The sequence below is a fragment of the Echinicola salinicaeni genome (genome assembly GCF_014280965.1).
GTDB classification, from domain to species: Bacteria; Bacteroidota; Bacteroidia; order Cytophagales; family Cyclobacteriaceae; genus Echinicola; species Echinicola salinicaeni.
In genome coordinates this window covers 288357-346027 of sequence record NZ_JACODZ010000004.1, presented here as the reverse complement: position 1 = coordinate 346027, position 57671 = coordinate 288357, and the positions used below count along the sequence as shown (strand labels likewise).

Sequence of the window (57671 nt, the reverse complement as noted above, 5' to 3'; positions counted from 1 at the left end):
GGCTGAATTTAATGCCCACCTATAATCAAAGGAATGAAAACCTCCAGGTGACATCATTTCAGAAAAAGTAGGGGCTCTATCCGGTGTTTGACCCAGGTAATCATAAAAAGGATATTCTGAAAAGGCAGGGATCGTAGGCAAGATAAAATCCCAAGCATCTTTCCTCGCAAAGAGGATCCCAGTACCTCTTGGACCAAAAATCCATTTATGGGTACCCGCAGAAAAGAAATCACAACCCAAATCAGAAATATCTTCATCCTGATTTCCAAACCCATGAACACCGTCAACTGCAAAATATATTCTTTTGTCTTTTGGCCTTTGTGCGTTGGCTTTCCTGACTACTTCTGAAATATCTTTAATAGGTAGTTTCACTCCCGTACAGGACTGCACCCAAGTAACCATCAACACCCTGGTTTTGTCTGAAATGGCCTTTGAAATGGCATCGACCACTTCATCGACTGTTACCGTTCTAGGATCCTTGTATTCATCTATGCGTCGATAGGTAGCCCCTGTTTTTTGGCAGGTATATTCTATGGATTTTTCGGTCACATAGTGATCATGGGTGGTTGCCAGAATTTCATCTCCAGACTTAAGCCTCATGCCATTGAACAGCAAGGAAGTGCCCATGGTAGTACTGTCAGTAAGTGCGATTTCACTTGGCAATACCCCCATATACTTAGCAGCAGCGTCGCAAACCAACTTTTCAGCTGTTAAATAATGTTCTTCCCAATATGTGGCCGGATTAGTATCAAAAGCCATTCTATGCTTGGTTATAGCCTCAGCTACAGGTTTGGGATGGGAAGCCAATAGCATTTGGGCCATTTGAATATGGCTATTATCTAAAGGGAACAGACTTCTTACCTCTGACCAACTTAAATTGTCCTTTGGAAAGGAAGATGACAAAGAAGGAGTTTTCGGTGATTTTGCATAGGTGGAAAAACTAGTAGGCAAGGCAAGGGCAAGGCCCATGGAAAAGCCTGATGACTGGATAAATCTTCTTCGGTCCATGATTTTCAGGTTTTGGGTTTATTAATATAAGTTACTAAAATTCAAACCAATAACACCCAGACACAAGCAGATTATTATCTAAAACCAGTATTAAAACACAATCTATCGAGAAAAATAGAATTTAGTGTATTTATAAAAAAGAACCTGATCAGTATATAATTGCCACCCCATATAATGCCCCTTTCAATTCCTCAATTTCGACTTTTGAGATTTTATTTCCCTTAATATTTAATACTTCCAAATTTTTCATTTTCATAATTGATGAAGGTAAAGACCTTAGCTTGTTCTTGGACAATATCAATACCTTTAGATTTTTCATTCGGGAAATTTCTTCCCCTATGTATTCAATATTGTTTTTCCCAAAATCCAACACTTCCAATTGATCCAGTTCATACAGCTCTTCAGGAAATTGCTCAAACCTATTATCCCCGAGCCCAATTTTCTTTAGCTTTTTCAGCTTTGAAAATCCGGAAGGTAAGGAGGACAATCTATTATAGGGAGCATAAAATTCTTCTAGCATGGGCAAAAATTCCAATTGCTTGGGTAAATCAATTAAACCACTTCTTTCGACATCCAAATATTTTACATGAGGTAAAGTTTTGGACAAATATTTAAAATCATCCAAACTTTTATTTTTCAGCACCAATTTGGTCGTATTCGAATTGGAATTAGCCTTTCTAAGAGAAAAAGCCACATCCTTTGCTACAATACTAGGAGAATTTAATCCAGATTGTATCTCCCCTGCATGAGATCGAATTACTACCTCTGCCAATGCATTAAGATCAATTGCTCCTTCAATATTACCATGAAAATTATTATTACTTCCACCAAGCCTAAAACGAAACGGCATAATAATATTGTAAGCAGAATCAGATGGACTCCAGCTTCCTGGTAAAGAGAATAAAAATCTTTTGATTTCTTTATCTATCCCTCCAAGGTCACCTTCTGTATTAATGATCTCGACATCATTTATATGCCCCTTCCTATTAATTTCAACTGATGCTCGAAACAATCCTTCTATCCCCTTTCTCCTTGCTTCTTCTGGGTATCTAAGGTTTTTGGATAAATGTTGGTGATAGGCTGCCAAGCCTTCACTGTACCTAATTTTGGGAGGATCTGGCTTTAATGGTTTTAAATATACCTGAAACCTATTCTGATCTGGAATTTCCAATTCTGCATCCAAATAGCCAAGCTTTTTAAAAATAAAGAATCGAGATGAATCTATGTTAAATTGAAAATACCCTCTGTGATTGGAAGTAGTAGTAATTCCTGATTTATCAAGTAAAATAGTCACTCCATTAATGGGCTCCTTCGTTTTTTCATCCAAAATCTTACCGAGGACTGTCCTCTGGGAAAAAGCAGGACTGGTGAAAATCAAAAAAATCATTCCTGTCCAAACAATTTTATTCCTCATGTCTTACTATTATTTTTTAAAAAGCATAACCAAAACCTACTCCCGCAAACAGTGGCCAAAAACCATCGCTGTTAAAAATAGGCGTCAAATTCACTCTCCAGGTAAATCCTTCTTCATCTGGAATCCTTCTGTAGCCAAAATTCATGGTCCCCATTACTGAAGGAGTCTCTCCCATATCTAAAATGAATTCATAGTACTTATCAGTGTCCCCATTATTTATCGTCCCAGTATAGGAGTAATTATATTTGTCCTTATAATTGATCAAGGTAGCTCCTGCTCCCACTTCAAAATAATGCTTGCTTTTCCCAAAAATCTTGGTAATCTGCACAGGAATGGAAAGAAAGGACTCATCTGACAAGGCATAAGCTCCTATCCCAGCCCGAAGCCCCCAAGAATCTACTCGTCTGTTATCAAAGCGTGTTTCATAATTAAAAGAATATACCAATCCAGCCCCACCTATTTCTACAAATACCGCTTGGGTTGGCTTCTTTTCATCCTGTGCCAGCAAACTAGTTGAAACCAACATTCCCACAAAAAACATGAATGCTATTTTTCTCATCACCATAAAGTTAGAATGCATAACCAAAACCTACTCCAGCCCATAGCGGCCAAAAGCCCTCATGGTTGAAGGCCGGCACCAAATTGGCACTGAACAAAAATCCACCATCCTCTGGCACCTTCCTATAACCAAAATTCAAAGTTCCCATAAAAGCGGGCGTATCTCCACTATCCAATATCCAAGAATAATTCTTCCTGGTATATTCTTCAGAGATATAGTAGGATCCATTAGTCTGAGGATTTTGGTAATAATTGGTATGGGTAACCCTATTCCTAAAATTAATAAATGTCGTCCCAGCACCAATTTCAAAAAAGTGTTTCTTACTTCCCAACAACCTATTTACTTGTATCGGAGCTGTAAGGAGCGTTTTTCCATTTAATGAAAACCCACCAGCACCAACTCTCATTCCCCAGGAATTTATATTTTCCTGATCAAACCTGAAATCATAATTAAAAGTATAGGCCAGTCCAGCACCACCCAATTCTAGGAATACTGCTTGCGTTACCGGTTTTTCTTGACTTTGTGCATCACTAATGGAAAAAATCAGTAGTGCCACCGCCAAACAAAAATACTTCCTCATAGCAAAATAATTTAATGATTTGCCAAAACTACATATTTCCCAAAAACTAAAAAACTAAGGAATTACAATTCATACAGCTCCTTACTTTGGCCTTCATATAACAAGGAAACATAACAGGACTTCTCAAAAAAAAACTTATGCATCAAAAGCTATTTGCAGTACCATCATTTCCCTTCATCAGCGAAGAGATTTAAACTCTGACCCTTCTTTCCAAGCAGGCCAAATTTCTTGGGAATCAATCATCCTACCTAGCTGATATAGCAGTTCAGCATCTTCTGCAGCTCCTTCCAAATTCCACCTAGCACTATCAAATTCATCAGTCTGCTTATGATAGTACTTAGCCGTATACTCTTCACTCAAAGCTTTCCCCACTTCTTTTCCCTGCCCTACCAAGTCTATTCCAGTATCAGTATAAAGTGCCGGTACACCTGCTTTAGCAAAATTGAAATGGTCCGACCTAAAATAATAACCTGCTGCCGGATTCGGTTCAGAACTGATATAACGGCCTTGATGGTCAACTGCCACTTGAAGCAAATCTTCCAAATCTGACTGTCCTTCTCCTACCACCACTATATCCTTCATTCTCCCATAGGGATTAATCCCATCGATATTAATATTAGCCAAGGTCTTGGATATAGGGTAAATAGGCTGTTCAGTATAATAAGCAGATCCAAGTAAACCTTGCTCTTCAGCCGTTACAGCCAAAAACAAAATGGTCCTTTCCGGCTTTTCTCCTCGGGCAAAAGCTTCAGAAATCTCCAATAATGCGGCTGTCCCACTGGCATTGTCCAAGGCCCCATTAAAAATACTGTCACCCTCTGTGTCTGGCTCACCCACGCCAATATGATCCCAATGGGCCGTATAAATGATATACTCATCTGGTTTAGCACTTCCTTCCAGTTTAGCAATGACATTCTTTGAATTATTATGTCTTACCCTGACTTCCAAAGCTGTACTGGCTTTTAGACCTAAAGAAAAACTCGTAAAACCAGGCTTCCTCGCCTTTGCCAGCAATTCGCCACTTTTAAACCCTGCCATTTCAAAAAGTTTGTTCGCTGCAGCAAAGCTTAACCATCCTTTAAACTCCAACTGATGTGCATGATCATCTTTTGGATTCAAATAAAGCTGGGCACTATTCCAGCTATTTTGGAGCACATTAAATCCATAACCCGCTGGTATCGTATTATGCACCACCAAACAGCCTAGAGCACCTTGCCTGACCGCTTCCTCAAACTTATAAGTCCACCTCCCATAATAGGTCATGGTATTTCCCTTAAAGAACTTTTCATCATCCGTTCCAAATCCAGGATCATTGACCAAAACCACGACAATCTTTCCCATCACGTCCAGCCCTTTATAATCATTCCAGTCATACTCAGGAGCAACGATACCAAAACCTGCAAATACGAATTCTGCTTCATCCACCTGAATATTCCTATCTTGCTTCTGTGTAGAAATCACATAATCCTTTAAGCCTTGTAAAGTAACTGTTTTTCCGTTTCCCTTAACCACCATGGTAGAATCTGCTTTACTTGTAATCTCTACCAAAGGGACATCTTGGAAATAACTATTTCCATTCCCTGGGCTTAAACCTATGGACATAAATCGCTCTTCTAAATAGTCTAATGTTTTCTCCTCCCCCAAGGTAAATGGCATCCTCCCCATATACTCATCGGAAGATAGGATTTCTATATGTTTTTGGAGCGAAGCAGCTTTTATTTCTGGATCAAGATCATGGGTATCGGAAGTTCCCTCACAGGCAAAAAATATCATTGGAACAAATTGAGCAATCAATAGACTTATCTTTTTCATCTTCATGGATTTAGTGGCTTGATCAAGATACAAAATAGCAAATAATAGATAATTAAAGGCCCTTCTTCAAATTTTACTCCCATCAACTGATTTTATAGGATTATCCTAAAAAACAGTTTAGTTTTATCTTTCAATTTTAGATTTATAATCAATGATGAAAAAACTACTCCCCATTTTAATTTCCATCTCTGTTATTCTAGCGATAGTCTATATGCTGGGACCAAAGGAATCTTACACTGATTTAAAAGGAGTATATCCTTCAGTCCCCAAAGACCTTCTGGAATTGGAAAATCTCATAAACAATAGGGAGGATACTGTCAAAGGACTTAAACCTAACAATCAGGCAAAAATAGTCTGGGCAGACAGCTCAAATAAACAAAAAACAGCCTATTCAATAGTCTATATTCATGGATTTGGAGCAAGCCAAATGGAAGGGGCTCCTGTTCATGAAAAAATAGCTGAGCATTTCGGTGCAAACCTTTATTTGGCCAGGCTCCCGGAACATGGCATAAAAAGGGAAAATGCTTTCGAATATTTGACAGCAGAAAAGCTTGCTGAAGGAGCTAGAGAAGCCTTTATGATTGGGAAAAGTCTTGGAGATAATGTAATCATCATTGGCACGTCCATGGGAGGAGCACTCACCACCCTTCTGGCTTCTGAAAGAGATGATATACATTCGATTTTACTTTATTCCCCATGTTTTAGGGACTATGGTAATCAACTGGAAGCATTTTTCAGTCCTTGGCAGGGCTGGCTTTTCCAGAAATTCGGCACCAATGAAAACCATGTGGTCCTCAACCAGAGAGAAGGGGAAAAAGCCAAATACTGGTCCGAAGAATACCATATCAATGCTTATAAAAGCCTTGCCAAATTGGTCTACAGCAAAATGGATAAAAACACTTATCAAAAAATCAATGAACCTTTATTTTTAGGCTATTACTATAAGGACGAAGAAAATCAAGATCGCGTAGTATCAGTCCCGGCCATGCAAGAGATGTTCCAGGAAGTAAAAACGCCTGAGAATCTTAAAATAAAACAAGCATTCCCGGAGGCAGGTGACCATGTCATTGCATCTTCTATTACCTCCAAACAATGGGAAGATGTATTAAGCGCCAGCATTGACTTTTTAGAGCATACAGTGGCTGTACCAGTACCTGAACCAATAGAATTAGAAACCCAGCCCTAAACTATTCAACCATGACCTTTCTATCCATCAAAAACCCCAAATTGGTATTAGACGAAACTATCTGTCGAAAAAACCTTGCCATGATGGCGGAAAAGGCCAAGAAGCACCAGCTCAAACTGGTTCCGCATTTTAAAACCCACCAATCCCTGAAAGTAGGTGAATGGTGCCGTGAATATGGAGTAAAAGAAATCACCGTTTCCTCACTTAAAATGGCACAATATTTTGCAAAGCAGCATTGGGAAAATATCCATATTGCTTTTCCTTTCAACCCACTTCAAGCTACTGAGCTCAACCAACTTGCCATATCCCAGTCTGTTTCTGTGCAGCTGGTCAATGAGGAAATAACTAATATATTAGCAGAAATAATTGATCAGAAAATAGGCTTTTTCATCGAAATAGATGCTGGTTATGGCCGGACTGGAGTAGAAGTAAGTGACTTTGGCCTGATAGAAAAAATCATGCGAGCTGCTAGCAAAAACAACAACATGATTTTTAAGGGCTTTTACATCCATGCTGGCCATAGCTATCATGCAGATTTAAATGGGATAAAACATATCCATGAGCAAACCAAAGCCGCGCTAAAAATGCTTAAGGATAAATATTGTAGTGAATTCCCTAATCTGCTCACCCGATCGGGAGACACCCCCTGTTGTTCTATAATGGATGATTTTGAAGGCATTGATGAAATAGGGCCAGGAAACTTTGTTTTCTATGACCTTTGTCAAGCGAAAATAGGAAGCTGTACAAAAGTCAATATTGCTGTAGCACTCGCTGTACCCGTGGTAGATATTCAATGGGAGAAAAAAGAAGTTTTAATACATGGAGGTGGCGTTCATCTGGCCAAGGATGTACTGAGCAATGCCGATGGATCCAAAAACTTTGGCGAGGTAGTTCTTTTCAAGGGTCAGCATTGGCAGCTACAAGAACATACATCCTATATCAAAAGCATATCTCAGGAACATGGAATCATCAAAGCTTCAGACCAGTTTATTCGAGAGGTAAAAATAGGGGATATAATAGGCATTTTGCCCATTCACAGTTGTATGACCGCTGATTGTATGGGGGCTTATATCAGCACTACCGGAGAGGTCATTGATCATCTCGAGGGACAGTTAAAAAATTAGACTTCAGAGAATAGTTAAAAAAACTACTCACTGAAGTCTGATTCAAATTGATTTTTCAACCTATAATGCTAAACTTATATTAATTGCTTCCTGCTGGTCCAGGATAACCTGGATTTTGAGGAGTCAAATTCGGGTTGTTTTGCATTTCAGGAATTGGAAGTGGAAACAAATAATGTTTCTCCTGTAAAGGCTGATCTGAACTTAAGTTGACATGACCAACGAAATCATCAAATCCCTTGGTAGTTTCATTGAAAACTTTTCTCAGACGCACCATATCAAACCAAGTGATCCCTTCATAACAGAACTCATACCATCGCTCTCTCCAAACAGCTTCTCTAAAACTATTCTGATCAAAAGTCCCCATTGCCGGAGTGACCAACTCCGCCCTGTCCCTTATGCTTTTGAGGGCATTATAAGCATCCATATTTGGGCCACTCCCTACTTCATTTTGAGCTTCTGCATAAATCAGCAAAACCTCAGCATAACGTAGCATAGGAACATTGAGGTTATCCTTTGCAGTTCCTGCTGTACCAGGGCTTCCATTGGCAGTAATATTAAAGTGCTTGAATATATAAGGCGCTCCTAAGTCAAAAGGCTCTCCATTACCATTGGTATAATAGCTGGTATAGAAATACCCTTCCTGATCCACAGTTCTCTTATCTCCATCTTCATAGGAATCATAGAAAGAACGCGTAGGTACGGTACTACCCGTGCCAGATGGCCCACGATAAGATACAGGTTTAAAATTAGGGAACATATTTCCCATTGGGTTACCAGCGACTAGATCATTATACTGAATACTGAAAATATGCTCTTTCATATTCCCAAGGCTTTCATCATGTATTTCATAGTAGGTATCAAAAAGTCCTATTTCACCTGGACTATCAATAATTTCCTTTGCCTTACTGGCTGCCAACTGATAATATTCACTGCCTTTATTTAGCGGATAACCGGCCATTGTCAAGTAAACTTTTGCCAGCAAACCCTTGGCCGCCGAAGTGGAAATTCGACCACTTGTATTCAACCAACCCAAATTAGCACTCTCTGCAAACTTTAGATCCTCAACAATTTGAGCATAAACATTCTCTTGAGTTTCTCGAATGGGAAAGAAGTTTTCAGAATTAGCTGTTTGTGGATTAAGCACCAAAGGCACATCGCCCCAAAGTCTTACTGCGTAGAAATATGCCCAAGCCCTAAAGAACCTTGCTTCTCCAAGAATTTTTGTTTTCTGTGCTTCGTCCATAGGAGAAATCCCTGGCACCTTATCCAATACCAAATTAGCTTGTGCAATCAATTGGTAAATGCCTCTCCACCAATTTTTAATATGCCCAGTATTACCATCCCAAGTGAGGGAATACAAGTTGTTCAAATCAGAGTTCTGAGCAGTTTCAGTAGTTGAGGTACCTGTAGGAGCTTCCAATAATTGCCAGTTGGAAGAAAAGATACCTGCACCATTTCCGTAAAACCTGGAATTATCATAAACTGAAGCAATTGCTGCCTCCGCGTGATCAGGAATGGTATAGAAACTCTCAGGAGTCAAGTTTGACGGATCTTCTTCATCCAAAAAACCTGAACAGCCACTGCCCATCACAAACAAACTGCCTAGAAGAACTGTATTTATATATTTTTTCATGGAAATTTTCATGGTGATTGTTTTTATTATGTTATTAATAAAATTAAAGCTGAATTTGCAGCCCCATCAAGAACACGGTAGGCTTAGGATATTCATGCCATTTCATACCTTGTGAGAAAACATTATTACTGTCATTTCCTCTGATGGGGGTGATTTCAGGATCACCAATCACTTCATCATCAACAATCAAGAAGAAGTTTTGGGTTGAAGCATATAGCCTTAGATTACTTAAGCGCAATCTGTTAACAAGTGATTTTTGGAAATTATAACCTACCACTAAGTTTCTTCCACGAATAAAGCTACCGTTCTGAACCCAATGTGAATCAACATTTGTTACATAACCTGCTCTAGTATCCCTAACCTGGGCGATCATTGTATTTTGATTTTCAGGTGTCCAAGCATTCAAAACAGTAGTATAACTGTTCGCCAAAGATTGACGGTCTTCACTAGAGTGAAGGTTCATGTCCATGATATCATTTCCATACATAAATTGAAGATCCAAGGTCATATCAAAATTCCCAAATCTAAAATTATTGATAAACGATCCCCAACCATCCGGGCTACCATTACCTATTATTTTTCTATCTGCATCTGTAATAGCCTTATCACCATTTACATCTTCATATTTGATATCACCAGGAAGAATGGTCAACCCATTTCTATAACTGGTATACTCTGCTGCTTCAGCAGCTTCATCTGTTCCCCATACACCTAATCTGGTCAATCCCCAGAAAGCACCAGCCGGTTCTCCTACTCGAATTATACTAGTTTCATTAGTAATTCCCGGTCCACCTACTCCAAATATATCTGCAGGTGTTGCCAAGGAAAGCACTTTATTTCTGTTGAATGAAATATTGAAATTGGTGCTCCAAGTAAAATTAGGTTTATCGATATTGATAGTATTTAGAGAAAGTTCTAAGCCTTTATTCTCCATGGATCCCACATTTCTTCTTATAGTTGCATAACCACTAGTTTGTGGCACTGGAGCATCCAAAAGCATATCGGTGGTTTTTCTGTAGTATATATCAGCTTCAAAAGAGACCCTACCTTTGTACAGTTCTATTTCCAAACCTAAATCATATTGACTGGTTTTTTCCCATTTCAAATCAGGGTTTGCCAAGCGGTTAATGCCCGTTCCTCCTACTCTTGAATCATTAAGGATAGCGGCATAACCTGAACCCAATAATGAAAGTGAAGAATATGGAGGGATTTCTGAGTTACCTGTAAGGCCATAACTTGTTCTAAGTTTAAGATTTGAAATCGTCTCGTTATCTTTCAAGAATTCCTCATCTGAAATTCTCCATGCCAAAGCAGCAGAGGGGAAAAATGCATATTTGTTATTATCACCGAACTTTGAAGAACCATCCATTCTACCAGTAAAGGTAAAAAGGTATTTGTTCATCAAGGTGTAATTGAACCTTCCAAAATAGGAATTCAATGCTTCTCTTCTGGCATTTGAGCCCACTCCAAGGTTATTACTTCCTGCTCCAATATTATTGTACTGAAAATAATCGGTAGCAAAAGTACGGGCTTCCATGCTCATATTAAAATCATTGGACTCCTGCCATGAAATCCCCAGCATCCCCGTGAAGGAGTGAATTTCTGAGAAGGTCTTCTTATAAGTAAGGTAATTTTCAAAAGACCAGAAAGTTTCTCTTGAATTGGCCAGCCAAGCTCTACCCTGAGAACCAATTTGGATTGTTCTGCCCTCATACCTATCTGTTTCTCTGGTGATCACATTAGAACCTAATACAGTTCTAAACTCCAAATCCTTGGCAAGATTTATATTGGCATAAACACTTCCCAATAGGGTCTGGGTATTCAAAATAAACTGCCTCTCCATTAAATTATGAACAGAACTCATTGTCCCCTCTGCATATGGATAGTCTCTGTTATCAGCATAAGTACCATCTTCATAATATACCGGTAGGAAAGGAAAATCCTCCACCATCCTTCTTGGCACCTGGTCACTATAGTCTACAATATTTTCTGACTGATAGTTATAACTAATGGATGTACCCACTGTCAGCCAATCTTTAACTTTTGTATCCACAGTAAGCCTACCAGAATACCTGGTCAAAAAGGAATTTTTATACAAGCCTTCATCATTTCTATAACCTAAAGAAAGAGAATAGGTAGTCCGATCACTACCCCCACTGAAATTCAGCTGGTGATTTTGGGAAAGTTTACTTTGGGTAGATTCCTTAATCCAGTCGGTATCATAATAAGGGTTACCATTGCTGTCAAACAATCTTGGGTCTGTCCTTTTTAATGCGGGGTTCAGATAAGCCCATTTGCCTGCAGCCCAACCTTCCGGATCAAATTTCGCCATATTTTCCCAAGCCAGCTGCTCCACTTCCATATACTGTTGTGTATTTAAGACTTCAGGCTTATTTGGCCCATAAGTATTTGTACTGAATTCAGCATTATAGGTGATTTTCCCCTCTCCAGATTTACCTTTTTTTGTGGTGATCAGAATAACTCCATTTGCACCTCTAGCTCCATAGATGGCTGTCGATGAAGCATCCTTGAGAACTTCGACAGAAACAATATCACTTGGGTTAATATAATCAATCGCATTACTTCTTTGGGCCTGGTTACCTACTGGCAACTGTACACCATCTACTACAAACAGGGGATTGTTAGATGAGTTGATTGAACTGAATCCCCGAACACGGATATTGGTTTTACCGCCAGGTCTACCGGAATTCACATTAACTTGAACACCAGGAATTCTACCAGCAATAGATTGATTAATGGAAGTAGCTGGCCTTTGCATCAATTCATCCCCAGAAACAGACCCCACAGAACCTGTCAAATCTGATCTTTTCTGAGTACCATACCCAACTACAACTACCTCATCTAAATCTGAAAGATTTTCTTTAAGAACTACCCTAAGCTCTCTCTGATTCCCTACCTCGATGATTTGATCCTCATAACCTATAAATGAAAAAACCAATACACCTCCATCTGGGACATCAAGAGAGAAATTACCATCTAAATCAGTCACAGTGCCTACTGTTGTCCCTTGAATAACTACAGTAACACCAGGTAATGGTTCTCCTTTTTGATCTACTACGACACCAGAAATCTCGGCTAGTACTTTTTTGCTTATTTTATCATCAAAAGAGGGCGTATCGGCCAATTGAACATCGATACTATTATTAACCTGCCTAAACCTCAACTGTGATTGCTGGGATACCTGAATCAATAAGCTTTCAACTGATCCTGAATTTTTATTGAGTACTAATTTTTCACTGGTGTTTATTTCTCTCCTATCATATAAAAAACTATAGGATGTCTGACTTTCAATGGTCGTAAAAAATTGATCCAACGTGATCGCTCTCTTTTCAACTTTTACCCAAACCTTATCTATCGGCTTGTATTGCCCATTAACACTAGTTGCAGAAACCAGATTGATGACCAATAGCTGAACAACAAATATATACAAGAAGTACCTTGACAACATATATATTGTCTTTTGTAAGTTTAATTTCATATTTTTGAAAGGTTTATTGAAAATTTCATTAAACATGGTCTTAAGGGGTAGCCTATTCCCCAATAGATTTATACCCCTTTCAGACCGCTAACAAGCGCCAACTGATTTTATCAGTTGGCATTTTTTAAGAGTCATTGATGTAATTCATGCTTTTTGTGGTTAAAATTTTAGGACTACGGTTCTATTATTAAATTGATAAGTAAAATCTTCAATATTGGCCATGCTTTTTAGGACATTTTCAAGCGTTTGATTTTCAAATTTCCCATTCAGTTGCCAGTCCTCTGCAGGACCTCTAACAATTTCAAAGTCCACTCCATACCATTTTTTTAGTTTTACAATCACCTCTTTGAATGAGTTATTATTAAAAATGAGCTTCCCCGATTTCCAACCTATTTCAGTCTCTAGGTCAAAAGTCATTATTTCAGTCTTTTTCGAATCCTTTTCATAATCTAAAGCCCATCCAGGCTTTAATAAATAAGAAAGACTATCATTTTGAGATTGAATAGAAACTTTACCTGTTAGCAAAGCTATTTTCACTTTGCCGGGAATCTCACCATTAATATTAAAGGACGTCCCTAAAGCTGTAGTCAATAGTCCATCTGTCAATACCTGAAATGGTTGTTCGGCATTTTCAGCTACTTCAAAAAAACCTTCTCCCTTTAATTCCACTAACCTCGCTGTGGAATCAAAACTTTCTGGATACCTCAGACTACTTCCAGAGTTTAGCCAAACAATGGTTTGATCAGGAAGTTTAAAACTTATCTTTTCTCCGTTATTTATTGACTTTATCAGCCACTTAGTCTTAATTGAAGCATTCTCACTAGACGTATCATAGCCAACGCTATAATAAAGGAACATAAGCAAAAAACCCATTGCTAATACAGCGGCTATTTTCACAAATTGCTTATTCCTAAACCAGTCATTCCTATCCCCTGCCTTTTTTATTTTTATATCAGATTCTTCGTATTCCCTAAGTAGGTTTGCAAAAATTTCCTCCTCAGCATCCGCTGAAGGTAGTTTAGAAGGAAATTGAAGCCCCAGGATCATTTCCCTAGCAAACATCACATCCTTTATTTTATCAGGATGCGCGTCCATCCACTTTTTCCAAAAAGCATCTAGATCTTTATTAGGATATTTTACCCACCTAATAAATTCTAAATCCTCTAAAAGCTCAGAAGCTTTGCTCATTTGATTAACTTTCTTTACTATGTAATGGCTGCAAACAGCAAAACAACGACAAAAAAATCACTTTTTTTTTAAATATTTTTAAATCAAAAAATCACACATGTATATTTTACCAAAATAAAGATCAACCATAACAACACAATTAATTAATAAAAGACTGTTTGAAGACCTACTGAGTCTCTAAGACATTTTAATGCTTTATAAATTAAATCTCTGGCTGATTTTGAATCGCAAAGATCCATTAATTCAGACACCTGCTGATAAGACATCCCTTCATAAAAAACGTAATAAACGGCCTCTCTCTTCCTTGGACTAAGCTTCCCTATAGCCTTATTTATTAACTTGACCTTTTCTAAATTGATTTGCTTATTAATAATCCTTTGCTCATGTGAAAAAGTAATTGAAAAACTTTCGGACATTACCAGATCTTCCCGCTGGCCTTCCCACTCTTTAAACTTCTTAAATATTTTTCTCTTTAGACACTTAAACAAATAAAACTTAATACAATCTGTATCACTTAATCCGTGAGAATTCTTTTTTAATTCAAGAAAAATGTCTTGGATAGCATCTTTTACCAAATCCTCATTATCCTTAAGTCTGACACCATAACTGTATAAGCTCTTAAAATACTTTTTATAAATGCTTAAAAACGCTTCATTACTTCCGTTTTTAAAAGCTCTCCATAACTCCAAGTCATTTTGATCGTCCTTCAGAATATTATTTGGACAAACATCCTGTAAATAAATAGAAATAGTACTATTCTGGTTACTTTTCATCAAGGGTTGGGTCTATCGTTATTTAAATAAAAGAATATTTCCACTCATTTAAAACCATCTTCCTTTAAATAAAGACTATTTTTTCATAAACCTTTTTAACCTACTTGGCTAAAACCATTTAGAATATAACCAATCACTAAAAAACACAACCAAATAAAAACATAATTTCTCTCTAAAAAGCACAAATAACTCTAATTAAAATAAATATAATCACAACAAAGATTGCCAAATTGAGATTAATTTTCGCTTAACTCATTCACAATATATTTGAGCTATTCAAAAAAATTTAGGCAAAAAAAACTATGAAATAATATTCCATAGCTTTAGTCAATTAACTATAAACCCAAAATAACCTGCTGTAGGAGAAGGACTCGAACCTCCACGGAGTAGTTAGGCAAAACACGAGCTCGATATTTGCTTTATCCCAGTTTCTCCACCCTCGAGACAGGAGGGCTTGTCTGCCAATTTCAACATCCTACAGTATCTAGAGACCTTTTATCTCTTCCTTATGATACAAAGGTAATGCACTGACTCACATATTCAAAATAATTCAATTATTAAATTAAAAATTTACACAAAAAACAACAAAACTATTTAAATGTTACAAAATCAATAATTCAATATTTTATTCCGATATTATTATTGACAAAATTTTAATTGGTATCAATATAAAAAGGCTGATTACTCAGCCTTTTTATTCATAACCTAGCGTTTTCATCATATCTTCACTTGTTTGCTCTTCAGCGAAAAGCCTATGAGTGATACTTCCATCAGTATCTCGATCTATCAATACATGTTTTGGCGCAGGAATCAAACAATGTTGTATACCTCCATAGCCTCCTAATGATTCCTGATAAGCTCCGGTATGAAAAAAACCTATATATTGAGGTTTTTTAACAGTTTTTTTCGGCAAATAGATATTGTATTGGTGGGCTTCCGAATTATAATAATCCATACTGTCACAGGTCAAGCCACCTAAATTAATATTATGGTATTCTTCATTCCAATTATTCACCGCCAGCATGATATATTTTTGGTTCAAACCCCAGCTATCTGGCAATTGGGTAATAAACGAACCATCGATCATATACCAAAGTTCTTTATCATTCTGGAGTTTTTCTTCCAGAATAGAATACAACACAGCTCCACTCTCCCCTACTGTATAGCTACCAAATTCCGTAAATATATTTGGCTCAACAGTATTATTTTTGGCACACATCCACTTTATGTTCTTGATGATCTGATCTGCCATGTACTGGTAATCATAATCAAAAAACACATTAGTCTTAATAGGCCAACCACCTCCGATATCCATTGTATCCAATTCTGGACAGATGGCTTTCAGATCAACATATTTCTGAATGAACCTTGTCAGCTCAGACCAATAATAAGCCGTATCGCGGATGCCAGAATTAATAAAGAAGTGGAGCATTTTCAAACTAACATTAGGATTATCTTTGATTTTCTTTTCATATAGATCAATGATATCCTTATACCTAACCCCTAACCTGGATGTATAAAAACCAAATTTCGGTTCCTCATCTGCTGCAATTCTAATTCCCACCTTAAAAGGAACTTTAACATGTTCCAAATAATAATCTATTTCAGAAAGGTTATCCAATACAGGTATACAGTTTACAAAACCATCATTTAATAAGCCTGTGATATACTCCTTGTATAGTTCCCTTTTGAATCCATTACAAACGATATGGGTTTCCTTGGTGATTTTTCCTTTTTCATATAGACTTCTCACCAATGGAATATCAAAGGTCGATGAAGTTTCTATATGAATATCATTTTTGAGAGCCTCATCTAGCACAAAACTAAAATGTGAAGACTTGGTACAGTAACAATAAGTATACTTTCCATGATAATCATGAGCTTGCATAGCATTGCTAAAATAGGTCTTAGCATTCTGAATACTCTCACTGATCTTTGGAAGATAGGTCAATTTCAATGGTGTCCCATAGGTCTCGATGATTTCCATGAGATCCACTCCATTAAATAAAAGTTGATTATCCTCCACCTTAAATTCTTTGGTGGGAAAATCAAATGTCTGCTGAATTAAATCAATGTATTTGTTCATTGAGCATTAATATAGTTAATGACTTATAGACCCGAAAATTGCATTAATAAAAATTTAAATCAAATGGATTTTTTCATTTCCCCTGAAATACAAGCTACTAAAAACCATATCCATGTCCACCCCATCTCCACCAGTTCCCAACCTCCAAAAATTAGCCATGGCATAAAACAAAAAAAAATAGTTCAAAGGATTAAAAAACTCAAACTGATCCTGAATTCCCCATTATGTGGAAGAGAGATACACAACGCCAAATCACCAATTTCAAAGCCTCACACTCCAGAATAATACAATTATTCTACAAAAAAACACCATTTAACACCACTATAACCAATAAATAAAAAAATGGAACTGTAATTGTAAAATCGAGCTAAAAAAACAAGCCGCTCATGAAAGAAAAGCTCAATGAAGTTTAATTCTCGCATATACTATTGTAGAATCCCCACTAGCAAAAAGCCCAAACAAAAGTAAAAATGGGGTAAAGTGTAGAGAGTTTCCACATTTACCAACCTACATCATGCCCTTTTCCACCTAAACAAGTGAAAAACAACAGTTGGAACCAATATTGTAATCAAAACTACAGCATTAAAAAGTAATTCATTAAAACCGAAAATTTCATTCATTATATTATGAATCGTAACATACTTAAAACATTTAAAACCTGGGTAATCCTACCTGCCATTGTCTTAACTTCTGGATTTTGCATTTCATGTAACACGGAAGGCAAAGAAATAGAGGATGAAGTACTTTCCCTCTCTGTACTCCCTTTAGAAAAGGATACAGCAATGGTAAACTTCGAATACCTTGGTTCCATTGAGGGCAAAGTAAATGTGGAAATCCGTCCTCAAATCGAGGGGTTATTAGACCAAATCCATGTTGATGAAGGTGATTATGTAGAGAAAGGCCAGTTACTTTTTACAGTAAATGCAAGTCCTTATATGGAAAGCCTTAAAAATGCCCATGCAGCAGTTGAGGTTGAAGAAGCCAAGTTAGAGAATGCAAAGATAGAACTGGAAAGGCTAAAACCATTGGTGGACCATGATGTTATCTCAGAGGTCCAGTTAAGAACGGCTCAGTCTGACCTAGAAGTAGCTAAAGCATCTTTAGCCCAGTCAAAAGCGCTTGAGGCTACTTCCAGACTTAATGTTGGCTTTACAAAAATAAAAGCGCCAGTAAGTGGGTATATCGGAAGAATTCCTAAAAGAGTCGGCAACCTTGTCACCAAAAATGACACACAACCTGTCACCAACCTTTCTGACATTAGTGAAGTATATGTATACTTTTCTATGAGTGAGTCCAATTACTTAAAATATAAAAGAATGCGCGCTGACAGCACCTCTGATTATTATTTAAAACCAGAGGTAAAATTGATACTGGCAGATGGCAGCACTTATGAACACAAAGGGCAGATTGATGCTGATGGCGGTGAAATTGACCCTTCTACGGGCACCATCACCATGCGTGCAAGCTTCAAAAACCCCGACAGACTGGTGAGAAGCGGTAACACTGGAAAAATCATCCTTGAACAAGTTCATTCTGATGTATTTTTGATTCCACAAAAAGCCACTTATCAAGTTCAGAATAAAACTTTTGTTTATCTACTTCAGGATGACAATACAGTAAAAATGAAGGAAATCTTCCCAAATGGAAAATCCGGCAAAAACTTTATTGTCAAAGGAAATGGACTGACCGAAGACCAAACTATTGTACTATCAGGTATCAGCAAAATCAGTAATGGTATGAAAATCCATCCTGAGCGTGACAATAGGCTAGCCAAAAAATAAATTACTCGGCAGCATATTCATTCCTCTTATTTAACCAAGAATAAAGCTAAATGATAAAATACATCATCGACAGGCCGATTTTTGCCTCAGTAATTTCAATTTTAATTGTATTGACAGGGGTAATTGGCCTTTTGAGATTACCAGTTGCCCGCTTTCCGGACATAGCCCCTCCCAGCGTTAGAGTAGGCGTTTATTATCCTGGAAGTAACGCAGAAACATTGGCCACTTCTGTAATGACTCCATTAGAAGAAGCTATCAATGGCGTTGAAAACATGACCTATATCCGTTCAAAATCCACCAACTCTGGACGGGGAAGCATCAATATTTATTTCAAGCCAGGAACTGATCCAGATATGGCAACGGTAAACGTCCAAAACAGGGTTTCAGCAGTTACTGGAGACCTTCCTCCTGAAGTAGTAAAGGAAGGCCTCTCTGTATTAAAACGGCTTACGGGTAATATCATGACCATCAATATATTTGCTGAAGATGAAGACAGTCCATATGACGAAACTTTTATACAAGGCTTTTCCAGAATTGATGTTAAGAGAGAACTCTTAAGAGTGGAAGGAGTTGCCCAAGCTTCTTTTGTTGGGAGAAGAAATTACTCCATGAGAATATGGTTAAACCCAGAAAAACTGGCCCTTTATGGTTTGGTCCCACAAGATGTCATCAGTCAGATCAATGACCAAAACTTTGAGGCGGCCCCTGGAAAGTTTGGAGAGACCTCTGAAGAAGTTTTTGAGACAGTAATTAAACACAAAGGAAGGTTTAATACCCCTGAGCAGTATGAAAACATTGTCATCAAATCCAATAAGGACGGTTCCATCCTTTATCTAAGGGATATTGCAAGAATTGAACTGGGGGCCACCAATCTGGCCAGTGACAATACCGTTGATGGCAGACCCGCGGCCACCATCAATATCACACAAACTAACGACTCTAATGCCAAAGAAATAGATGAAGAGATCAGAAAGGTTATGGAGCGTATCTCCAAAAACTTCCCTGAAGGCATCACCTACAATATTTCCTATTCCGTAAGGAACCAGATAGATGAATCCATGGATCAGGTTGTCCACACGATTGTTGAAGCATTTATCTTGGTATTTATTGTGGTATTCATCTTCTTACAAGACTTTAGATCCACTATTATTCCGGCCATTGCCATTCCTGTTTCTCTTATCGGCACTTTCTTCTTCTTACAACTCTTGGGTTTTTCAATTAATGTATTGACCATGTTTGCTATGGTTTTATCCATAGGAATTGTAGTGGATGATGCTATAGTAGTAGTCGAAGCAGTACACCATAAATTAACTCATGACCGAATGCCACCCAAAAAGGCAACCATTTCGGCCATGAAGGAAATTTCTTCCGCCATTATTTCTATTACCATCGTGATGGCAGCGGTATTTGTTCCTGTTGGTTTCTTAGAGGGACCCGTCGGAATGTTCTACAGACAATTTGCCTTCACTTTAATATTTGCCATCTTAATCTCTGCAGTCAACGCACTTACCTTGAGCCCAGTGCTATGTGCCCTAATTCTAAAACCCGAAAAAGAGGTTGAAGACGAAGGTTTATCCAAAGTAAAAAGGGTACAAAAAAGAGTATTCACCGCATTTGAGACAGGCTTTGAATCCTTCACACATAGGTATGTAAAAATTGTAAAGTGGTTTCTGGAGAAAAGAACGGTAGCCATTTCAGGCCTGTTGCTGATATTGGCTTTGACAGTATTATTATTCAAAAATACCCCTAGTGCCTTTATTCCATCTGAGGATGACAGTTTCTTGACCTATTCCTTGGTGATGCCTCCTGGCTCGTCTTTACATAGAACTAGACAGCCATTACAGCAGGCAGATTCCATCCTTAGAAACCACCCATCAGTATTAACTGTAAATAGTGTTTCGGGTTTCAACGTGATTGAAAATGCACGAAGCCCTTCTTTTGCCATGGGATATATTTCCTTAAAGCCTAAATCCGAACGTGGAGCAGTAAAAGATCTGGATGCGCTCAAAGTTGATCTGATGAATAAAATGAGAGACATCGATGAGGCAAAAATCAATGTATTTTCCAGACCGACCGTCCAAGGATTTGGTGAATTCAATGGGCTTGAAATGGTTATTCAGGATAGACTTGGGGAAAGCTTCACTGAATTTAGCGCTACAGCAGATGAATTTATCAAAAAGCTTGTAGCAGCCCCTGAAATAGAAGACGCATTTACCAGCTTTAATGCCAATTACCCACAATATGAGGTAGAAATTGACTATGTAAAGGCCAAAAGCATGGGGGTAGAAGTTCAGGACATGATGCGCTCCATCCAAAGTTATTTTGGCAGGGTGCAATCTGGTGACTTCAACAAATTTGGCAGACAGTATAGGGTTTATATGCAGGCAGATGTTGCCTACCGTGAAGACCTAAAATCCATGGACGCTATTTTCGTGAGAAACAATAAAGGAGAAATGGTCCCTGTAAACACCTTGATCACTCTCAAAAGGGTATATGGACCGGAAATTGTAAACCGATACAACCTATTTAACTCCATCACAATCAATGCTACTCCAGCTGAAGGTTATAGTTCTGGAGATGCCATGGATGCTATAGAAAAACTTGCTGAAACTGAACTTTCAACCAACTACAGCTACGAGTGGACCGGTATGAGTTTGGAAGAAAAAAGCTCCGGAGTACAAACTGCAGTGATATTCATTCTCAGCTTAGTATTCGTTTACTTCTTACTTGCTGCACAATATGAGAGCTATTTCCTCCCATTTGCGGTATTACTTTCTTTACCCTGCGGTCTCTTGGGTGTATTTATTGCTATCAATTTGGCCGGAATAAACAATAATATCTACGTACAGGTAAGTTTGATCATGCTCATAGGTCTATTGGCAAAAAACGCCATACTGATCGTTGAGTTCGCCAATCAAAAACGAAAAGAGGGCTATTCTATCTTTGAGGCAGCCTTGGAAGCTGCTCGATTAAGGATCAGACCTATCATCATGACTTCCTTTGCATTTATTGCAGGCTTGATTCCTTTGATGTGGACAGAAGGCGCTTCAGCAGTTGGAAATGAATCGGTGAGTGTAGGCGCGGCCGGAGGCATGTTTGCCGGAATGGTCCTAGGGATATTTATCATCCCAAGTTTATATATGATCTTCCAAATCATCCATGAAAAAGTAAGTGGAAAAGTAAAGCAGCTTGAACCAGCTACAGCTTAATTATGAGATATACACTAAATAAATATAAACCTGGTCCTTTAACATCCCTAGCGATTCTTGCTTTTGGCATTTTGATCCTGACAGGATGTAAAGCAGGTAAAAATTATGTCAAACCCGACCTAAACCTACCTGCTACATTTAGACATACAGATGCGATCCAAATAGATTCCGCAACTACGAGAAATGAAGTAAAAAACATCGGAGAATTGACTTGGGAGGAATTCTTTGAAGACAGTATCCTGGTCAAGCTGATCAATAAGGGAATGCAAAATAACCTTGGCTTACAGCAAGCAAATGGTCAAATGAAAATAGCAGAGGAATACCTTAAAAAATCCAAAGCCAATTTCTTTCCCGAAATCGCCGTAGGCCCAAGTCATGAATCTCGAAGATTCTCTGATAAATCCTATGCTAGACCTAACAACAAACATTATGAAGGAGTAGAAAATCCTCCTTCACAATGGTTCTTGGAGCGTTCAAGAAATATGTTTGCCATGCAGTCTAGCTGGGAAATAGACCTATGGGGAAAATTTCGAAGAGAAAAGGAATCCAGTCTGGCCAAATTGGTTCAACAGGAGTCCTTCCAAAAAGCAGTAAAGACTGACCTTACTGCCGAAATAGCCACAGCATATTATAAACTGATGATGCTTAAGGAACAATTGGATGTAGCAGAATTCAACCTTAGACTAAATGACTCCACCTTGAGTATCGTAGAGCTCCAGTACGCCTCAGGCATGGTTTCTTCATTGGCCATCACACAAACAGAATCACAAAAACTGATTTCCGCCTCTCTTGTGCCGCAGATTGAAAAACAAATTGCTATCCAGGAAAACAACCTAAGTCAGCTATTGGGAGAATATCCGGGCGAGAAATTTCTGGTAAAAAGGGACTTGGCAGACATCCAGCTATTAAGTGAAATTGCAGTAGGCGTACCCATGGAATTAGTCAGAAATAGGCCTGATGTGATTGCTTCAGAAATGAACCTTGTATCGGCAAATGCTGATGTGGGCATTGCCCAAGCCATGCGCTACCCCTCTTTGAGAATCGGGGCAGATGTAGGTTTTGACGCCCTAAATCCAGGAGACATTTTCAATCCTACAGCTTTATTCGGTAGGTTTGTAGGCTCATTGACCCAACCTGTTTTTCAAAATCGAAAACTTAAGACCAATTACAAAGTATCACTGATCGAAAGAGACAATGCTGAATTGGCTTTTAGAGAAGAAGTAATCGGAGCTGTCACAGAGATCTCCAACAAACTGATCAGCATTCAAAAGGCTGAAGAAGAATATAACATAGCCAAAGAAAGGTTAAAAAACTCTAGAAGAGCAGTAAGGGACTCCTATTTATTGTTTAGCAGCGGCTATGCCAATTACCTGGAAGTCATCAACGCCCAGAGCAATGCCTTAGAAACTGAACTCTATATGGTAGATGTAAAAATGCAATTATTGATTGCTAATATAGAACTCTACCGAAGTTTGGGTGGTGGCTGGAAATAAAATCATTAACTCAAAAGTTTATCTAAACCAACTAAACGCCCTAAGATCTTGATTGGTCTTGGGGCTTTTTAATATACTATTTTGATACACATTTAAATTTGTGAGAAAATCTCAAAACAAAAAATGCCCTGCTCATTCAAGCAGGGCATTCTGTATGGTTATTAGTAATGGTCTATTATTATATTATAAGCTCAATTCATTGAGCAACAATTTTTCTTCAAGTCGGTGTTTTTCTTGATTTACAAGCACTTTTCTCAACACTTTCTTGAACCTGATTTCTTCATTCACAATTCTAAATACCTTTTCTAGATATTCTTTGGCTACTGACTCATTGTTTTTATAGAACTTCAAAGAAAAGCTTCTTTTCTCATGAACATTCTCCAAAAACACTTCCTTAGGTTGCCCTGCCAAAACAATTCCTCTGAACAATGCATAGTGATCAGCCAATTCAGCATCTAAGCTGAAGTAGACTACCTGAAAGCTCTTATTGGAATTTTTAAAGTTAGCGAAGTCAAAAGCCCCCTTTCCTTCCACTTTAACTGCATCATGCTGCTGTAACCAATCATAAACATTAATATTAGATCGGTCTTGCACATTATTTCTTATTACAGATTTAAAGCTAAAGGTATTTTGATTAAGTACTGAAGTATTATAGTTAGAAGCTGTAGCTGTCATGTTTTTTCTATTTTGATATTATTAGTTGTTTGATTTTGCCTATGTCGATAAAATACTATCAACAACAGTGGCAACTTAGCTTACCTGGTAAATAGTCCTGCATTCGCTGTGTTCCCATCTTTCTTTTAATTTATAGGTCCTTTAATTGATTTAGGCAGGATTTAGCACCTTTTCTCTCCGCCTTCATGAAGGTTCGAGAGGGATAGGTTGCTATAGGTTCTCAGAGCCTGTTCTCTCCCCTATTCTTTATAAATTAGCTACTTACCTTAGCGGCTTTTCACTAATAACTTTTCCAAAGGTAAAACATTTTTTTTAATTTACTAATTTCCCTATAGATTTTGTAGGGTTTTATTTTTACCCTAACCATTTCCTGCACTAATATTCAGGCATCAAAACCTAATCCAGACTATTACTACTCCCCCCTTTTACTGATTATCGGCCCAATACATTTGTTTAAGCGCCTCTATTTTCCATCTCTTCAAGTGTAATAAAATATCTAGCTCAGTTCAAAATAAAATAAACAGCAGCTATTTGATCCAACAATTTAATTCCAGCTTGTCCTAGTTAGAAATAATAGAATAGCGATTTTAAAGGCACTTCCTATTTATGCACATTTTTAACTACTTTTGTGGGAATCATTTTACATCCGCTTTTGATGTGGATATACAACCCAAATAAACCAGAGAAAGAAAAGGTAATGAGAAATATTGAACTTGTAGAAGTAAGGTCAGAATTGGCAGCAGGCACCCGTGGAGCTAGCCTTGGAATAGATGCGCTAAAAATCGCCAGCTTGGACAAAAAGTCAAACTTTTTCACCAAGTTTGACCCGATCAGCGTACCTGATGCCAATAATTATTTATGGAGAGACAATATCTATCCAAATGCAAAATATATCGACGGCGTCTATGAGGTGATCAATAATGTCCATGATACCATAAAGGCCCTAAGATTGGAAAAAAAGTTTCCCATCATATTGGCTGGAGACCATTCAACTGCTGCAGGAAGTATCATGGGGATAAAATCTGCAGCCCCTGAAAAAAGACTAGGGGTAATTTGGATTGATGCCCATGCTGATATTCACAGCCCTTACACAAGTCCTTCTGGAAACATGCATGGAATGCCATTGGGCATGTGTCTTCAGGAAGACAATCTAGAAAACAGAGTCAAGTCACCATTAGAAGAAGAAATTCAGTATTGGGAGAAACTCAAAAAAGTAGGGGGTGATTTTCCAAAGATCAAAGCAGAGGATATCGTTTATATTTCTGTAAGGGACACTGAGGAACCTGAAAATGCTTTGATCAAAAAGCATGGAATTAAAAACTTCACTACCAAAGAAGTGAGAACAAAGGGAATATCAGAAGTTGCTCAAGAGGCCTTGACCCTATTAAAAGACTGCGATCAAATTTACATTTCCTTTGATGTAGATAGTATGGATAGCAATATTTCCAAAGGAACTGGTACTCCGGTACCGGATGGTTTAAGCGTAGATGAAGCCATCCATTTAAATGAAGAATTGATAAAAGATAAAAGAGTTTGCTGTTGGGAAATCGTAGAAGTTAACCCAACCTTGGACTCGGAAAATGTCATGGCTGAAAATGCCTTTGATGTTTTGGAGTCCATGACCTATTCATTGGTAAGCAACTTTTAAGTATAAATTTAAAATAAGAATGACCATTCAGAAACAAATTCTCCAGGCCATAAGTCAAGCATTTGCTGCCACTTTCGATCATCAGGTGGATGCTGAATCAATTGCATTACAGCCAACCCGTAAAGAATTTGAAGGGAATTACACCTTTGTGATGTTTCCCTTCTTGAAATTCACCAGGATGAAACCAGAAGAAAGTGGGGAAAAAATCGGGCAATATTTAGTGGAGAACTGTGAAGTAGTTAGTGCCTATAATGTGGTAAAAGGTTTTTTGAATATTTCTGTTAACGAGGAGTCATGGCTTGAGGTATTTCAGAAATTATATAAAAATGAAAACCTCGGACAGCTTCCTGCAAAGGGCGAAAAGGTCATGGTGGAATTTAGCTCTCCCAATACCAATAAACCTCTCCACCTTGGTCATTTGAGAAATAATTTCTTAGGCTTTTCAATTTCTGAAATTCTTTCTGCCAACGGTTATGAAGTCATCAAAGCTAACTTGGTCAATGACCGGGGAATCCATATCTGTAAATCCATGGTGGCCTACCTACACTTTGGTGATGGTGAAACCCCTGAAACTGGAGGATTGAAAGGAGATCATCTCGCCGGAAAGTATTACGTCCTTTTTGACAAAGCCTATAAGAAAGAAATTCAAGCGCTCATGGAAAAGGGTCAAACAGAAGAAGAAGCTAAAAAACAGGCTCCTTTAATGCTTGAAGCCCAAGAAATGCTCAGAAAATGGGAAGCTGGAGATGAAGCTACGGTAACGCTATGGAAAACCATGAACAGTTGGGTTTACGAAGGCTTTGATGCTACCTACAAAAAAATGGGCGTAAGTTTTGATCAATACTATTATGAATCGGACACTTATTTATTAGGCAAGGACATCGTTGAAGAAGGACTTGAAAAAGGCGTTTTCTTCAAAAAAGAAAATGGCTCTATATGGGCCGACCTCACCGACGAAGGACTAGACGAAAAATTGGTACTTAGAGGCGACGGCACTTCTGTATATATTACCCAAGATATGGGAACTGCAGACCTGAAATACGATGATTATAAAATCAACAAATCAGTTTATGTAGTTGGAAACGAGCAGGATTACCACTTTGATGTGCTCTTTAAGATCATGAAAAAACTGGGTAGACCTTATGGGGAAGGCCTTTATCACCTCTCCTATGGAATGGTAGACCTGCCAACAGGCAAGATGAAATCAAGGGAAGGTACAGTGGTAGATGCTGATGATCTGATCCAGGAGATGATAGATACTGCAGCCAGTCATACCAAAGAACTGGGCAAAATTGAAGGCTTCACGGATGAACAAGCTGAAGAGCTTTATGAAATGCTTGGACTTGGGGCCCTGAAATATTTCCTATTAAAGGTAGACCCTAAAAAACGCATGCTTTTCAACCCCCAGGAATCCATTGAATTCCAAGGCAACACAGGGCCATTTATACAGTATTCTCACGCAAGAATAGCTGCCATTCTTAGAAAAGCCGATCAAATTGAACTTTCTTATCAATCTGAAGCTTTTGAAGGTTTAGGACAGGTTGAAAAAGCAGAAAAAGAATTGATTATCCTGCTAAATGATTTTGAGAAAAAATTAGGGCAAGCAGCTGAGGAATTTTCACCGGCCATCTTGGCCCAATACTTATTTGATTTAGCCAAGGAATACAATCGCTTTTATGCAGAACTTCCTATCTTTAGTGAATCGGACGAGAAAGTACGTAGCTTTAGGGTAGCCTTAAGTGCCCAAGTTGCGAAAACTTTAAGCGCCGGAATGAAGTTATTAGGTATAAAAGTTCCAGAAAGAATGTAATTATGAAAAATTTGATATTGATGGTAGCTGTAGTGGCGTTATTTGCCTGCAGCGCTAAATCAGAAAACACCGAATCAGCTAAAGCTTTGACAGATAACAAAGAACAGGCAACGGAAAAATCCTTTTATGATTTCTCCATGACTACCCTAGACGGGGAAAAAGTAGATTTTAGCCAGTATAAAGGCAAAAAGGTTTTGGTAGTCAATGTAGCCTCAAAATGTGGTTATACCCCTCAATACGAGGATTTACAAAAACTAAATGAAGAATATGGTGATCAAGTGGTCATCCTTGGTTTTCCTGCCAATAACTTCGGAGGACAGGAACCTGGCACCAATGAGGACATCAAAAAGTTTTGCACTTCAAACTATGGAGTAACTTTTACCATGTTTGAGAAAATTTCAGTAAAAGGTGTGGACAAGCATCCCCTTTACAGATGGTTATCAGACAAGTCCCTCAATGGCTGGAACGATCAAGAACCTACCTGGAACTTCTGCAAATATTTCATCAATGAAAATGGAGAATTGAAACAATTCTTCCAATCCAAAGTCACTCCTATGGATGATGAAATCATCAAACTTATCGAAGCCTAATCAAATCCATTCTTCAGGTGCTTCATTGGACATGAAGCACCTGTATTAATTCCGCCCTGCCACCGTGGACAATAATTTATCCAGTAAGAAGCAAGCATGGCTACATGCCATCAGATTACGAACCCTACCTTTGGCCTTAGCCAGTATTTTAATGGCCAGCTTTATCGCTTGGTCCCATGAATTGTTCAAATGGGATGTTTTTATATTAGCAGCACTGACCACCACACTCCTCCAAATCCTATCGAATTTGGCCAATGATTATGGCGACAGTATTCATGGAGCCGACAGTGATGACCGAGAAGGTCCCATCAGAGCGGTACAATCAGGCATTATCCAACCAAAAGAGATGAAAAAAGCCATGATCCTTTTTGGTGCATTGAGCTTTATTTGTGGCCTGGGTCTCCTTTATGTATCACTGGATAGCTGGGTGATTTTCTTTACATTTATTGGCATAGGCTTTCTTTCCATTTTCGCAGCAGTAAACTATACCTCTGGTACTAATCCTTATGGCTATATGGGACTGGGAGATATCTCTGTATTCTTATTCTTTGGCTTAGTAGGCGTGCTGGGGACCTATTTTCTGCACACCATGAGCTTTTCAAAATCCTTGCTCCTTCCTGCTATTTCGCTTGGATTTTTCAGCACCTCAGTATTAAACATCAATAATATTAGAGATATTACCTCTGATCAATTGGCAGGAAAAAAATCCATCCCAGTGAGAATAGGTAGAAAAGCTGCTGTAAGATATAATTGGACATTGATCATTTTAGGCAATCTTTCCCTGATACTATTTTCAATCTTAGAAGAAAACTATGGAGGTTTATTGGCACTTTCGGTAAGTCCATTGATGATCAATATTGCCTATAATGTAGGCAAAAAGACCCAATCCAAAGACTTGGATCCTTATCTCAAAAAAATGGCCATTTCTACTCTATTCTGGGTTTTGGCATTTGGAATAGGCTTGGTAGTTTTCTCTTAATCAAGTCTACTATTTGTGATTTGTTGTTATGGAATAATATTGGCTTAGAAATACAATATTATCTACTAAATTTTTGTATTTTATTGTTTTAAAAGCCAATAACCATAAAAAATTCACCATGAAAACCATTTTAGTTCCATTTGATTTTTCCGAAGAGGCAGAAAATGCCTTTGCCTTTGCCAAAGAACTGGCCACAATCACCCAAGCACATCTGAAGTTGCTTCACGTAATTGAAATTCCCACTGCCCAAAACTTTAATACGACAGGGGAAGTAGGTCTTGGTGGCGATGACATTAATAATATATTTGTCATCGAATTGGTTGAAAAAAGGAAAAAACAAATCAAAGCTATTGAGGAGGAAAGCAAGGACAAAGCCTATAAGTTCTCCACAAAATTGACATTTGGCAACCCATATGCAGGCATTTCAAATGAAGTGGCTGAAATAAAAGCTGACCTCATCATTATGGGGTCCAAAGGATCTAGTGGACTGGAGGAATTGCTCATTGGTTCCAATACTGAAAAGGTAGTAAGACATGCTACCTGTCCAGTTATAACCATAAAGGGAGCAATAAGTCCAAAAAGTATCAAAAGCATTATATTTGCCAGTGACTTTACCAAGGAAAACGAGGCCATTATACCTCATTTGAAAAAGCTCCAAGCTAATGTCCATGCTCAATTGCATCTGGTAAAAATCAACACGCCTAACTCTTTTGAAAGCAGCAGGGAAAGCTTCTCAAAAATCAAAAGCTTTGTTGATAAGCACAAGCTGGATGATGTCAAAGTTGAAATTTACAATAGTGACTCAGAAGAGGATGGAATTATCCAATATGCAGAAGACAATAATATAGACATGATTGCGATGGCTACTCACGGTAGAACAGGTTTTATGCACCTATTGAGTGGTAGTATCGCTGAAGATGTCGTCAACCACTCCAAACGACCAGTTTGGACGATGAAAATCAAAAAATAAACTATGGGGAGAAAGAAAAACAACGATTGGAAAAAAAGAGATGGGGTAGTATACTCTACCAGTGATGATTTTGAATACAATGATTTAGAGCAGGAAGACGAAGCTACCCTCCCACCACAGCAACAGAACCTCAAGGTAATGCTGGACAAAAAAGCTCGAGGCGGTAAGCAAGTAACCCTAGTTGCTGGTTTTATAGGAACAGATGAGGATCTTAAAGACCTCGGCAAGTTGCTCAAAAACAAATGTGGTGTAGGTGGAAGTGCCAAAGAGGGCGAAATACTTATCCAAGGTGACCACAGAGACAAAGTGCTGGAAATACTCAAACAAAACGATTATAAAGCCAAAAAATCAGGTGGCTAAAAAGAAAAAGGAGTGGTTCACCAAACCACTCCTTTATTAAGATTAAAAAATTGAACCACAAACTAAATTCAAAACACTTTTCAATATGCTGAATCAATTATCTTGATGCATTTAACCAACTTACGAGTAATCAACAGCTTTTGGATTTCAGCAAAAAACTTTTTCTCATTCCATTTTTATTATTTATAAAGATTTTAAATAAACAGATATTTAATCCCTCATAAATCCAAACCAAAAACACCCTGCGTACATAATGCCAGAACCAAAAAACATTTGAAAAAGAATCTCTACTGGATTCTGATCAAAACAACTAGGCACTATGATTCAATTCAGACTTTTAAGCTTATCCCATCAAAAAACTGATATCACGATCAGGGAAAGGTTTGCCTTGAATACCACAGACATCAAGGAGCTATTGACGCTTTTCAAATCAAATTCAAAAATCACTGAATGTTATATTCTTTCCACCTGTAACAGAACAGAAATCCTTTATGTGGCTGAAGAAGACTGTAATCATGAAATCTTGTCCACTTTGTGCAAAATCAAAAACCAAGATTTAACATTGGCACGAGAGATTTTTAATCCACTTTCAAATGAAGAAAAAGCACTTCATTATCTTTTTAGGGTTTCAAGTGGTCTGGAATCTCAAATATTAGGTGATGCACAAATAATATCTCAATACAAATCAGCTTACAGTCTGGCCAAGGAATGTGACACAGCGGGAACCTTTATACATAGATTAATGCATGTGATTTTTTCCGCCAATAAGCACATCGCTAATCAAACAAGCTTCCGTTCTGGCATCAGCTCGGCACCATATGCTGCCGTTGATATGATTTCAGAATACCAGAATATGCTTAAGTCTCCAAAAGTTGCAATAATAGGCTTTGGTGATATGGGCCAGAACGTATGTCGTCATTTAATTTCTCAAGGCTGTACCGATCTGACGGTCATCAACCGTTCCCAAGAAAAGCTCTTTCGCTTCAACCATAAAAACAAAACCAATATTCAATATATCCCTATCGAAGAGATCAATAAAACCGTTGATAAATACGACATCATTATTTCTACCCCAAGTGTCCAGGCCCCTATATTGCATGGCTATCACTTTAAAAACGTAACTAATTTATTCAAGGTAATGGTCGATATTTCCATACCTAGAAGTATAGCTCCAGAAGTCGGGAAGATCCCTGGAATAGTACTTTATGATATGGATGACATCAGTCAGGTAACCAAAGGGACCCTTGCACAAAAAAAGGCTTGTATTAGTGCAGTAGAAGAAATATTAAACGATCATCTCGCTGAATTTCTCCACTGGAAGCAAGACAATAAAAATCTACAAGTCATCCGAAATATGAAAACAGCACTCCAAACGATGAAATTGGAGGAGTTGGATCGATTTCAGAAACAAGGCCAATTAGAAGAAATAGAAAATTATGAGCAGATCATGGATGCCATGATTCAAAAAATCATCAAGAAAACAGTAATAACCATGAAATCCTTAAAAGATGACAAAGAAAAACATCTTTACAATTCCATGATAACACAGACATTTCTTTAAGGATTTGTTAATTTTCATCAAAAAACATTTCGTTTTTTTGGATAACAACGATAGCTGTTTAATTTTGTAACCAAATCATGAACAGCATCAACAAACATATCTCCATCCGCTCATTTTTTGCAGTACAACATACTGTTACTGTTCATCATTTCCATCATTCCTCCTAAGGAGGAATATTATATACATATCGCCCCAGTGGCTGTGCGATAACTGTTTGTGCGGCCCGATTGATTCAGAGAATTTCTAAAAAGAACTATTCATATTCGTATCTTTATTTCATGGAAAATATTATTCGCATAGCCGTACAAAAAAGCGGTCGATTAAGTGAAGACTCCTTACGCCTCATCAAAGAATGTGGCATTAAATTTTATAATGGCACTGGAAAACTAAAATCCACTTCCACCAATTTCCCAATTGAATTCCTTTATTTAAGGGATGATGATATCCCTGGTTATGTAGCCGATGGTGTTGCAGACTTAGGGATTGTTGGTGAAAATGAATTGGTGGAAAAGGACAAAAGTGTAGATGTGCTTAAAAAGCTAGGATTTTCTAAATGTAGATTATCATTGGCTATCCCTAAAAGCCAAGAATACCCAGGTCTTTCCTATTTTGAAGGTAAAAACATCGCTACTTCATACACTAAAATCCTTGGTGATTATTTAGAAAAGAACAATATCAATGCTGAAATCCATGAAATCAGTGGTTCAGTAGAAATTGCTCCAAGTATCGGATTGGCAGAGGGCATCTGTGATATTGTCAGTTCAGGCTCCACATTGATGATGAACGGGCTGAAGGAAGTAGAAGAAATCTTCAAATCTGAAGCTGTATTGATCAGTCATAAAGGATTGAGTGAGGAAAAAATGGCCATTGTGGAAAAGCTGCTTTTCCGAATCAATGCAGTACAAACAGGAAAAAGCAATAAGTATGTATTGTTGAATGCACCGAACAAATCTTTGGATAAGATCATTTCACTTATTCCTGGAATGAGAAGCCCAACTATCCTGCCTTTGGCTGAAGAAGGCTGGTCATCTGTTCATTCTGTATTAAGCGAAGACCTATTCTGGGAAAACATAGAAGAGCTGAGGGCTGCTGGTGCCGAAGGGATATTGGTTGTTCCCATCGAAAAGATGGTACTTTAATTCGAATCATTCTCAAAAAAAATACTGATGAGAGTTATAACAAATCCAAGTAAAAGCGAATGGAAGAAAGAACTGGCCAGACCAGTTCAAAAAATGAAGGAAATTCAAAAGATTGTCAAACCTATCATGCGCAAGGTAAAGCGACAAGGTGACAAGGCTTTGAAGAAATTCGCTTTGGAATACGATCATGTAGAAATCAAAAATCTTTTGGTAAGCCGTGAGGAAATCAGCGCAGCTTATGACTTGGTGGACCAGGACCTTAAAGATGCCATCCTACTGGCAAAAGATAATATCGAGAAATTTCATAAAGCACAGGCCACTCCAGACCTTAGCATGGAGGTAATGGAAGGAGTAACCTGTATGCGTAGAAGTGTCCCAATCCAAAAGGTAGGCTTGTATATCCCTGGAGGAACCGCTCCTTTGTTTTCCACTGTGTTAATGCTTGGGGTACCAGCAAATATTGCTGGATGTGAAGAAATTGTACTATGTACGCCTCCAAATAAGGAAGGAAAAATCCATCCTGCGATATTATATACGGCTGACCTAATTGGCATAGACAAAATCGTCAAAGTAGGCGGTGCTCAAGCCATCGCAGCCATGACCTATGGGACTGAAAGTGTTCCTCAAGTAGCCAAAATCTTTGGCCCTGGCAATCAATATGTCACCGCTGCTAAACAGTTAGCAACTAAAAAAGGTATCGCTATAGATATGCCTGCAGGACCTTCTGAAGTTTTGGTCTACGCTGATGAAACTGCTGTACCTTCATTTGTTGCTTCTGATCTATTATCTCAGGCTGAACATGGGATTGACAGTCAGGTAGTGCTTGTAGCAAGTGCCACCAAAGTAGCTGAAAAGACCCTAAAAGAGTTAGATAAGCAATTGGATAAACTTCCTCGAAAAGCCATTGCAAAGAAAGCCCTTGAAAACAGTGTTGCGGTAATCATGGGCAATCAGGACAAGGCCATTTCATTGATCAACGAATATGCGCCAGAGCACCTGATCATCAATATTGAAAATGAAGATGAGGTAGTTTCGCAAATCATCAATGCAGGATCAGTTTTCATAGGAAATTTCACTCCTGAATCGGCTGGTGATTATGCTTCAGGTACCAACCATACCTTGCCTACCTATGGCTTTGCCCAAAATTACAGTGGTGTTTCCCTAGACAGTTTTGTCAAAAAGATTACCTATCAAAAAATCACCGAAAAAGGTATTCAAAATCTCGGTCCTACCATTGAGGTGATGGCAGGTAATGAATTACTGGATGCGCATAAAAATGCCGTTTCGGTAAGATTAAAATACCTTAAAGAGAATAAATAATCATGGCTTTTGACCTGAATAAAATCCTAAGACCACATATCGCCCAGTTGAAGCCTTACTCTTCAGCTAGGGATGAATACTCGGGTAAAGAAGGAGTCTTTCTGGATGCCAATGAGAACCCTTTTGGCTCCATTACTTCTGACGACTTCAACAGATACCCAGACCCTTATCAGTTTGCCCTCAAGACAAAGATCAGTGCAATAAAGAATGTACCTGTAGAGCAAATATTTTTGGGCAATGGAAGTGATGAGGCGATTGATCTATTGATGCGGGCATTTTGTAGACCCGGACTGGACAATATCATCATCCTCCCTCCTACTTACGGCATGTACGAGGTGAGCGCCGAAGTGAATGATATCGCCATCAAAAAGGTTAATTTAACAGCTGACTTTCAATTAAGACCGGCAGCCATTCTGGACGCAGTGGATGAAAACACCAAAATAATTTTCATTTGCTCCCCCAATAACCCAAGTGGAAACAAGGTAGACCGAGAAGATATTCTAAAAGTAATCAAAGACTTTGATGGACTGGTTGTAGTGGATGAAGCCTATATAGATTTCAGTGATGAGCCCAGCTTTACCACAGAACTCAAAAGCCACCCCAACTTATTGGTCATGCAGACCTTCTCCAAAGCCTGGGGCTTGGCATCTTTGAGGCTGGGAATGGCCTTTGCTTCATTGGAAATCATTAAGATCATCAATAAGATCAAACCTCCATATAATATTAGTGGACTGACCCAAGAAACTGTTTTGGCAGCTATCGATGATACTGATAGAATGAAGCGAATGGTCGCTGAGATCATGGAAGAAAGAGATTTCCTTCAACAGGCCTTCGAAAAGATGGATTTGATCAAAAAGATCTACCCAAGCCACGCGAATTTCCTTTTGGTAGAAGTTCCTGCTGCCAAAAAGACTTATGACTACTTGATTGACAATCAAATCATCGTCAGAGACAGGTCAAAAGTGGTGCTTTGCCATGAATGCCTAAGGATTTCTGTGGGGACTAGAGCAGAAAACGAGCGACTGCTAGAAGCTTTGCAGCAATGCCCTGCTGAATTGGCCACTGCATAAACAAATAAGTATTCCAATTGGCCTTGAGCCAATAATAACCATAGACAATAATGAAAAAAGTATTATTTATAGATAGAGACGGCACCATCATTAAGGAACCGCCAGTAGATTTTCAGGTGGATAGCCTTGAAAAACTAGAATTCTATCCTAAAGCCATTTCCAACCTGAGAAAGATCGCCGAAGAAACCGATTATGAATTGGTCATGGTAACTAATCAGGATGGGCTAGGAACAGATTCCTTCCCTGAGGATACCTTCTGGCCTGCTCAGTTCAAAATGCTAAAAACCCTGGAAGAAGAAGGAGTGATTTTTTCTGACATCCATATTGACAAAACTTTTGAGCATGAGAATGCTCCTACTAGAAAGCCAAGAACTGGTTTATTGACCAAATATATGGAAGGTGATTATGATTTGGCCAATTCTTATGTCATCGGAGATAGAAAAACAGATATACAATTAGCCCAGAATTTGGGCACCCAAGCGATCTTTATTGGAGAAGAAACTGCTGAAGGTGCTGCTTTGTCCACAAACTCTTGGGATGAAATCTATGAATTCCTAAGACTGCCTGCACGACAGGCCTCAGTGGAAAGAAGCACTTCTGAAACTCAAATCAGCATCAGTGTAAACCTGGATGGATCTGGAAAATGCGATATTGATACTGGTTTGCCTTTCTTTGACCATATGCTGGAGCAACTGGGCAAGCATGGAGGAACAGACTTGACCATCAAAGTAAATGGTGATCTACATATTGATGAACACCACACCATTGAAGATACTGCCTTAGCACTGGGTGAAGCCTACCTTAAGGCCTTAGGAGATAAAAAGGGCATTTACCGATATGGCTTTCTTTTACCGATGGATGATGTACTTGCACAGGTGGCGATTGACTTTGGAGGAAGACCTTGGATGATGTGGGAGGCAGAATTTAACCGAGAAAAAATCGGCGATATGCCTACTGAAATGTTCTATCACTTCTTCAAGTCATTCAGTGACACTTCCAAGTGTAACCTGAATATCAAAGCAGAAGGAAATAACGAACACCATAAAATCGAAGCTATCTTCAAAGGCTTGGCTAGAGCCATTAAGATGGCAGTAAAAAGAGATATTGCTGCCTTGAACCAACTGCCCAGTACCAAGGGAGTATTATAAAAAGGACTTATTAATTCACATAAAAAAGGCTTTCCAAATGGAAAGCCTTTTTTAGTATCTCTTATGGGAATAAAAATCAGGAACCTTGAACAATCGCCCCTTTCAATCCTTCATCAGTCAATAATGCACCAAACTCTCCTATCACTGATTCTGGAACACCTTTATTAGTAGCAGCCTCTACAACCGCAGTGATAAATAAATCATAATCCGCTGATGTGATTTTACCGGTCATTCTAGGATTGACATCAGGATTATGGGCATCGACCATGTTCATACCACTGTAAGTAATATTCGTCGAGCCGATTGATTGTGCTAAGAGATCGCTAAAATTACCAACCAAAGCTTCAAAACCAGAGGTATCTCCAGCGCCATACTCAGCCAATAATACTGGGAAATACGGGAGTAAATCATCATACTTTCCTCCCTCATTTGTAGCAATTACCAATACAGTTTCTGCCACTACATGCTGAAGAGGTGCATAGCCTCCTTCAACCATTTCACCAAAATATCCCTCAACCATCACAGTACCTCCAAGTCTTGTATAAAGATCGATCATGGTACCATCTTCACGCTGAACAATATCCGCTTTGGTGGAACCTAATAGTTCGCCTACTGGACCCAAAATATCCGCACTCCCAAATCCAGCTTCAGTAGCAGCCTGAACCACCGCCTCTACAAACAAATCAAAATCATCACTATCGATCAAACCATTCATGCGATCATTTTTCGTAGGATCATGCGCATCCGCCATGCTCATTCCGGAATAGGTAAAATTCTTTGCTCCAGTAGATTCAGCCAAAAGGTCTGTAAAATCTCCCACAAGACTAGTAAATCCACTGACATCACCCGCACCATACTCTGCTAGAAGCACATTAAAATACGGCCTAATACTGGCATACTTATCATCGGTAGCAATGGTTAGAACCGTACCTTCCACTACTGTTCTTAGGTTTAAATAACCTTTTTCTATCATCTGACCATTATTATTTGGGTCAGCAACCATTTCCTCACCACCCAGTTTGGTAGCATAGAAAGAATCATCTACCTCTGGGGGCATCACATCGTCATCATCCTTACAGGATGAAAATACTACCAAGGTCATCAGTAGCATAAAAGCCAATAATTGATTTAGTTTTTTCATTTTTCTTAAGGTTTATGTAATAAAATATTAGTTAGTAAATAGGTTCTCGAAATAGCTCCCCACCATATAGGTCAGCGATTTCTTGTCGATTGCAGGACAACTTCCTGCCAACTGTTCTTCGCTAGGCTGAAAAAGTGTAGATTGAAGCTGATAATTTTTGTTCACACCATCCACCAAATCATGAGGGCTGTGTTTCTTGCGATCATAGAGGACTATCAAATAATCCGAAGTCCTATTGACCCTAACATCCCTCATACCATCTATTTCCAAAAGGTCAGTTTTGATCTCTTCCATTCTCATTGAGTCCAAATCCTCATTAAAGTCAATCTGACTCATCGTCCAGTTAGGGCCTTTTGGACGATCATTAGTCACCAAGTAAATATGTACGGCCAATGTGATTACCAAAATGGCCATCAATGCCGCTGCCCCGATTAAAATTCTCTTGATCATGGTTCTTTTGTTTAGCAGTTAATACAAAAATCATATACGACCTGCCCTTGATAGCTGGATTGCCCAAGCCTAAAAAAATTTAGAACAGCTATTGATTAAAAACACCTATTTTATTAGTTTTATAACTAAACTGTTAACTATGAAAAATTTAGCCACATTTTTACTGCTTCTACTTTTCACATCATGCCAGGGGAATTTTGAGAAAGCCAATCAGTATTATTCAAATCAACAATTCGAAGATGCCATATCAGAGCTGAACTGGTTATTGTTTATAAAGATGTCCGATATACGAGCCATTCAGCTCAGAGCCATGAGTCACGAAGCCTTGGAAGAATATGAAAAAGCATTGACAGACTACAAACGAATCTTACAATTGTCCCCACATGATCCGCAGGCATTGTCAGGAATGGGCAAAGTCTATTGGGAATTGGAAGAATATAAACAGGCCGAAAAACATTTCTTATTAGCAGCAAAGGAAGATCCTAAAAATGTAGAATTGCTGATTATGCTCGGTAGGGCTATGATCAAAAATGAAAATTATAAATCAGCTGAGGATTTTCTTTTTGAAGCGAAGGAATTAGACCCGAAAAATGCCGCTATTTATTTTTACAGGGGAATCGTTCAGGCACATTTGGGAGATGCCTGGACAGCTGCTTCCCAATTCAATATGTATATCATGTACTCAGGCGACAACATGACGGCCTTTTATAATAGAGGGTTGGCCTATATGAGAATGGGGATGACAGACTGGGCAACAGAGGACTTTGACAGGGTATTAAAAAGCCAGCCCAAACATTATAATGCCCTGGCCCGTAGAGCTATTTGTCAAATGGAATTCAATCCCAGTCAGTCCTGCCGCGACCTAAGACTCGCCGCAAAACATGGGAGTGAATTCGCTAAAGAAAACTTGAACAAATGTTTCTAATTTCTACTCATTGCGGATTTTTTACGTTTAACTATGTAATTAATCGCTTTAAGTCCTATTTTTGGGACTTGCAATATGAATCACAAAAAGTTAGTCATCATACCCACCTTTAATGAGAAGGAAAATATCCAGGACATCATCATGGCTGTCATGGACTTAGCTGGGCATTTTGAGGTTTTGATCATTGATGACAATTCCCCTGATGGTACTTCGGGTATTGTTAAAGACCTCCAGCAATCCTTCCAAAGTAGGATCCACCTTATAGAAAGAAAGGGAAAACTAGGCTTGGGAACAGCCTATATCACTGGTTTCAAGTATGCCCTAGAGAAGGATTATGATTATATCTTTGAGATGGATGCTGATTTTTCCCATAATCCCAAAGACCTGATCAGGTTGTATGAGTCCTGCGCTATAGATGGCTTTGATTTGACCATTGGATCGAGATATATTAAGGGAGTGAATGTGGTCAACTGGCCTATGGGCAGGGTTTTGATGTCCTATTTCGCCAGTGTATATGTGCAGTTCATTACAGGTTTGCCCATTAAAGACACCACAGCTGGATTTAAATGCTATCACAGGAGTGTCTTGGAAGGCATCAAGCTGGATAAAATCAAATTTGTAGGCTATGCCTTCCAGATTGAAATGAAATTTACTGCTTGGAAGTTGGGCTATAAAATCACCGAAATCCCGATCATCTTCACCGATAGGACCAAAGGAACTTCCAAAATGTCCACTCATATCTTTAAGGAGGCCGTACTGGGGGTAATCTATATGAAATTCAAAAGCCTTTTCAGCCCTTATAAACGGGCAAAAGTTAGTCAAAGCGAATTGCTTTAATAGGCTGTACATTACTGATTACCATAGCCGGTATAAACAATACCAAACTAGTAATCACTAATACCAAAATATTGATCCCCACAATTACCGGCCAATTCCATTGGATAGGCACGAAACTCATATAATAATTTTCAGGGTCAAGACCAATAAACCTGGTCACATCCTGAATCCAAGCAAAGCCCAATCCAATCAGATTACCTATTAGCATTCCCCTACCAATTATCCTTATCCCATTCCAAATAAAAATCCTTCTTATATGCCTATTGGCACTTCCCAGAGCCTTTAACATACCTATCATCTGAGTTCGCTCCATGATAAGGATAAAGAGAATGGCAATCATATTAAAGGAAGCCACAAATAGGATTAAGCCTAAAAACACATAAACATTATTGTTCAGCAATTTAAGCCAGTCAAAAATCTGTATAAACTTATCCGTTACCTTATCCACCTTCAGATCATAATCAATCATCTCATAAAGAGCTTCGCTTTTCTCATCTATCTCTTTGGGATCATCCAAAAAGACCTCAAAGCCACCCACCATATCATCTTCCCATCCATTGAGGTTTCGAATATTCTGAATATCTCCTATGATCATTTTATCATCAAAGTCTTCCAGATAGGTCTCATATATCCCCACTACCTCTAATCTCCTGTATCTCGGTGGATCCTGTACAAAATACATGGTCACCTTATCCCCTATTCCAAGCAATAACTTATCCGCGATTTTTTTACTGAGCAGCACTTCATAGGAAGTCCCACCGTCTTTCTTAAAATCAATAAACCTTCCTTCTATTATGGAAGGGGCAAAAGCTGCTTTATTGAAATTTTCACTTACCCCCTTTAGCAAAACGCCTTGTACTTCCTCATCTCCCTTAAGCAAACCAGGCTTAAAAGCATAGTCCTGCACATGTTTAATAAAGTCATAATCTTTATAGCCACTGTAAAACTGGCTGTTTTTACTGGAAGGATATTCTTCGAAAGCATTATTCGAAGTGAATTTATGAACCTGATAATGACCTGTAAACGAAAAAACCTTCTCAGAAACCACCTGTTGAAATCCGCCCAAGATCAAAAATGAAATTAAAAGTATAGATAGGCCAATGGCAATACTCGCTACTGCAATGCGATGGATGGTCCCGGTAAATCCGCCAGTTCTTTTAAAGCTAATTCTTTTGGCAATGAAGTAGGAAAGGTTCAATGAAGTGTTTTATTTTGTTTAGATACTAATGCAAATTAATATGAAGCAGTTAAAATTAATACTTCTATTGACTTTTTTAGTTGGTAGCCTCGCATATTGTAAAAACCAAACGAATGAGAAGGAGAAAATTCAGCCCGAACCTGCAAAGGTAAAAGCCGTCATCTTACCTGCCGCAGACCAACCTGAGGCCTACTTGGCCTTGCTAAAGGGGAAACGTATTGGCTTAGTGGCCAACCAGACCAGTGTATTGACCCAAAAGGACAACCAACACTTGGCAGACTTTCTATTGTCCCAAGACATTAAAGTTCAAAAGATATTTGCACCAGAACATGGTTTCCGCGGAAAAGCAGATGCTGGAGAACATATAAAAAATGATATTGATGAGGAAACGGGGATTCCTGTAATCTCACTTTATGGCAACAATAAAAAACCATCCCCCGAGGTTTTGAATGATGTGGACATTCTTGTATTTGACTTCCAGGATGTAGGCCTGAGGTTCTACACCTATATCAGCACGATGCATTATGTCATGGAAGCATGCGCCGAACAAAACAAACCACTGATCATCATGGACCGTCCCAACCCTAACGGTGATTATATTGACGGCCCAGTTTTGGACCCAAAATTCAAAAGCTTTGTAGGCATGCACCCTATCCCCGTTGTGCATGGCCTGACCATGGGAGAGCTTGCGCAAATGATTAATGGGGAAGGCTGGTTAAAAGGGGGGCTAAAAGCGGACATTAAAGTTGTTCCTGTGGCGAACTGGGAACACAGCATGCACTATTCATTGCCTATCAAGCCATCCCCAAATCTTCCAAATGATGTTTCTATCAGGCTTTATCCTTCCTTATGCTTTTTTGAGGGAACAGATATTAGTGTGGGAAGAGGAACCTATTTCCCCTTCCAAGTTTATGGTGCGCCCGATCCAAAATATGGGAATTTCACTTTTACACCCACAAGCATAGATGGCATGAGCAAGCATCCACCACACGAGGATAAAAAATGCTACGGCACTGACTTAAGGGACACCGCCCTTTCCCATCAGTTCACCTTGAAATACCTTTTGGAGATGTACCAAAAATCAGGATTGAAAGCCAAATTCTTCAATAATTTCTTTGACAAGCTAGCTGGAACCGACAAATTGAAAGAAGACATCCTTGCCGGCAAATCGGAGGAAGAAATCAAGGCCAGCTGGCAGTCAGGCTTGGAAGCCTATAAAGCCAAAAGAGAAAAATATCTACTGTATAAATAAGCAGGAAAAGTAAAACATAATGAATAAAGATCTTCGCATCATCTATATGGGCACGCCTGATTTCGCCGTGCCATCCTTAGAAATTTTAGTAGAAAACGGTTGGAATGTGGTGGCAGTGATTACTGCTCCAGATAAGCCAAAAGGCAGGGGCCAGAAGCTTATCCCCTCCCCTGTAAAAGAAGCTGCTTTGAAGCATAACATCCCTGTTCTACAACCTACCAATTTAAAAAAATCGGATTTTCTGGAAGAGCTAAAAAGCTACCAAGCCGATATACAAGTAGTAGTTGCCTTTAGAATGCTGCCTGAATCAGTATGGAGCATGCCTCCAAGAGGGACTTTTAATCTCCACGCATCTCTACTTCCAAATTACCGCGGTGCAGCTCCCATCAACTGGGCCATCATTAACGGTGAAAAAGAAACCGGTGTCACAACCTTCTTCTTAAAGCATGAGATAGACACTGGCAGTATCATTTATCAGGAAAAGGAAGCCATTCTTCCAGAAGATAATATCGGCACTCTTTATGAAAAGCTCATGAAAAGAGGGAGCAAATTGGTACTAAAGACCATTGAAGAAGTTAGCAAGGGAGAAGTAGCAACTATGGCACAGGATGAAAGTAAGGCCCTACACCACGCCCCCAAAATTTTCAAGGAAACTTGTGAAATCAACTGGAATCAAAGAGCAGAAGACATCCACAATTTAATCCGTGGACTCTCTCCCTATCCTGCTGCCTGGACAACAATTGAAGACAAAACCTGTAAAATATACTCCAGCGAAGTAGTGAAAGACTTAGCAGGCAAATCCATAGGAGAAATGGAGACTGACAATAAAAAGTACTTGCGCTTTCAAACTGCCGAGGGAGCCCTTGAGGTCAGTGAAATTCAGATGCAAGGTAAAAAAAGAATGCCTATTGAAGATTTCTTAAGAGGTCATAAATTCTAGCTAATTAAGTTTAGTATTTTAGACTAAATCCTTTAAAAGGCGGTGTTTCAACTCTGGAGCACCGCTTTTTTTCATATTCTAACCATAGTCTTTTACTTACTCACCCAAAAGCATGTTCAACTATCCTACCCAGCCAATACCTCTTCATTTTTAGACACTTAATGAAATTATGGGTATTTTTATGATAGACTAAAAATACCTGTTATGATAAATTCAGTTAGAATAATCTCCTTTATTATTTGTTTGATAATCAGTCCTTCCTTGGTCAATGCCCAGTTTATCAAAAAGTTAAAAAAAGCTGTGCAAAAAGGAGCTGAGAATGCAGTTGAAGAACGGGTAAACCAAGAAGTCGAAAATGCCTCCAAGAAAAAAATGGAGGAATTCATGGAACAAGTATTCGGACCAAGCACTGAATATGAGGGATCAGGAGTAGATTTCGGAGAAATGATGGGAAGCATGAACTTCAACGTGGATACGGAAGATCAATACCAATTCAAAGGTTATACTGATATGGAAATCACCGGCACTGATGAAAAAGGTAAAGAGATTGATCCCTCAATGATAAGATTCCTGCACAGCAATAATTCCGAGCATTGGGGAATGAAGATGGAAAACCCTGAAAAAAAGAACGATCAGATTGCTATGGTCCTAGATCATAAAAACAAAGCCACCATATTGTTTATGGACAACAAAGATGGTGAAAAAACTAGTATGGCCTATGGAATGGATTGGAATAAAATGATGGAAAACTCATCCCAAAATGATATGGAAAAAATGGAAGATGAGGAATTCGAATTTGACAAGACAGGGAATACCAAAAACATCCTAGGCTACGAATGTGAAGAATATCAAGGGGAGAATGAAGAAGGTACTTTTAGCTTTTGGGCAAGTAAAGAAGTTATTCCTGGGTTCACCTCATTTTTTTCCAATTCCAATTTCTTTAATAGTCAAGCTATGAGAAATAAATATCCAAAAGTATATAATAAACTCCCTGAAGGGAATATCTTAGAGACAAGCTATACTTCAAAAACCGACAAGAGCACTTCTAATATGAAAACCCTGGAAATCAACAACTCTCAAGCCTTTGATTTTAAAATGGCTGAATACCCCAATGTCATGCAGGCTCAGTAAACCAAAATTTGGCAACAAATATCATCTATTTAATAGCAAACTTTTTGAGAGGCATTTTTTAAAGCTTCAAAAAACCTTGGTATCTTGTGCAATCCAAAAAATCAAAGGTTTTGACAGTTTCTATTATTGTAGCCAAAGCTAAAAACAATGTTATCGGAAAGAACAACCAATTAATCTGGAAGCTTTCCGCTGATCTTAAGCATTTTAAAAAACACACGACAGGCCATTATATCATCATGGGCAGGAAAACCTACGAATCCATGGGTAAACCTTTACCCAACAGGACCTCTGTAGTGATCACCAGAAACCAAGATTATACCATTCCAGAAGGCCATCATATTGTTCATAATCTAAAGGATGCACTTGAGCTCGCGAAAAAGAACCATCAGGAAAAAGTATTTATCATCGGTGGTGGAGAGATTTATAAGCAAGCCTTAGCGCTTACTGATGAATTACTGATTACCGAAGTAGATTGTCATCCAGAGGGAGACACTTATTTCCCCAACATCGATCCCAACAACTGGAAGATCGTCCAAAAAGAAACTCATCAAAAAGATGAGAAAAATGAATATGACTTTAGTTTCATCACCTATAACCGTGCATGAACTGATTGATTGTATCCTATGAAAGAAATAACTGCAGAAATTATAGCTATTGGTGATGAGTTGCTTTATGGGCAGATCATAGATACCAATAGCCACTGGATCAGTAAAGAGTTAGACAAAATAGGTGTAAGAGTGGTCCGCAAAACTACCGTAGGGGATAATGAAAAAGACATATTAAATGCCTTTTCAAGTGCTGACGACAGAGCGGATATTGTCTTAATCACGGGCGGGCTAGGTCCTACCAAGGATGATCTTACCAAGCCCTTGATGGCCAAATATTTCCAATGTGAGGTCATCCCATTCAAAAAGGCCATAGAGGATGTACGTCACTTCTTCTCTAAAAGAGGCCGAGAACTTACCCCTTTGAATGAGCTTCAAGGACACCTTCCTAGTAAATGCCATTATATCAAAAATGACCGAGGAACCGCACCGGGAATGTGGTTTGAAGAAAATGGCACTGTTTGGATGTCCATGCCTGGCGTTCCGCATGAAATGAAGCATTTGATGGAAAGCTTTGTGCTACCAAAGATCCAAAATATTTTTCCATTGCCAGTCATATACCACAAAGTCATCAAAACAGTTGGTATTGGAGAAAGTTGGTTGGCTGACTTAATCCATGAATGGGAAGAAAATTTACCTGAACATATAAAATTGGCTTATCTGCCATCTCTTGGACAAGTAAAACTAAGGCTCACTGCCTTTGGAACTAGCCTTGACCAATTGGAACAGGATGTCCAATTTCAATTAGACAAGGTAATTCCTATTATTCAATCCTATATATACGGCTATGATCAGGATGAACTGCAAAATGCCATAGGGAGACTTTTGAAGACCAAAGGCAAAACTGTAGCTTTGGCAGAGAGCTGCACAGGAGGTTATATTTCCCATTTGATTACCAGTGTGGCGGGCAGCAGTGATTATTTCAATGGTGCCATAGTTCCTTATCACAATCAATTCAAGGCTGATTTATTAGGGGTTAAAAACAGTACTTTGGAAACACATGGGGCAGTCAGTCAAGAAACCGTTATTGAGATGTCCGAAATGGTCAGAAAAAAGTTCAACGCTGACTTTGGATTGGCCAGTAGTGGTATTGCCGGTCCAGGAGGGGGAAGCCCGGAAAAACCTGTGGGTACTGTTTGGATATCCTGTGCCAGTGATAGCGGCACCGTTACCAAGAAACTGCAACTGACACATAATAGAGAATTGAACATTCAATATTCTGCAGTAGCAGTATTGAGTTTGTTAAGAAAGGTGATTTCAGAATAAAACAATCATAAGTTTTGACAAAACTATTTTGGAAACACATTATTAAAATATAATTTTAAATTTAGATAAATAGCCCAATTAAATAAATATAGCATGGCAACTGTAGAAATGGTAATGCCCAAAATGGGTGAAAGTATTATTGAAGGCACCATCCTTACATGGCTAAAAAGCGAAGGAGACTCTATTGAACAGGATGAATCAGTCTTGGAAGTAGCTACAGATAAAGTGGATACAGAAGTCCCTTCATCTCATGCAGGCATACTAAAGAAAATCCTCGTCAACGAAGGGGATGTAGTTGCTGTGGGAGCCCCTATTGCCATCATTGAAATTGAAGGTGAAGTAGAAGAATCTGAACAGGAATTTGAAACTGACCACATCGAAGCTAAAAAAACAGAGGAAAAAGAAGCACTTTTGGCTGCAGCCCCGGCGCAAACGGACACCATTATGGGCAATAGTACTCAAACAAGCAGCATAAGCGATGATAGATTTTATTCTCCATTGGTCCTTAGTATTGCCAAGGAAGAAAACATTAGTAAAGAAGAGCTTTCTTCTGTACCAGGAACAGGAAAAGATGGCAGGGTGACAAAAAATGACATGTTGGGCTATCTCAAAAACCGTAGTACCAGTACACAACAGGCTCCACCATCTATTTCTGGCACACCTACTCCTAGTATCAGTGCAGGAGATGAGATCATTGAAATGGACAGAATGAGAAAAATGATTTCAGAAAGAATGCTGGAATCCAAGAGGATCTCTCCTCATGTAACCTCATTTGTCGAAGCTGATGTGACCAATATTGTACTTTGGAGAAACAAGATAAAAGATGAATACAAAAAGAAAGAGGGTGAGCCTATCACTTTTACTCCATTCTTTGTTCATGCCCTTGCAAGAGCCATACAGGACTTCCCAATGATCAATATATCTGTTGATGGCACCAAGATTATAAAGAAAAAAGATATCAATATTGGTATAGCGGTGGCCTTACCAAATGGCAACCTGATCGTCCCAGTGATCAAAAAAGCCAATGAACTCAACTTGGTGGGGCTTTCTAAAAAGATCAATGACCTGGCTAATCGTGCCAGAAATAATAAACTAGGTGCAGATGATTTGTCAGGAGGAACCTATACCCTATCGAATGTGGGGTCATTTGGAAATGTAATGGGCACACCGATTATTGTGCAGCCTCAGGTAGCCATCATGGCCGTAGGAGCAATTACTAAAAAACCTGCTGTGGTAGAAACCCCTACAGGTGATGTAATTGCTGTTAGACACAAAATGTTCCTATCTCATTCCTATGATCACAGAGTAGTTGATGGCTCTTTGGGAGGCATGTTTGTTAAGCGCGTGGCAGACTACCTAGAATCCTTTGATTTAGACACCAAATTATAAGCAGAACATCAACTTTATTTCATAAAAAAATCCGAAGCTTTAAAGCTTCGGATTTTTTTATGAAATAATTTCGAAAGAAGTCTTTATCTTATTCACAAGTTCTTGAATTTTTATGGGCTTGGTCAAATAATCATCCATTCCGGACATTAAAGCCCTTTCAATGTCCTCCTTAAACACATTGGCAGAAAGCCCAATTATTCGTACATTCTTTCCCCTATTTAGTGACTTAATCGCTTTTGAAGCTTCGACCCCATTCATAAAAGGCATTTGGTAATCCATAAAAATCAGATCATAATCCTTTTTTCCCACTGCGCTAATGGCCTCTTCCCCATTATGAGCCGTATCCACAAAATACCCCAACTGCTTCATCAGAAGTGTCATAAACTTAAGGTTGATCTCATTATCCTCCACCAGTAATATGGATAGCGGATACCTATCTGATATTTTATTAATGACATTTTCCCCCTGGGATTGATCGGAACTTAAGAATGCTTCTCCTGCTTTAGGTGCTGCTATCCTGCCAAAAACAGAAAAAGAAAATTCAGCCCCCTGTCCTGGCTCACTTTCTATTTCCAAGCTTCCTCCCATTAACTCAATTAATTTATTTGCAATGGCCAAACCAAGTCCTGAACCACTCTTTTCTCCAGAATTACCATGCCCCGCCTGAGTAAAAGGATGAATAAGTTTTTCAATTCTATCTTTCGGAATTCCTATCCCTGTATCTTTGATCAAAAAAGAAATCATAAAACTTTTATCCATAACAGGCTCACCTTTAACCCTAAGACTGACCCCCCCTCCAGTAGGGGTAAATTTAATGGCATTTCCAATTATATTGAACAAGATCTGTTTGAGTTTTTCCTTGTCCAAGGTCATCCATCTGGGCACATCATCAGCGATTTGCAAATCAAATTTAAGTTCTTTTGCAGACATCAATCCTGAAAAGATATTTGTCACTTTATAAATTTCCTCAACTATATTAAAATCTATCAAGTCAAGCTCGAGCTTACCCTCTTCAATTTTAGAATAATCCAGAATATCCCTTATGATCACCAAAAGTGATTCACCTGAATCCTTTATTACCTTCACATACTGCTCCTGTTCCTCATTTAACGTTGTTCCTTCCAATAGCCCTATCATTCCCAATAGTCCATTCATAGGAGTCCTGATTTCATGGCTCATACTAGCCAAAAATTCTGATTTTGCTCTATTAGCACCCTCGGCCATCTCCTTGGCTTCCTTCAAGCCGTTTTCCCAGAGTTTCTGTTCTGTAATATCCCTTGATACAGAAATCATCCTTTTATCATCCAGCTTAAAGATTCTAACCTGAAAAAATCTTTTTTTACCAAGAATATCCAAACTCATCTCCTCTGTCTGAAGCCGCCCTGTATCCAAAGCCCTATCGAAAGCAACCATCAACCTTTCGTTCAAAGGATAAGGCATTACATCACTTATATACTTCCCTAAAGCATCTTTAGGATCCATCAATAACAACTCAGGTGACTGCACATAATAATCGATAAATTTCCCCTCATTATCATATATAAAAATGATATCTGGCAAACTATTTAATACTGCCCTAAGCCTATTTTCACTTTTAATCAGTTCTTGTTCTGCCAGGTGTTTTTCATGAATATCAGTACTTATCCCTACACTATTCGTAAATTTCCCCTCGTCATCATAAAACATCCTTTCAAAGCATTTCACCCTAATTCTGGATCCATCCTTCTTGATATTATTCATCTCAAACTCGAAATACTCTTCTCGGTTTTCGATGGCTTTTCTTACACGACCTCTAACCTCCTTCAATTCGTCAGACAGTAAATAATCTCTATTATTTTTGAGGAACTCTTCTTTCTCGTAACCCAAAACATCTACAATATTATCGCTAACATTGGTAACATTCCCTTTTGCATCATGAAAATATACGAAGCCTTTCGTTCCTTGTAACAGCAATGTTTGTTGATCAAAAAGCCTATTGATCTCATTAGATTTTTTCTGCAGTTTATGATTATTAACATTAATACTACGGAAGTGTTTTATCATAAAGTAAATGATAAACAATAACAGGATGAAAAGCCCTACTAAAAGCAACATATAGGTATTGAAAACCTTAGCAACTACCACCTCCCTATCCCTAACAAATACAAAGGCATAATTGGATCTAAGTGGGTGAAGATTGAAAGGGTATTGGGCTACTATTGCATTAATTAGTTTACCATCTGCAGTATTATGAATCAGTTCACCTTCATAAACTCCTTTTAAACCGCCCCTTATTTCATTGTCGATTTCCCTTTTTAGACTTGGATAAAAAGAAATAAATTCTCCCTCCTCTAAATCAGGACTTATAACCATGGGTTTATCACCTTGAAAATAAAATTTATACCCTCCATCTCCGAGATAGTGATTGGCCGCAAAATCTGCTAAAAATGCGCCTACATTTAATGATACCACAACCTTAAAATTCCTATCATGACTTTTTATGGTCAAATACCTGTCCAATCCTGTAAATTCTTTATTTGGAGAAACTTCGATTTCTTGAAAATAATTATTTCTCTTGACCAAATAGCCTTTTGAATTACTCGGTTCTACTATGAATAAAGTATCCACCAAGGTCCCGTAAGAACTAAGAAGACGTCTAATTCTTCCTTCAAGTGCTTGCTTTTTGTCATCAGATTCCAGGTCTGAATAACTCTCCAGATTTTTGGTGAAAAAAGTAAGATCTTCAAATAAATTATTGAACCTTCGCTGAGATTCATTGGAGGCTATTTCTACCTGCTTACTTAAAAACTGCCGACTGTTTCCTATTAGGTTTTTGGAAAGAGCACTATAAAAAAAATAGGCCAAAAAAAGAATAATCACAATGGACCCCATGGACATCCATGTAAATAATTGAAATTTATGCTGTTTAGTCTTATTTAACATTTTCTAAGTGCTACCCTCCAATATCAATCAAATACCATTCTATCAAATCCAATGGTCTACATAGTGCCTTATAATTTTTTGTACTATACTCCCCACCCAATATAAACTTATTATCCTTTTCAAGGATAAATTTTGAAATCATTTTCCTCACTTCCTTACTCTTGGACTTAAATAAATTATAATCTTCCTTTCGGAAATTATTAGAATTTATGGTTTCTACGTAGGCATGATTCCTTAAAGGCGGTAATTTCAAAATCTCTATTGCATCTGAAGTACCTGCTACCACATTACCTGATTCGTCCACTAAGACTAGCTTCTTATCTTTATAACTTAAAAATTCACTAATTAGGTCATTTACTGTAACATCTAAGCCTATCACACCCTGAAGTTCCTGATTATGGTAAACAGGGTGGATCAATGACAGTATCCATCCTCTTCCTGCGGGATCAACATAAATATCCTCAAGCCATTTCCTCTTTTTTTCAGGATTCCTGACTTCATCAGCCATAAAATAAAAATTGAATTTTGTAAGGTCCAAATCATCTTCAAATACGCTCAAAACATCAAGCTGCGGATAAATACGGCACATTTGTAGCCTAGTATTAAAGTAAACCTGGCTAACCAATGGCAAATCCACTAGGACTTGGGAAAAAGCAGAATCCAAGGCCTCTGTATAATAAACTTGATTGATTACTGAAGGCTTATCTGGACTGATATTACTGACAAAAACACTACTGACATCCCCTTTTCCACCTTCCCTGAATATGACCCCCTGATCTGTCTCCTTATACTGCTCTTTATGGGCCTCAAGTGCAAATTGCTCTTTATGTGCAAACAAGTACTCCGCATAGGCAGATAGTTCATCTATATTCTCTTCCAGGGGATATAATTGAGACTCAATCCTATATACAATGGAATCCAACAGCTCAAATTCCCTAGGATGAACCTCACTTTTTTCTTCAGAACAACCGCAAAAAAAAGCTATTAGACCCCATATCAATGAAAAAAATCTATATTTCATCTATGAATATTTAAATTTGAGATAATTTAAATATTTTCAATTTGATTTCTAAGTGTTTGATGCATCTCATCAAATCTTTTTTGTACATCTGCCAAGAAATCGGCAGTAAAAAAGGCATCCAAATCACTTTCTTCCAGAATGTCCATCTCATTTACTTTAAAGGTTTGTTCGATCAATCCTTGTTCATATTTAATGAGATACTTATTATTCCAGGAAAAAACAGAAATCCGGATGTCTTTTTCAGTAAATTCTTTTAATACTCTCATGGTCGCTTCACTTCAGAGCTATAACTAATCTCAGCGTTCAATGAGGCTGAAACCGAGCAATACTTATCCACAGATAACTTTACCACTTTGGCAAACTCTTCTTCCGTCGCATCCGGCGAAGTAAGGATAAAATTCATATGTATGGTCTTATAAAATGCTGGCACGCCATCATTTCTGTCTCCTTCGGTTTCCACTTTAAAATCAGCTACCGTCTTTCTCTTTTTCTTCATCATCAGTACCGCATCAACAGAAGCACAGCTAGCTACCGCAGACAATACCAAGTCCATTGGAGATTGATGTTGCTTCTTTTCTGGATCAAACATATCGATCTGTACTTTGTTTCCTTGAGGATTAACAGCTTCATATTCATAATCCCCTTTCATTGTAACGGTCACATTTCTCTTCGCCATGATATTAAATTTATTCCTTTTAAAATTATTGGTCCTTTTATTCTTATTTGATCAAATCATCTAATTCCCTTGATCACATATTTCTTCGATATTGCCCTCCCACTTCATATAACGCATGGGTAATTTGACCTAATGAGCAATGCTTACCTGCTTCCATCAATTGCTCAAAGATGTTTTCATTTTTCAGGGCTGCATTTTTTAGTTCACTGATCAATTCAGCCGACAAAGATCGGTATTTTAAATGAAGATTTCGCAGTTCTTTTATCTGACTTTCCTTTTCTACCTTATCAGCCCTGATCACTTCTCCAGGAGTAACTGTCGGAGAACCTTGAGAAGATAAGAAGGTATTTACCCCGATTATCGGATATTCTCCTGTATGCTTGAGGGTTTCGTAATGCATACTTTCTTCCTGAATTTTACCTCTTTGGTACATGGTCTCCATGGCTCCTAAAACTCCTCCACGTTCGGAAATCTTTTCAAACTCGAGATAAACTGCTTCCTCCACTAAATCCGTCAACTCTTCTATAATAAACGAACCTTGTAATGGATTTTCATTTTTGGTCAAGCCCAGCTCCCTATTGATTATAAGCTGAATGGCCATTGCCCTTCTTACTGATGACTCCGTTGGCGTGGTGATTGCTTCATCATACGCATTGGTATGCAAAGAGTTGCAATTATCATAGATTGCATATAAAGCCTGAAGTGTAGTCCTGATATCATTAAAATCAATCTCTTGAGCATGCAAAGACCTTCCGGATGTTTGTATATGGTATTTCAACATCTGGGACCGCTCATTGGCTCCATATTTCATTTTCATGGCCTTAGCCCAAATCCTCCTTGCTACCCTTCCAATCACTGCATATTCAGGATCAATACCATTTGAAAAAAAGAACGAAAGGTTGGGAGCAAACATATTGATATCCATACCTCTCGACACATAATACTCTACATAGGTAAAGCCATTGGATAATGTCAATGCCAATTGGGTAATTGGATTAGCCCCTGCTTCAGCAATATGATAGCCCGATATGGAAACAGAATAAAAATTCCTCACCCCATGATCAATAAAATACTGCTGTACATCTCCCATCAATCTCAAAGAAAATTCTGTAGAAAAAATACAGGTATTCTGTGCCTGATCCTCTTTTAGAATATCTGCCTGAACCGTCCCCCTTACTTTGGTCAAAGTACTGGCTTTAATATCATCATATACCTTTTTGGGCAGCACCTGATCTCCTGTCACCCCTAATAGCATTAAGCCCAATCCATCGTGGCCTTCAGGCAGCTCTCCAAAATAACTCGGCCGCTCCACACCTTTCTCTTGATATAGCTCATCTATCTTTTTATTGACCTCTTCTTCCAGTCCATTCTCCTTGATGTAAAGCTCACACTGCTGGTCAATGGCCGCGTTCATAAAAAATGCTGTCATTGTAGCTGCTGGACCATTAATAGTCATAGAAACTGAAGTCAGTGAACTGGCAAGATCAAAACCCGAGTAGAGCTTTTTCATATCATCAAGACAGCAGATATTCACTCCAGAGTTACCAATTTTCCCATAAATATCTGGACGATAATCCGGATCCTCCCCATACAAAGTCACCGAATCAAAGGCCGTGGACAGCCGCTTAGCGGGCATGTCCTTAGACACATAATGAAAGCGCTTATTCGTTCTTTCTGGCCCACCCTCACCTGCAAACATTCTCGTAGGATCTTCTCCTTCCCTTTTGAAGGGGAAGACTCCTGCCGTAAATGGAAAAGCACCTGGAACATTTTCCGTCAAGCCCCATTTCAGTATATCTCCCCAAGCTTCATATTTGGGTAAAGAAATCTTTGGAACCTGTGTTCCAGATAATGACCGGGAAGAAGTTTTAATATTAATTTCCTTATCCCTGACCTTAAAGGTGAAAAAATCAGCTTCGTATTTCTTTTTTGTTTCAGGCCAAGCAGCCAACCATTGCTTGTTTTTGGGATCCAAATCCAATTCCACCTGCTCATAGGCCTTTTGTAGACCTGATTTTATTTGAGCATTTTCGCTTAATTCAATATCTTCTAAGGTTTGAATGGATTTTCTAAGTCCATACAGTCTTTGGGCTATTTCTTGCTGCTGCCCCACCCATCTGTCGTATGCCTTGTTATTTTCTACTATTTCAGCCAAATACCTACTTCTCGATGGAGGAATGATATACAGTTTTTCAGATTCACCTTTATGGGATTCACTTTTCAAATCGAAGGAACCTGCATACTTTTTACCAAGCTCAGCCATAATCCTGAAATACAAGGTATTCATTCCCGGGTCATTGAACTGGGAGGCGATGGTACCATAAACAGGAAGTTCATGCTCCTTGACATCCCAAAGCTCATGATTCCTTTGATATTGCTTTTTCACATCCCTCAAAGCATCCAAAGCACCTTTTTTATCGAACTTATTCAAGGCAATTAAGTCTGCAAAGTCAAGCATATCAATCTTTTCCAACTGAGTGGCGGCTCCATATTCAGGTGTCATTACATACAAGGAAAGATCTGCATGCTCAGTGATCTCAGTATCAGACTGCCCGATACCTGAAGTTTCCAAAATCACCAGATCAAAACCTGCAAGCTTGGCCATATTAACAGCATCATTGACATGTTTCGAAAGTGCCAAATTGGCCTGGCGAGTAGCCAGTGAGCGCATATAAACTCTTGGGTCGTTGATAGCATTCATTCGAATTCTGTCACCCAACAATGCCCCTCCAGTCTTTCTTTTGGATGGATCGACTGATATTATCGCCAAATATTTATCATCAAAATCTCTTAAAAACCTTCTTGCCAATTCATCCACGAGAGATGACTTACCAGCCCCTCCTGTGCCTGTAATTCCTAACACAGGAACCGCTGTCTCCTTGCTATCTTTTCTTATCCTCTTTAGCATTTCTGCATTTTCCTCTGGGAAATTCTCTGCAGCTGAAATGTGCTTTGCTAGGTCACGAGGAAACTTTTTGTCCAATTTTATATCTGGAACCAAATCCTTGCCCAAAGAAAAGTCACATTGCTCAACCAAGTCATTGATCATGCCCTGAAGTCCCATTTCCCTGCCATCATCTGGAGAATAAATCCTACAAATACCATATTCATGAAGCTCCTTTATTTCCTCTGGAAGAATGGTTCCGCCTCCTCCACCAAAAATCTTAATGTGTTTTGCCTTCTTTTCCTTTAGCAAATCATACATATATTTAAAAAACTCTATATGCCCTCCCTGATAAGAGGTGATAGCTATGGCCTGTACATCTTCCTGAATGGCACATTCTACAATTTCTTGGACTGAACGGTTATGACCAAGGTGGATGACTTCACAGCCAACTGACTGAATAATCCTCCTCATGATATTTATCGCTGCATCATGCCCATCAAACAGGGAAGCTGCAGTAACAATTCTAATATGGTTTTTGGGCTTATATTTTTTAATTTCGGAAAGCATTGGCGCTGCGTTAATTTGATCCTTGTTGAAACACTATAATGTAAAATAAGCCCCTATAAATATTACTGGAACTCATTTGCGAATATAACAAAATCAGGTGAGTAAGATCCCTAGAAGCAATAGCTGTTTTCCATATAAAATTTTGAAAAAATCAATTCAGAAGCCTAAAAAAAAAACGACCTCAACTTAAAGGTTCGTACCTTTAAAAACAATAGTTAAACATCAGAATACAAACTGACAAAAGTCAAGCTTTTTTCGATGACTATATGCTTCTTTTGCAGAGCAATCAAGATAAAACCTTAAATTTAAGATAATAAGATCATTGATTCATAAACGCCAAAAAGTATGAATTATTCCTATACCACCCCAGAAGAAGCGGTCAAAGTGGTTAAAAGTCATGACCGGATTTTTGTCCATGGAAGTGCTGCTACCCCAGCTACACTATTAAGAGCGCTGGCTAAGAGACATGAAGAATTAACAGATGTAGAAGTTGTTTCCATAACTACCTTAGGGGCGATGCCACTAACTGAAGAACCATACAGTAAAAGTTTCTTCATCAATTCACTTTTTGTCTCGGCCAATGTGAGGTCTGCTGTCAACTCCAGCCGAGGCGGATATGTACCTATTTTCCTTAGTGAAATAGGCATTTTGTTTAGAAGGAACATTCTCCCCATCGACGTAGCTATCGTCAATGTCTCACCTCCAGATGAACATGGATACTGTTCCCTTGGCGTTTCTGTTGACGTTGCCAAACCAGCCTTGGAAGTGGCCAAGATTGCCATTGCTCAAGTCAATAAAAACATGCCAAGGTCTCATGGAGATGGGCTAATCCATATTAGCAGTTTTCAACACATCATTGAGGCAGACGATCCTCTTCCAGAAGTAGATTATGGAGCAAAAATCGGAGAAAAAGAGAAAGACATAGGAAATTTCTGTGCCGATCTAATTGAAGATGGCTCTACTCTCCAAATGGGAATTGGCGCGATTCCTGATGCAGTGTTGGATGCTTTACATCAACATAAGGACTTAGGAGTACATACAGAAATGTTTTCTAATGGCATATTGGGTTTAATGAATAGCGGTGCGCTGACCAACAAATTCAAAGCAAAACACCCAGGAAAAATCGTTACTTCCTTTGCTGTAGGAAACAGGAAACTCTATGACTTCATTGATGACAACCCTGTCGTTTCTTTCCATGAAGCAGCATATGTCAATGATACGGCTGTTATCCGTAGAAATCCTAAGGTAATCTCCATCAATTCTTGTATCGAGATGGACCTAACCGGCCAAGTCTGCGCAGACTCCATTGGTAGTTACCATTTTTCAGGTGTAGGTGGACAAATGGATTTTATGAGGGGAGCTGCACTGGCTGAAGGTGGCAAACCCATTATGGCCATGACTTCCAAAACCAACAAAGGTGTGTCTAAAATTGTCCCTTTCCTTAAGGAAGGAGCTGGAGTGGTCACGACCAGGGCCCATATGCATTATGTAGTAACTGAATACGGAACAGCCTATCTATACGGTAAAAACCTACGCCAAAGAGCATTGGAATTAATGAAAATTGCCGCCCCTGAACACAGGGATGGTCTTGAAGAATCTATTATTAAAAGATTTGGTTCAAACAGCTATAGAACTTCATAGAGCATCATTCTGCTCGATTCAATGATTTCTTCAATAATTGGGCATTCAATGCAACAACAACGGTACTAAGGCTCATCAAGACAGCTCCCAAGGCAGGACTGATCACCAAACTAGTCACAAAGCCCGTTGCCAATGGAAGGGCAATAGCATTATATGCTGTTGCCCAAAAAAGGTTTTGGACCATTTTATTGTATGTTGATTTTCCAAA

Annotated in this window: 45 protein-coding genes and 1 riboswitch (2 of these 46 cut by a window edge); of the genes, 25 read left to right on the top strand and 20 right to left on the bottom strand. The window is 38.6% G+C overall.

Translation table 11 applies throughout. The annotated features are described in order from the left end of the window. The 5 genes from H7U17_RS09390 to H7U17_RS09370 form a co-directional block, all read right to left on the bottom strand. On the bottom strand, nt 1-1008 hold the 5' portion of the coding sequence (locus tag H7U17_RS09390) for an aminotransferase class V-fold PLP-dependent enzyme (RefSeq protein WP_186756449.1). 324 nt of this gene lie to the left of the window's left edge; only the first 1008 of its 1332 coding nucleotides appear in the window; the start codon lies at nt 1006-1008; its stop codon lies beyond the left edge, outside the window. A gap of 148 nt (nt 1009-1156) precedes the next feature. Beyond that, a complete protein-coding gene (locus H7U17_RS09385; RefSeq protein ID WP_186756448.1) occupies nt 1157-2422 on the bottom strand; it encodes a leucine-rich repeat domain-containing protein in 1266 nt (421 codons plus the stop codon). A gap of 16 nt (nt 2423-2438) precedes the next feature. Further along, nucleotides 2439-2981, bottom strand: a complete 543-nt coding sequence (locus H7U17_RS09380) for a hypothetical protein (protein WP_186756447.1) — start codon at nt 2979-2981, stop codon at nt 2439-2441. Nucleotides 2982-2991: 10 nt separating this feature from the next. Continuing rightward, a complete protein-coding gene (locus tag H7U17_RS09375; RefSeq protein ID WP_230981342.1) occupies nt 2992-3561 on the bottom strand; it encodes a hypothetical protein in 570 nt (189 codons plus the stop codon). Nucleotides 3562-3738: 177 nt separating this feature from the next. Beyond that, on the bottom strand, nt 3739-5373 hold the full coding sequence (locus H7U17_RS09370) for a M28 family metallopeptidase (protein ID WP_230981341.1): 1635 nt from the start codon (nt 5371-5373) through the stop codon (nt 3739-3741). Between the two features lie 151 nt (nt 5374-5524). On the opposite strand from H7U17_RS09370, the gene H7U17_RS09365 reads away from it, so the two are divergent. Both H7U17_RS09365 and H7U17_RS09360 read left to right on the top strand, forming a co-directional pair. After that, complete coding sequence (locus H7U17_RS09365; RefSeq protein ID WP_186756445.1) at nt 5525-6559, top strand: alpha/beta hydrolase; 1035 nt, start codon at nt 5525-5527, stop codon at nt 6557-6559. 11 nt (nt 6560-6570) lie between these two features. Then, complete coding sequence (locus H7U17_RS09360; RefSeq protein ID WP_186756444.1) at nt 6571-7683, top strand: alanine racemase; 1113 nt, start codon at nt 6571-6573, stop codon at nt 7681-7683. Between the two features lie 79 nt (nt 7684-7762). On the opposite strand, the gene H7U17_RS09355 is transcribed toward H7U17_RS09360, so the two are convergent. The 5 genes from H7U17_RS09355 to H7U17_RS09335 form a co-directional block, all read right to left on the bottom strand. After that, nucleotides 7763-9316, bottom strand: coding sequence for a RagB/SusD family nutrient uptake outer membrane protein (locus H7U17_RS09355; protein WP_394353719.1), 1554 nt, complete (start codon nt 9314-9316; stop codon nt 7763-7765). A 43-nt stretch (nt 9317-9359) separates the two neighbouring features. Beyond that, complete coding sequence (locus tag H7U17_RS09350; protein ID WP_230981340.1) at nt 9360-12815, bottom strand: SusC/RagA family TonB-linked outer membrane protein; 3456 nt, start codon at nt 12813-12815, stop codon at nt 9360-9362. 159 nt (nt 12816-12974) lie between these two features. Beyond that, complete coding sequence (locus H7U17_RS09345; protein ID WP_186756442.1) at nt 12975-14003, bottom strand: FecR family protein; 1029 nt, start codon at nt 14001-14003, stop codon at nt 12975-12977. Nucleotides 14004-14146: 143 nt separating this feature from the next. Continuing rightward, nucleotides 14147-14776: an RNA polymerase sigma factor gene (locus H7U17_RS09340; RefSeq protein WP_186756441.1), complete on the bottom strand. Its 630-nt coding sequence runs from the start codon at nt 14774-14776 to the stop codon at nt 14147-14149. A 694-nt stretch (nt 14777-15470) separates the two neighbouring features. Then, complete coding sequence (locus H7U17_RS09335; RefSeq protein WP_186756440.1) at nt 15471-16862, bottom strand: arginine decarboxylase; 1392 nt, start codon at nt 16860-16862, stop codon at nt 15471-15473. A gap of 626 nt (nt 16863-17488) precedes the next feature. Between H7U17_RS09335 and H7U17_RS09330 the strand changes: the two genes are divergently transcribed. The 3 genes from H7U17_RS09330 to H7U17_RS09320 are packed head-to-tail and all read left to right on the top strand — an operon-like array spanning nt 17489 to nt 23345. After that, nucleotides 17489-18643, top strand: a complete 1155-nt coding sequence (locus H7U17_RS09330; protein ID WP_186756439.1) for an efflux RND transporter periplasmic adaptor subunit — start codon at nt 17489-17491, stop codon at nt 18641-18643. 50 nt (nt 18644-18693) lie between these two features. Further along, nucleotides 18694-21852 (top strand): efflux RND transporter permease subunit, encoded by a 3159-nt coding sequence (locus H7U17_RS09325; protein WP_186756438.1) that lies wholly within the window; start codon nt 18694-18696, stop codon nt 21850-21852. A gap of 2 nt (nt 21853-21854) precedes the next feature. After that, nucleotides 21855-23345: an efflux transporter outer membrane subunit gene (locus H7U17_RS09320; protein WP_186756437.1), complete on the top strand. Its 1491-nt coding sequence runs from the start codon at nt 21855-21857 to the stop codon at nt 23343-23345. A gap of 183 nt (nt 23346-23528) precedes the next feature. Here H7U17_RS09320 and H7U17_RS09315 read toward each other — a convergent pair whose 3' ends face one another. Continuing rightward, nucleotides 23529-24020, bottom strand: coding sequence for a hypothetical protein (locus H7U17_RS09315; RefSeq protein ID WP_186756436.1), 492 nt, complete (start codon nt 24018-24020; stop codon nt 23529-23531). Nucleotides 24021-24147: 127 nt separating this feature from the next. Continuing rightward, nucleotides 24148-24275: riboswitch (SAM riboswitch) on the bottom strand. A gap of 442 nt (nt 24276-24717) precedes the next feature. Between H7U17_RS09315 and rocF the strand changes: the two genes are divergently transcribed. The 11 genes from rocF (at nt 24718) to hisB (ending at nt 36615) form a co-directional block, all read left to right on the top strand. Then, nucleotides 24718-25668 carry an arginase gene (gene rocF / locus H7U17_RS09310; RefSeq protein ID WP_186756569.1) on the top strand — a complete coding sequence of 317 codons (951 nt, stop codon included), beginning with the start codon at nt 24718-24720 and terminating at the stop codon, nt 25666-25668. Between the two features lie 19 nt (nt 25669-25687). Next, on the top strand, nt 25688-27478 hold the full coding sequence (argS, locus tag H7U17_RS09305) for an arginine--tRNA ligase (RefSeq protein ID WP_186756435.1): 1791 nt from the start codon (nt 25688-25690) through the stop codon (nt 27476-27478). Nucleotides 27479-27480: 2 nt separating this feature from the next. Then, a complete protein-coding gene (locus tag H7U17_RS09300) occupies nt 27481-28068 on the top strand; it encodes a glutathione peroxidase (RefSeq protein ID WP_186756434.1) in 588 nt (195 codons plus the stop codon). A 64-nt stretch (nt 28069-28132) separates the two neighbouring features. Beyond that, the gene (locus H7U17_RS09295; RefSeq protein WP_186756433.1) at nt 28133-29047 is read left to right on the top strand and encodes a 1,4-dihydroxy-2-naphthoate polyprenyltransferase; all 915 of its coding nucleotides are present in this window, start codon (nt 28133-28135) and stop codon (nt 29045-29047) included. 118 nt (nt 29048-29165) lie between these two features. Then, nucleotides 29166-30017 carry a universal stress protein gene (locus H7U17_RS09290; protein ID WP_186756432.1) on the top strand — a complete coding sequence of 284 codons (852 nt, stop codon included), beginning with the start codon at nt 29166-29168 and terminating at the stop codon, nt 30015-30017. A gap of 3 nt (nt 30018-30020) precedes the next feature. Then, entirely contained in the window at nt 30021-30377 is a 357-nt protein-coding gene (locus H7U17_RS09285) for a translation initiation factor (protein ID WP_186756431.1), read from the top strand. A 319-nt stretch (nt 30378-30696) separates the two neighbouring features. Beyond that, nucleotides 30697-31938, top strand: a complete 1242-nt coding sequence (gene hemA, locus H7U17_RS09280; protein ID WP_186756430.1) for a glutamyl-tRNA reductase — start codon at nt 30697-30699, stop codon at nt 31936-31938. Nucleotides 31939-32216: 278 nt separating this feature from the next. Then, complete coding sequence (hisG, locus tag H7U17_RS09275; protein WP_186756429.1) at nt 32217-33077, top strand: ATP phosphoribosyltransferase; 861 nt, start codon at nt 32217-32219, stop codon at nt 33075-33077. A 27-nt stretch (nt 33078-33104) separates the two neighbouring features. After that, a complete protein-coding gene (gene hisD, locus H7U17_RS09270) occupies nt 33105-34397 on the top strand; it encodes a histidinol dehydrogenase (protein ID WP_186756428.1) in 1293 nt (430 codons plus the stop codon). 2 nt (nt 34398-34399) lie between these two features. Then, a complete protein-coding gene (gene hisC / locus H7U17_RS09265) occupies nt 34400-35467 on the top strand; it encodes a histidinol-phosphate transaminase (protein ID WP_186756427.1) in 1068 nt (355 codons plus the stop codon). A 50-nt stretch (nt 35468-35517) separates the two neighbouring features. After that, nucleotides 35518-36615, top strand: a complete 1098-nt coding sequence (hisB, locus tag H7U17_RS09260; RefSeq protein ID WP_186756426.1) for a bifunctional histidinol-phosphatase/imidazoleglycerol-phosphate dehydratase HisB — start codon at nt 35518-35520, stop codon at nt 36613-36615. Nucleotides 36616-36691: 76 nt separating this feature from the next. Here the strand turns inward: hisB and H7U17_RS09255 are convergent, their stop codons facing one another. Together H7U17_RS09255 and H7U17_RS09250 are read right to left on the bottom strand one after the other, a co-directional pair. Then, nucleotides 36692-37756 (bottom strand): globin family protein, encoded by a 1065-nt coding sequence (locus H7U17_RS09255; protein WP_186756425.1) that lies wholly within the window; start codon nt 37754-37756, stop codon nt 36692-36694. A gap of 27 nt (nt 37757-37783) precedes the next feature. Continuing rightward, nucleotides 37784-38206 (bottom strand): heavy-metal-associated domain-containing protein, encoded by a 423-nt coding sequence (locus H7U17_RS09250; protein ID WP_186756424.1) that lies wholly within the window; start codon nt 38204-38206, stop codon nt 37784-37786. 139 nt (nt 38207-38345) lie between these two features. Here H7U17_RS09250 and H7U17_RS09245 point away from each other — a divergent pair, with 139 nt between their 5' ends. Together H7U17_RS09245 and H7U17_RS09240 are read left to right on the top strand one after the other, a co-directional pair. Then, nucleotides 38346-39131, top strand: coding sequence for a tetratricopeptide repeat protein (locus H7U17_RS09245; protein WP_186756423.1), 786 nt, complete (start codon nt 38346-38348; stop codon nt 39129-39131). Between the two features lie 75 nt (nt 39132-39206). Beyond that, the gene (locus H7U17_RS09240) at nt 39207-39968 is read left to right on the top strand and encodes a polyprenol monophosphomannose synthase (RefSeq protein ID WP_186756422.1); all 762 of its coding nucleotides are present in this window, start codon (nt 39207-39209) and stop codon (nt 39966-39968) included. Here H7U17_RS09240 and H7U17_RS09235 read toward each other — a convergent pair. Further along, nucleotides 39946-41166, bottom strand: a complete 1221-nt coding sequence (locus tag H7U17_RS09235) for an ABC transporter permease (protein WP_186756421.1) — start codon at nt 41164-41166, stop codon at nt 39946-39948. The genes H7U17_RS09240 and H7U17_RS09235 overlap by 23 nt on opposite strands. Nucleotides 41167-41206: 40 nt before the next feature. On the opposite strand from H7U17_RS09235, the gene H7U17_RS09230 reads away from it, so the two are divergent. The 6 genes from H7U17_RS09230 (at nt 41207) to H7U17_RS09205 (ending at nt 47749) form a co-directional block, all read left to right on the top strand. After that, nucleotides 41207-42418 (top strand): exo-beta-N-acetylmuramidase NamZ family protein, encoded by a 1212-nt coding sequence (locus H7U17_RS09230; protein ID WP_186756420.1) that lies wholly within the window; start codon nt 41207-41209, stop codon nt 42416-42418. A gap of 19 nt (nt 42419-42437) precedes the next feature. Then, nucleotides 42438-43358: a methionyl-tRNA formyltransferase gene (gene fmt / locus H7U17_RS09225; protein ID WP_186756419.1), complete on the top strand. Its 921-nt coding sequence runs from the start codon at nt 42438-42440 to the stop codon at nt 43356-43358. Nucleotides 43359-43562: 204 nt separating this feature from the next. Further along, nucleotides 43563-44489 (top strand): DUF4412 domain-containing protein, encoded by a 927-nt coding sequence (locus tag H7U17_RS09220; protein ID WP_186756418.1) that lies wholly within the window; start codon nt 43563-43565, stop codon nt 44487-44489. Between the two features lie 86 nt (nt 44490-44575). Continuing rightward, nucleotides 44576-45094 carry a dihydrofolate reductase gene (locus H7U17_RS09215; protein WP_317172718.1) on the top strand — a complete coding sequence of 173 codons (519 nt, stop codon included), beginning with the start codon at nt 44576-44578 and terminating at the stop codon, nt 45092-45094. Nucleotides 45095-45112: 18 nt separating this feature from the next. After that, complete coding sequence (locus H7U17_RS09210; RefSeq protein ID WP_186756417.1) at nt 45113-46360, top strand: competence/damage-inducible protein A; 1248 nt, start codon at nt 45113-45115, stop codon at nt 46358-46360. A 93-nt stretch (nt 46361-46453) separates the two neighbouring features. Continuing rightward, on the top strand, nt 46454-47749 hold the full coding sequence (locus tag H7U17_RS09205; protein WP_186756416.1) for a dihydrolipoamide acetyltransferase family protein: 1296 nt from the start codon (nt 46454-46456) through the stop codon (nt 47747-47749). A gap of 57 nt (nt 47750-47806) precedes the next feature. Here H7U17_RS09205 and H7U17_RS09200 read toward each other — a convergent pair whose 3' ends face one another. The 5 genes from H7U17_RS09200 to H7U17_RS09180 form a co-directional block, all read right to left on the bottom strand. Next, nucleotides 47807-50671 carry a PAS domain-containing hybrid sensor histidine kinase/response regulator gene (locus tag H7U17_RS09200; RefSeq protein WP_186756415.1) on the bottom strand — a complete coding sequence of 955 codons (2865 nt, stop codon included), beginning with the start codon at nt 50669-50671 and terminating at the stop codon, nt 47807-47809. 10 nt (nt 50672-50681) lie between these two features. Beyond that, nucleotides 50682-51692, bottom strand: coding sequence for a cache domain-containing protein (locus tag H7U17_RS09195; protein WP_186756414.1), 1011 nt, complete (start codon nt 51690-51692; stop codon nt 50682-50684). 26 nt (nt 51693-51718) lie between these two features. Continuing rightward, entirely contained in the window at nt 51719-51958 is a 240-nt protein-coding gene (locus tag H7U17_RS09190) for a hypothetical protein (RefSeq protein ID WP_186756413.1), read from the bottom strand. Then, complete coding sequence (locus H7U17_RS09185; RefSeq protein ID WP_186756412.1) at nt 51955-52368, bottom strand: OsmC family protein; 414 nt, start codon at nt 52366-52368, stop codon at nt 51955-51957. Before H7U17_RS09185 ends, H7U17_RS09190 begins: the two co-directional genes overlap by 4 nt. Nucleotides 52369-52441: 73 nt before the next feature. Continuing rightward, entirely contained in the window at nt 52442-55822 is a 3381-nt protein-coding gene (locus H7U17_RS09180) for a methylmalonyl-CoA mutase family protein (protein WP_186756411.1), read from the bottom strand. A gap of 345 nt (nt 55823-56167) precedes the next feature. On the opposite strand from H7U17_RS09180, the gene H7U17_RS09175 reads away from it, so the two are divergent. Next, complete coding sequence (locus H7U17_RS09175; protein WP_186756410.1) at nt 56168-57463, top strand: acetyl-CoA hydrolase/transferase family protein; 1296 nt, start codon at nt 56168-56170, stop codon at nt 57461-57463. Between the two features lie 4 nt (nt 57464-57467). On the opposite strand, the gene H7U17_RS09170 is transcribed toward H7U17_RS09175, so the two are convergent. Further along, a protein-coding gene (locus H7U17_RS09170) for a heavy metal translocating P-type ATPase (protein WP_186756409.1) crosses the window boundary here: on the bottom strand, nt 57468-57671 show its 3' portion. The gene runs 1788 nt beyond the window's last position; only the last 204 of its 1992 coding nucleotides appear in the window; its start codon lies off the right edge, out of view; its stop codon occupies nt 57468-57470.

What these genes read in the sequence shown, in the direction of transcription:
- H7U17_RS09385 (WP_186756448.1), bottom strand. Translation starts at nt 2,422, where the DNA reads ATGAGGAATAAAATTGTTTGGACAGGAATGATTTTTTTGATTTTCACC.
- H7U17_RS09380 (WP_186756447.1), bottom strand. Translation starts at nt 2,981, where the DNA reads ATGAGAAAAATAGCATTCATGTTTTTTGTGGGAATGTTGGTTTCAACT.
- H7U17_RS09375 (WP_230981342.1), bottom strand. Translation starts at nt 3,561, where the DNA reads ATGAGGAAGTATTTTTGTTTGGCGGTGGCACTACTGATTTTTTCCATT.
- H7U17_RS09370 (WP_230981341.1), bottom strand. Translation starts at nt 5,373, where the DNA reads ATGAAAAAGATAAGTCTATTGATTGCTCAATTTGTTCCAATGATATTT.
- H7U17_RS09365 (WP_186756445.1), top strand. Translation starts at nt 5,525, where the DNA reads ATGATGAAAAAACTACTCCCCATTTTAATTTCCATCTCTGTTATTCTA.
- H7U17_RS09360 (WP_186756444.1), top strand. Translation starts at nt 6,571, where the DNA reads ATGACCTTTCTATCCATCAAAAACCCCAAATTGGTATTAGACGAAACT.
- H7U17_RS09355 (WP_394353719.1), bottom strand. Translation starts at nt 9,316, where the DNA reads ATGAAAAAATATATAAATACAGTTCTTCTAGGCAGTTTGTTTGTGATG.
- H7U17_RS09350 (WP_230981340.1), bottom strand. Translation starts at nt 12,815, where the DNA reads ATGAAATTAAACTTACAAAAGACAATATATATGTTGTCAAGGTACTTC.
- H7U17_RS09345 (WP_186756442.1), bottom strand. Translation starts at nt 14,003, where the DNA reads ATGAGCAAAGCTTCTGAGCTTTTAGAGGATTTAGAATTTATTAGGTGG.
- H7U17_RS09340 (WP_186756441.1), bottom strand. Translation starts at nt 14,776, where the DNA reads ATGAAAAGTAACCAGAATAGTACTATTTCTATTTATTTACAGGATGTT.
- H7U17_RS09335 (WP_186756440.1), bottom strand. Translation starts at nt 16,862, where the DNA reads ATGAACAAATACATTGATTTAATTCAGCAGACATTTGATTTTCCCACC.
- H7U17_RS09330 (WP_186756439.1), top strand. Translation starts at nt 17,489, where the DNA reads ATGAATCGTAACATACTTAAAACATTTAAAACCTGGGTAATCCTACCT.
- H7U17_RS09325 (WP_186756438.1), top strand. Translation starts at nt 18,694, where the DNA reads ATGATAAAATACATCATCGACAGGCCGATTTTTGCCTCAGTAATTTCA.
- H7U17_RS09320 (WP_186756437.1), top strand. Translation starts at nt 21,855, where the DNA reads ATGAGATATACACTAAATAAATATAAACCTGGTCCTTTAACATCCCTA.
- H7U17_RS09315 (WP_186756436.1), bottom strand. Translation starts at nt 24,020, where the DNA reads ATGACAGCTACAGCTTCTAACTATAATACTTCAGTACTTAATCAAAAT.
- rocF (WP_186756569.1), top strand. Translation starts at nt 24,718, where the DNA reads ATGAGAAATATTGAACTTGTAGAAGTAAGGTCAGAATTGGCAGCAGGC.
- argS (WP_186756435.1), top strand. Translation starts at nt 25,688, where the DNA reads ATGACCATTCAGAAACAAATTCTCCAGGCCATAAGTCAAGCATTTGCT.
- H7U17_RS09300 (WP_186756434.1), top strand. Translation starts at nt 27,481, where the DNA reads ATGAAAAATTTGATATTGATGGTAGCTGTAGTGGCGTTATTTGCCTGC.
- H7U17_RS09290 (WP_186756432.1), top strand. Translation starts at nt 29,166, where the DNA reads ATGAAAACCATTTTAGTTCCATTTGATTTTTCCGAAGAGGCAGAAAAT.
- H7U17_RS09285 (WP_186756431.1), top strand. Translation starts at nt 30,021, where the DNA reads ATGGGGAGAAAGAAAAACAACGATTGGAAAAAAAGAGATGGGGTAGTA.
- hemA (WP_186756430.1), top strand. Translation starts at nt 30,697, where the DNA reads ATGATTCAATTCAGACTTTTAAGCTTATCCCATCAAAAAACTGATATC.
- hisG (WP_186756429.1), top strand. Translation starts at nt 32,217, where the DNA reads ATGGAAAATATTATTCGCATAGCCGTACAAAAAAGCGGTCGATTAAGT.
- hisD (WP_186756428.1), top strand. Translation starts at nt 33,105, where the DNA reads ATGAGAGTTATAACAAATCCAAGTAAAAGCGAATGGAAGAAAGAACTG.
- hisC (WP_186756427.1), top strand. Translation starts at nt 34,400, where the DNA reads ATGGCTTTTGACCTGAATAAAATCCTAAGACCACATATCGCCCAGTTG.
- hisB (WP_186756426.1), top strand. Translation starts at nt 35,518, where the DNA reads ATGAAAAAAGTATTATTTATAGATAGAGACGGCACCATCATTAAGGAA.
- H7U17_RS09255 (WP_186756425.1), bottom strand. Translation starts at nt 37,756, where the DNA reads ATGAAAAAACTAAATCAATTATTGGCTTTTATGCTACTGATGACCTTG.
- H7U17_RS09250 (WP_186756424.1), bottom strand. Translation starts at nt 38,206, where the DNA reads ATGATCAAGAGAATTTTAATCGGGGCAGCGGCATTGATGGCCATTTTG.
- H7U17_RS09245 (WP_186756423.1), top strand. Translation starts at nt 38,346, where the DNA reads ATGAAAAATTTAGCCACATTTTTACTGCTTCTACTTTTCACATCATGC.
- H7U17_RS09240 (WP_186756422.1), top strand. Translation starts at nt 39,207, where the DNA reads ATGAATCACAAAAAGTTAGTCATCATACCCACCTTTAATGAGAAGGAA.
- H7U17_RS09230 (WP_186756420.1), top strand. Translation starts at nt 41,207, where the DNA reads ATGAAGCAGTTAAAATTAATACTTCTATTGACTTTTTTAGTTGGTAGC.
- fmt (WP_186756419.1), top strand. Translation starts at nt 42,438, where the DNA reads ATGAATAAAGATCTTCGCATCATCTATATGGGCACGCCTGATTTCGCC.
- H7U17_RS09220 (WP_186756418.1), top strand. Translation starts at nt 43,563, where the DNA reads ATGATAAATTCAGTTAGAATAATCTCCTTTATTATTTGTTTGATAATC.
- H7U17_RS09210 (WP_186756417.1), top strand. Translation starts at nt 45,113, where the DNA reads ATGAAAGAAATAACTGCAGAAATTATAGCTATTGGTGATGAGTTGCTT.
- H7U17_RS09205 (WP_186756416.1), top strand. Translation starts at nt 46,454, where the DNA reads ATGGCAACTGTAGAAATGGTAATGCCCAAAATGGGTGAAAGTATTATT.
- H7U17_RS09200 (WP_186756415.1), bottom strand. Translation starts at nt 50,671, where the DNA reads ATGTTAAATAAGACTAAACAGCATAAATTTCAATTATTTACATGGATG.
- H7U17_RS09195 (WP_186756414.1), bottom strand. Translation starts at nt 51,692, where the DNA reads ATGAAATATAGATTTTTTTCATTGATATGGGGTCTAATAGCTTTTTTT.
- H7U17_RS09190 (WP_186756413.1), bottom strand. Translation starts at nt 51,958, where the DNA reads ATGAGAGTATTAAAAGAATTTACTGAAAAAGACATCCGGATTTCTGTT.
- H7U17_RS09185 (WP_186756412.1), bottom strand. Translation starts at nt 52,368, where the DNA reads ATGGCGAAGAGAAATGTGACCGTTACAATGAAAGGGGATTATGAATAT.
- H7U17_RS09180 (WP_186756411.1), bottom strand. Translation starts at nt 55,822, where the DNA reads ATGCTTTCCGAAATTAAAAAATATAAGCCCAAAAACCATATTAGAATT.
- H7U17_RS09175 (WP_186756410.1), top strand. Translation starts at nt 56,168, where the DNA reads ATGAATTATTCCTATACCACCCCAGAAGAAGCGGTCAAAGTGGTTAAA.